The 57127-nt window shown below is 43.6% G+C and carries 57 protein-coding genes, 2 tRNA genes, 5 pseudogenes and 1 riboswitch (1 of these 65 running past the window's edge); of the genes and pseudogenes, 50 read left to right on the top strand and 14 right to left on the bottom strand.

Going from position 1 to position 57127, the window contains the following annotated elements; translation table 11 throughout:
* Positions 1 to 2: 2 nt before the first annotated feature.
* Positions 3 to 84, top strand: a tRNA-Leu gene (locus AC0OMU_RS01405).
* A 46-nt stretch (positions 85 to 130) separates the two neighbouring features.
* Here AC0OMU_RS01405 and spo0M read toward each other — a convergent pair.
* Positions 131 to 907, bottom strand: a complete 777-nt coding sequence (gene spo0M, locus AC0OMU_RS01410) for a sporulation control protein Spo0M (RefSeq protein ID WP_015383158.1) — start codon at positions 905 to 907, stop codon at positions 131 to 133.
* A gap of 141 nt (positions 908 to 1048) precedes the next feature.
* On the opposite strand from spo0M, the gene AC0OMU_RS01415 reads away from it, so the two are divergent.
* A complete protein-coding gene (locus tag AC0OMU_RS01415) occupies positions 1049 to 1252 on the top strand; it encodes a hypothetical protein (protein WP_014479229.1) in 204 nt (67 codons plus the stop codon).
* 84 nt (positions 1253 to 1336) lie between these two features.
* On the opposite strand, the gene AC0OMU_RS01420 is transcribed toward AC0OMU_RS01415, so the two are convergent.
* A complete protein-coding gene (locus AC0OMU_RS01420; RefSeq protein WP_015383160.1) occupies positions 1337 to 1609 on the bottom strand; it encodes a spore coat protein in 273 nt (90 codons plus the stop codon).
* 37 nt (positions 1610 to 1646) lie between these two features.
* Between AC0OMU_RS01420 and AC0OMU_RS01425 the strand changes: the two are divergent.
* Together AC0OMU_RS01425 and thiC are read left to right on the top strand one after the other, a co-directional pair.
* Positions 1647 to 2341, top strand: a pseudogene (locus AC0OMU_RS01425) (Type 1 glutamine amidotransferase-like domain-containing protein).
* A 68-nt stretch (positions 2342 to 2409) separates the two neighbouring features.
* A riboswitch (TPP riboswitch) is annotated at positions 2410 to 2517 on the top strand.
* Positions 2518 to 2649: 132 nt separating this feature from the next.
* A complete protein-coding gene (gene thiC / locus AC0OMU_RS01430) occupies positions 2650 to 4422 on the top strand; it encodes a phosphomethylpyrimidine synthase ThiC (RefSeq protein ID WP_015482983.1) in 1773 nt (590 codons plus the stop codon).
* Positions 4423 to 4461: 39 nt separating this feature from the next.
* On the opposite strand, the pseudogene AC0OMU_RS01435 reads toward thiC, so the two are convergent.
* Positions 4462 to 4650 (bottom strand): annotated as a pseudogene (locus AC0OMU_RS01435) (BBE domain-containing protein); the annotation flags it as partial.
* A 295-nt stretch (positions 4651 to 4945) separates the two neighbouring features.
* On the opposite strand from AC0OMU_RS01435, the gene senS reads away from it, so the two are divergent.
* Positions 4946 to 5143: a transcriptional regulator SenS gene (senS, locus tag AC0OMU_RS01440; protein ID WP_003245192.1), complete on the top strand. Its 198-nt coding sequence runs from the start codon at positions 4946 to 4948 to the stop codon at positions 5141 to 5143.
* Positions 5144 to 5169: 26 nt separating this feature from the next.
* Here senS and katA read toward each other — a convergent pair whose 3' ends face one another.
* Positions 5170 to 6621: a catalase KatA gene (gene katA / locus AC0OMU_RS01445; protein ID WP_327830958.1), complete on the bottom strand. Its 1452-nt coding sequence runs from the start codon at positions 6619 to 6621 to the stop codon at positions 5170 to 5172.
* A gap of 407 nt (positions 6622 to 7028) precedes the next feature.
* Here katA and AC0OMU_RS01450 point away from each other — a divergent pair, with 407 nt between their 5' ends.
* The 6 genes from AC0OMU_RS01450 (at position 7029) to rpsN (ending at position 11813) form a co-directional block, all read left to right on the top strand.
* Entirely contained in the window at positions 7029 to 7796 is a 768-nt protein-coding gene (locus AC0OMU_RS01450; RefSeq protein ID WP_474240854.1) for an ABC transporter ATP-binding protein, read from the top strand.
* Between the two features lie 17 nt (positions 7797 to 7813).
* The gene (locus AC0OMU_RS01455) at positions 7814 to 8812 is read left to right on the top strand and encodes an aliphatic sulfonate ABC transporter substrate-binding protein (RefSeq protein ID WP_063334930.1); all 999 of its coding nucleotides are present in this window, start codon (positions 7814 to 7816) and stop codon (positions 8810 to 8812) included.
* Positions 8809 to 9639, top strand: a complete 831-nt coding sequence (locus AC0OMU_RS01460; RefSeq protein WP_474240855.1) for an ABC transporter permease — start codon at positions 8809 to 8811, stop codon at positions 9637 to 9639. Before AC0OMU_RS01455 ends, AC0OMU_RS01460 begins: the two co-directional genes overlap by 4 nt.
* A 22-nt stretch (positions 9640 to 9661) precedes the next feature.
* The gene (ssuD, locus tag AC0OMU_RS01465) at positions 9662 to 10792 is read left to right on the top strand and encodes an FMNH2-dependent alkanesulfonate monooxygenase (RefSeq protein ID WP_474240856.1); all 1131 of its coding nucleotides are present in this window, start codon (positions 9662 to 9664) and stop codon (positions 10790 to 10792) included.
* Between the two features lie 102 nt (positions 10793 to 10894).
* Positions 10895 to 11431 (top strand): hypothetical protein, encoded by a 537-nt coding sequence (locus tag AC0OMU_RS01470; protein WP_063335120.1) that lies wholly within the window; start codon positions 10895 to 10897, stop codon positions 11429 to 11431.
* A 112-nt stretch (positions 11432 to 11543) separates the two neighbouring features.
* Entirely contained in the window at positions 11544 to 11813 is a 270-nt protein-coding gene (gene rpsN / locus AC0OMU_RS01475; protein WP_015383171.1) for a 30S ribosomal protein S14, read from the top strand.
* 17 nt (positions 11814 to 11830) lie between these two features.
* Here the strand turns inward: rpsN and AC0OMU_RS01480 are convergent, their stop codons facing one another.
* Entirely contained in the window at positions 11831 to 12304 is a 474-nt protein-coding gene (locus tag AC0OMU_RS01480) for a hypothetical protein (protein ID WP_047182327.1), read from the bottom strand.
* A gap of 1 nt (position 12305) precedes the next feature.
* Positions 12306 to 12506, bottom strand: a complete 201-nt coding sequence (locus AC0OMU_RS01485) for a helix-turn-helix transcriptional regulator (RefSeq protein ID WP_047183550.1) — start codon at positions 12504 to 12506, stop codon at positions 12306 to 12308.
* Positions 12507 to 12699: 193 nt separating this feature from the next.
* Here AC0OMU_RS01485 and AC0OMU_RS01490 point away from each other — a divergent pair.
* Positions 12700 to 12773, top strand: a tRNA-Gly gene (locus AC0OMU_RS01490).
* Between the two features lie 90 nt (positions 12774 to 12863).
* Here AC0OMU_RS01490 and AC0OMU_RS01495 read toward each other — a convergent pair.
* Positions 12864 to 13487, bottom strand: coding sequence for a B3/B4 domain-containing protein (locus tag AC0OMU_RS01495; protein WP_047182328.1), 624 nt, complete (start codon positions 13485 to 13487; stop codon positions 12864 to 12866).
* Between the two features lie 82 nt (positions 13488 to 13569).
* Between AC0OMU_RS01495 and queG the strand changes: the two genes are divergently transcribed.
* From queG to AC0OMU_RS01590, 19 genes are all read left to right on the top strand, one after another.
* Positions 13570 to 14730 carry a tRNA epoxyqueuosine(34) reductase QueG gene (queG, locus tag AC0OMU_RS01500; RefSeq protein ID WP_474240857.1) on the top strand — a complete coding sequence of 387 codons (1161 nt, stop codon included), beginning with the start codon at positions 13570 to 13572 and terminating at the stop codon, positions 14728 to 14730.
* 66 nt (positions 14731 to 14796) lie between these two features.
* The gene (locus tag AC0OMU_RS01505; protein ID WP_080030648.1) at positions 14797 to 15732 is read left to right on the top strand and encodes an amidase domain-containing protein; all 936 of its coding nucleotides are present in this window, start codon (positions 14797 to 14799) and stop codon (positions 15730 to 15732) included.
* A 37-nt stretch (positions 15733 to 15769) separates the two neighbouring features.
* Positions 15770 to 16252: a tRNA (uridine(34)/cytosine(34)/5-carboxymethylaminomethyluridine(34)-2'-O)-methyltransferase TrmL gene (gene trmL / locus AC0OMU_RS01510; RefSeq protein ID WP_003233442.1), complete on the top strand. Its 483-nt coding sequence runs from the start codon at positions 15770 to 15772 to the stop codon at positions 16250 to 16252.
* Between the two features lie 124 nt (positions 16253 to 16376).
* Positions 16377 to 17018 (top strand): YhbD family protein, encoded by a 642-nt coding sequence (locus tag AC0OMU_RS01515; RefSeq protein ID WP_015482991.1) that lies wholly within the window; start codon positions 16377 to 16379, stop codon positions 17016 to 17018.
* Entirely contained in the window at positions 17009 to 17722 is a 714-nt protein-coding gene (locus AC0OMU_RS01520; protein WP_015383176.1) for a bactofilin family protein, read from the top strand. The genes AC0OMU_RS01515 and AC0OMU_RS01520 overlap by 10 nt, the downstream gene beginning before the upstream one ends.
* A gap of 11 nt (positions 17723 to 17733) precedes the next feature.
* Positions 17734 to 18441, top strand: coding sequence for a polymer-forming cytoskeletal protein (locus AC0OMU_RS01525; protein ID WP_015383177.1), 708 nt, complete (start codon positions 17734 to 17736; stop codon positions 18439 to 18441).
* Positions 18442 to 18790: 349 nt separating this feature from the next.
* Positions 18791 to 20686 carry a serine/threonine protein kinase PrkA gene (gene prkA, locus AC0OMU_RS01530; protein ID WP_014476240.1) on the top strand — a complete coding sequence of 632 codons (1896 nt, stop codon included), beginning with the start codon at positions 18791 to 18793 and terminating at the stop codon, positions 20684 to 20686.
* A gap of 179 nt (positions 20687 to 20865) precedes the next feature.
* Complete coding sequence (yhbH, locus tag AC0OMU_RS01535) at positions 20866 to 22044, top strand: sporulation protein YhbH (RefSeq protein WP_003233432.1); 1179 nt, start codon at positions 20866 to 20868, stop codon at positions 22042 to 22044.
* A gap of 159 nt (positions 22045 to 22203) precedes the next feature.
* Positions 22204 to 22668 (top strand): MarR family transcriptional regulator, encoded by a 465-nt coding sequence (locus AC0OMU_RS01540; RefSeq protein ID WP_003233431.1) that lies wholly within the window; start codon positions 22204 to 22206, stop codon positions 22666 to 22668.
* A 35-nt stretch (positions 22669 to 22703) separates the two neighbouring features.
* Complete coding sequence (locus AC0OMU_RS01545) at positions 22704 to 23369, top strand: biotin/lipoyl-containing protein (protein WP_014476241.1); 666 nt, start codon at positions 22704 to 22706, stop codon at positions 23367 to 23369.
* 40 nt (positions 23370 to 23409) lie between these two features.
* Positions 23410 to 25008: an MFS transporter gene (locus AC0OMU_RS01550; RefSeq protein WP_003233429.1), complete on the top strand. Its 1599-nt coding sequence runs from the start codon at positions 23410 to 23412 to the stop codon at positions 25006 to 25008.
* 22 nt (positions 25009 to 25030) lie between these two features.
* Positions 25031 to 25561, top strand: a complete 531-nt coding sequence (locus AC0OMU_RS01555; protein WP_003233428.1) for an NAD(P)H-dependent oxidoreductase — start codon at positions 25031 to 25033, stop codon at positions 25559 to 25561.
* Between the two features lie 12 nt (positions 25562 to 25573).
* Positions 25574 to 25948 (top strand): hypothetical protein, encoded by a 375-nt coding sequence (locus AC0OMU_RS01560; RefSeq protein ID WP_015383179.1) that lies wholly within the window; start codon positions 25574 to 25576, stop codon positions 25946 to 25948.
* Complete coding sequence (locus tag AC0OMU_RS01565; RefSeq protein ID WP_015383180.1) at positions 25948 to 26103, top strand: hypothetical protein; 156 nt, start codon at positions 25948 to 25950, stop codon at positions 26101 to 26103. Before AC0OMU_RS01560 ends, AC0OMU_RS01565 begins: the two co-directional genes overlap by 1 nt.
* Before the next feature lie 4 nt (positions 26104 to 26107).
* Complete coding sequence (locus AC0OMU_RS01570) at positions 26108 to 26869, top strand: hypothetical protein (RefSeq protein WP_003245465.1); 762 nt, start codon at positions 26108 to 26110, stop codon at positions 26867 to 26869.
* Between the two features lie 2 nt (positions 26870 to 26871).
* A complete protein-coding gene (locus AC0OMU_RS01575) occupies positions 26872 to 27237 on the top strand; it encodes a GntR family transcriptional regulator (RefSeq protein WP_015252495.1) in 366 nt (121 codons plus the stop codon).
* Position 27238: 1 nt separating this feature from the next.
* Positions 27239 to 27937: an ABC transporter ATP-binding protein gene (locus AC0OMU_RS01580; RefSeq protein WP_174616654.1), complete on the top strand. Its 699-nt coding sequence runs from the start codon at positions 27239 to 27241 to the stop codon at positions 27935 to 27937.
* A 16-nt stretch (positions 27938 to 27953) separates the two neighbouring features.
* Positions 27954 to 28871, top strand: a complete 918-nt coding sequence (locus AC0OMU_RS01585) for an ABC transporter ATP-binding protein (RefSeq protein ID WP_174616678.1) — start codon at positions 27954 to 27956, stop codon at positions 28869 to 28871.
* Positions 28864 to 29805: an ABC transporter permease gene (locus AC0OMU_RS01590; RefSeq protein WP_174616653.1), complete on the top strand. Its 942-nt coding sequence runs from the start codon at positions 28864 to 28866 to the stop codon at positions 29803 to 29805. The genes AC0OMU_RS01585 and AC0OMU_RS01590 overlap by 8 nt, the downstream gene beginning before the upstream one ends.
* 91 nt (positions 29806 to 29896) lie before the next feature.
* On the opposite strand, the gene cspB is transcribed toward AC0OMU_RS01590, so the two are convergent.
* Complete coding sequence (cspB, locus tag AC0OMU_RS01595; RefSeq protein ID WP_003224086.1) at positions 29897 to 30100, bottom strand: cold shock-like protein CspB; 204 nt, start codon at positions 30098 to 30100, stop codon at positions 29897 to 29899.
* A 435-nt stretch (positions 30101 to 30535) separates the two neighbouring features.
* On the opposite strand from cspB, the gene AC0OMU_RS01600 reads away from it, so the two are divergent.
* A complete protein-coding gene (locus AC0OMU_RS01600) occupies positions 30536 to 31366 on the top strand; it encodes a MetQ/NlpA family ABC transporter substrate-binding protein (RefSeq protein ID WP_474240858.1) in 831 nt (276 codons plus the stop codon).
* On the opposite strand, the gene dgcK is transcribed toward AC0OMU_RS01600, so the two are convergent.
* Complete coding sequence (dgcK, locus tag AC0OMU_RS01605; RefSeq protein ID WP_474240859.1) at positions 31337 to 32449, bottom strand: diguanylate cyclase DgcK; 1113 nt, start codon at positions 32447 to 32449, stop codon at positions 31337 to 31339. The two genes, AC0OMU_RS01600 and dgcK, sit on opposite strands and share 30 nt — an antisense overlap.
* A 172-nt stretch (positions 32450 to 32621) precedes the next feature.
* Between dgcK and tcyP the strand changes: the two genes are divergently transcribed.
* Both tcyP and AC0OMU_RS01615 read left to right on the top strand, forming a co-directional pair.
* The gene (gene tcyP, locus AC0OMU_RS01610) at positions 32622 to 34013 is read left to right on the top strand and encodes an L-cystine transporter TcyP (protein WP_003244685.1); all 1392 of its coding nucleotides are present in this window, start codon (positions 32622 to 32624) and stop codon (positions 34011 to 34013) included.
* Positions 34014 to 34106: 93 nt separating this feature from the next.
* Positions 34107 to 34235: pseudogene (locus AC0OMU_RS01615) on the top strand (hypothetical protein); the annotation flags it as partial.
* Positions 34236 to 34312: 77 nt separating this feature from the next.
* On the opposite strand, the gene AC0OMU_RS01620 reads toward AC0OMU_RS01615, so the two are convergent.
* From AC0OMU_RS01620 to AC0OMU_RS01630, 3 genes are all read right to left on the bottom strand, one after another.
* Positions 34313 to 34882, bottom strand: coding sequence for a DUF2812 domain-containing protein (locus tag AC0OMU_RS01620; RefSeq protein WP_047182332.1), 570 nt, complete (start codon positions 34880 to 34882; stop codon positions 34313 to 34315).
* A complete protein-coding gene (locus tag AC0OMU_RS01625; protein ID WP_047182333.1) occupies positions 34869 to 35186 on the bottom strand; it encodes a PadR family transcriptional regulator in 318 nt (105 codons plus the stop codon). The genes AC0OMU_RS01620 and AC0OMU_RS01625 overlap by 14 nt, the downstream gene beginning before the upstream one ends.
* An 899-nt stretch (positions 35187 to 36085) precedes the next feature.
* Positions 36086 to 36532 carry a hypothetical protein gene (locus AC0OMU_RS01630; RefSeq protein ID WP_041520043.1) on the bottom strand — a complete coding sequence of 149 codons (447 nt, stop codon included), beginning with the start codon at positions 36530 to 36532 and terminating at the stop codon, positions 36086 to 36088.
* A 149-nt stretch (positions 36533 to 36681) separates the two neighbouring features.
* Between AC0OMU_RS01630 and AC0OMU_RS01635 the strand changes: the two genes are divergently transcribed.
* Both AC0OMU_RS01635 and AC0OMU_RS01640 read left to right on the top strand, forming a co-directional pair.
* The gene (locus AC0OMU_RS01635) at positions 36682 to 37251 is read left to right on the top strand and encodes a YhcN/YlaJ family sporulation lipoprotein (RefSeq protein WP_015383188.1); all 570 of its coding nucleotides are present in this window, start codon (positions 36682 to 36684) and stop codon (positions 37249 to 37251) included.
* 120 nt (positions 37252 to 37371) lie between these two features.
* Positions 37372 to 38338, top strand: a pseudogene (locus AC0OMU_RS01640) (hypothetical protein).
* Here AC0OMU_RS01640 and AC0OMU_RS01645 read toward each other — a convergent pair.
* Complete coding sequence (locus tag AC0OMU_RS01645; protein ID WP_009966881.1) at positions 38270 to 38923, bottom strand: spore coat protein; 654 nt, start codon at positions 38921 to 38923, stop codon at positions 38270 to 38272. The pseudogene AC0OMU_RS01640 and the gene AC0OMU_RS01645 overlap by 69 nt on opposite strands.
* Before the next feature lie 82 nt (positions 38924 to 39005).
* Between AC0OMU_RS01645 and yhcR the strand changes: the two genes are divergently transcribed.
* The gene (yhcR, locus tag AC0OMU_RS01650) at positions 39006 to 42641 is read left to right on the top strand and encodes an endonuclease YhcR (protein WP_474240860.1); all 3636 of its coding nucleotides are present in this window, start codon (positions 39006 to 39008) and stop codon (positions 42639 to 42641) included.
* Positions 42638 to 43234, top strand: a complete 597-nt coding sequence (gene srtA, locus AC0OMU_RS01655) for a sortase SrtA (RefSeq protein ID WP_015383191.1) — start codon at positions 42638 to 42640, stop codon at positions 43232 to 43234. The genes yhcR and srtA overlap by 4 nt, the downstream gene beginning before the upstream one ends.
* Before the next feature lie 29 nt (positions 43235 to 43263).
* On the opposite strand, the gene AC0OMU_RS01660 is transcribed toward srtA, so the two are convergent.
* Complete coding sequence (locus AC0OMU_RS01660; RefSeq protein ID WP_474240861.1) at positions 43264 to 44172, bottom strand: RluA family pseudouridine synthase; 909 nt, start codon at positions 44170 to 44172, stop codon at positions 43264 to 43266.
* A gap of 110 nt (positions 44173 to 44282) precedes the next feature.
* On the opposite strand from AC0OMU_RS01660, the gene AC0OMU_RS01665 reads away from it, so the two are divergent.
* The 12 genes and pseudogenes from AC0OMU_RS01665 to yhcY all read left to right on the top strand — a co-directional run.
* Positions 44283 to 44678: a YhcU family protein gene (locus AC0OMU_RS01665; protein ID WP_003233401.1), complete on the top strand. Its 396-nt coding sequence runs from the start codon at positions 44283 to 44285 to the stop codon at positions 44676 to 44678.
* A gap of 136 nt (positions 44679 to 44814) precedes the next feature.
* On the top strand, positions 44815 to 45237 hold the full coding sequence (locus AC0OMU_RS01670) for a CBS domain-containing protein (RefSeq protein ID WP_003245462.1): 423 nt from the start codon (positions 44815 to 44817) through the stop codon (positions 45235 to 45237).
* 126 nt (positions 45238 to 45363) lie between these two features.
* Positions 45364 to 46026 (top strand): HAD family hydrolase, encoded by a 663-nt coding sequence (locus tag AC0OMU_RS01675; RefSeq protein WP_047182338.1) that lies wholly within the window; start codon positions 45364 to 45366, stop codon positions 46024 to 46026.
* A 15-nt stretch (positions 46027 to 46041) separates the two neighbouring features.
* A complete protein-coding gene (locus tag AC0OMU_RS01680) occupies positions 46042 to 47583 on the top strand; it encodes a bifunctional GNAT family N-acetyltransferase/carbon-nitrogen hydrolase family protein (protein ID WP_003245514.1) in 1542 nt (513 codons plus the stop codon).
* A gap of 177 nt (positions 47584 to 47760) precedes the next feature.
* Positions 47761 to 47862, top strand: a pseudogene (locus AC0OMU_RS01685) (AEC family transporter); the annotation flags it as partial.
* Between the two features lie 145 nt (positions 47863 to 48007).
* Positions 48008 to 49360, top strand: a complete 1353-nt coding sequence (locus tag AC0OMU_RS01690) for an aspartate aminotransferase family protein (protein WP_003233390.1) — start codon at positions 48008 to 48010, stop codon at positions 49358 to 49360.
* Positions 49361 to 49387: 27 nt separating this feature from the next.
* Complete coding sequence (gene glpP / locus AC0OMU_RS01695; RefSeq protein WP_003233388.1) at positions 49388 to 49966, top strand: glycerol uptake operon antiterminator GlpP; 579 nt, start codon at positions 49388 to 49390, stop codon at positions 49964 to 49966.
* Positions 49967 to 50144: 178 nt separating this feature from the next.
* Entirely contained in the window at positions 50145 to 50969 is an 825-nt protein-coding gene (gene glpF, locus AC0OMU_RS01700) for a glycerol uptake facilitator protein GlpF (RefSeq protein ID WP_003233386.1), read from the top strand.
* A gap of 18 nt (positions 50970 to 50987) precedes the next feature.
* Positions 50988 to 52478, top strand: coding sequence for a glycerol kinase GlpK (glpK, locus tag AC0OMU_RS01705; RefSeq protein WP_003233384.1), 1491 nt, complete (start codon positions 50988 to 50990; stop codon positions 52476 to 52478).
* A gap of 140 nt (positions 52479 to 52618) precedes the next feature.
* Complete coding sequence (glpD, locus tag AC0OMU_RS01710) at positions 52619 to 54286, top strand: glycerol-3-phosphate dehydrogenase (protein ID WP_021479678.1); 1668 nt, start codon at positions 52619 to 52621, stop codon at positions 54284 to 54286.
* 131 nt (positions 54287 to 54417) lie between these two features.
* The gene (locus tag AC0OMU_RS01715) at positions 54418 to 56163 is read left to right on the top strand and encodes a phospho-sugar mutase (RefSeq protein ID WP_474240862.1); all 1746 of its coding nucleotides are present in this window, start codon (positions 54418 to 54420) and stop codon (positions 56161 to 56163) included.
* A 148-nt stretch (positions 56164 to 56311) separates the two neighbouring features.
* Positions 56312 to 57127: the 5' portion of a two-component system sensor histidine kinase YhcY gene (gene yhcY, locus AC0OMU_RS01720; protein WP_474240863.1), read on the top strand. Its footprint extends 324 nt past the window's final position; 816 of the gene's 1140 nt are visible here — the first part of the coding sequence; the start codon lies at positions 56312 to 56314; the stop codon falls past the right edge of the window.

The following is a 57127-nucleotide window of genomic DNA, read 5'->3' on the forward strand; positions in this document are numbered from 1 at the left end:
TTGCCGGTGTGGCGGAATTGGCAGACGCGCACGACTCAAAATCGTGTTCCTTCTGGAGTGTCGGTTCGACCCCGACCACCGGTATACTGAAAAACCCGTTTCTTAACAGAAACGGGTTTTTATTTTTTATTTACTCAGCGTATTGGTCTAGGATCTCTTCTAGCACCTCTTCTAGCTCTTCTGTATCTTCAAGCTCTGATTGGCTGAAACGGACGCGTACAAGCTGTTCTCCGTCATTATACATCTCTTCCAGCCACCCTCGGAGTCCTCTAGCTCTGCGGTCGACTTCGAAAATGATTTCCAAACCGTCTTCGTCTAAAAGGAAAATGAGCTCTAATTCATCAAGCATCTGACGATAATATCCGGAAGTCGGAACGAATTCGAATTCTTGAACGAACGGAAGACGACGCTGGAAGTAGGGCGCTTGTTCGCAGTCTGCTTCGTTAAGACGGAAGCCCAGGTTTTCGATTGCTTCAAGCACATTTTCAATCCAAGGGTGCGCTTCAACGAAAATGCGGTCATGATCGGATTTATCGATACCGCCTTGAATGTCAAGGTCTGTCACCACGGCAACCTCTACTTTCCCTACAGTGATCGGCGTATCTAGAGGCAGAGTGAATGTGAACGGAAATTGATGCTCTTCACCAGGCTGAATGGTAAATGAACCAGTGACCCGGAAAGAATGAATTGTAGCGTATTTCCGGTGCTCTTCATCGTCTTTTACAATGACATACCGTGTGCTAAGCTGTAAATCGATATAACGGATGTCCTGAGCGATTTTTCCGCCTTTGACATGTACCGTTCCCCGTACTTCTTCTCCTGGAAAATATGCGTCTTTTTCTAAAATTGTATCTACTTTTGCAGCTCCAATTCCGGCACTTGCCGCAAGCTTTTTAAAAAATGACATGTTAGATCTTCCCCTTTTTCTTTTTTCTCAACAGATATACGTAAGAAGGAGGAAAAAAGATTCGTTTAATTCATACTTTTTTCCTATTATTCGTCTCGGCCTAGGGACAGACTAAGAATAATATTGAAAATAAAGGAGTGGATGGAAGTGAATAAAGAAAGTTTGGTTGCAGATGAATTACACAGAATGTTTTTGGCTGGTGAGCTGCAAATCACAGTAGAGGAAGATATAAACAATATTTCCGAAAGGCTGAGAAACGGCGATCTCAGTTTAGACCGATTAAGCGGTGAAGACGCGTTTATAAAAGAAACGGTAAACGAGGCTTTAAGAAGAGTGGAGCAATAAAAAAGAGACGGCATCTCATCTTTGAGATCCCGTCTCTTTTGGTGGTCTTTGCTGTAAGATAAAAGCGAATCGATTTGAAATTGCTCACCCGAGCCACCCCTTTTCTAACAGAAAATCTGACAGTTCATCTTGGAGATGAATGGCTGTATCTAATTGATCATGCAACGCTCTTCTGATGTGGGGATTTTCGGCTTCTGTTATTGCGACAGTGTATTTGTTAATGCTGGTTTTTATTGTTGTTAACAAATCAAGAATATCTTTGGGGCAAAGACTTTGTTCAATGGGAAACCACCTCCTTTGTTTTTTTAGCAGCTCCTGATAAGAAAGTATTTGGCTTTGTTTCTTGCTTCTATACAAAATGCTATAATAAGCAACAAATTTGTTGGGGGGTGTGATGATGAAGCAGATTATTGCGATGGGGGGCGGGGGTTTTTCGATGGAGCCGGATAATTTGTCCCTCGATCAATATATCCTCAATCAATCAAAACGAGAGCAGCCTCGTATTTGTTTTTTGCCGACGGCGAGCGGAGATTCCCAAAACTATATTCAGCGGTTTTATCATGCATTTCAAACACTGGATTGTGTGCCGTCTCATTTATCTTTGTTTAAGCCGCCATCAACAGATTTAGCTTCTTTTGTTATGGAAATGGACGTGATTTATGTTGGCGGGGGAAATACGCGGAATTTACTTGTGTTATGGAAAGAGTGGGGCTGGACCATATTCTCAGGGAAGCATGGAAGAACGGTGTGGTCCTAGCTGGATTAAGTGCCGGTGCGATCTGCTGGTTTGAAGAAGGGGTGACAGATTCAGCCGGACCGCTGACAGGTTTGAAAAGTTTAGGTTTTTTGCAAGGGAGCTTTTGTCCCCATTATGACGGGGAAAAGGATCGGAGACCGGCATACCACCAGTTGATATCTAACAAGTTCTTATGCAGTGGCTATGCAGCGGATGATGGGGCTGCTCTCCATTTCATAAATGATCAGCTGTTTCAAACCGTGAGTTCAAGAGCGGGTGCAAAGGCATATCGGGTGATAATGGGGGAACATGAAGTATCTGAAATCCCGTTGCCGGTCAAATATTTGGGATGAATTAGCTGAATATTTTCTATATTCCTCTTTTTTTCAGATTGGTTTTATGTTAAGATGAGGGCGAAATCAATAGTTACTGGGGGTGCCCGCTTTCGGGCTGAGAGGGAAGGTAAGCTTCTTAACCCTTTGGACCTGATCTGGTTCGTACCAGCGTGGGGAAGTAGAGGAATAGTTTTTGTTATTGTCGTGCTGGGCAATAATATGTTTCTTTCTGACTGTAACCGGGTTCATTTATATGAATCCGGTTTTTTGTGCTGGTTATGGGCTTGATTTTGTCCTTTCAAACGTAGAGAGGGGAAGGAAAAGTAATGCAAAACAATTCAGTGCAGCAAGCCAACATTTCCATTATGTCAAGTTTTTCAGGTAGCAAGAAGGTATACGTGGAGGGTTCTTCTTCGGACATCCAAGTGCCGATGAGGGAGATCCTATTGAGTCCGACGACGGGATCGTTCGGCGAAGAGGAAAACGCGCCTGTGCGTGTCTATGATACAAGCGGACCGTATACGGACCCTGGAGTAACCATTAATATTCAAGAAGGATTAAAGCCGCTCCGCCAAAAATGGATCACAGAGCGCGGTGACGTGGAAGAGTATGAAGGTCGGGCTATAAAACCAGAAGATAACGGTTATAAAAAAGCAAATCCAAACGTAAGCTACCCAGGATTAAAGCGGAAACCGCTGAGGGCGAAGGCAGGTCAAAATGTTACTCAAATGCACTATGCAAAAAAGGGGATCATTACACCTGAGATGGAATTTATCGCCATTCGTGAGCATGTGTCTCCTGAATTCGTCAGAGACGAGGTAGCCAGCGGCCGGGCGATTATTCCTTCAAACATTAATCACCCTGAAAGTGAGCCAATGATTATCGGCCGGAATTTTCATGTGAAGATTAATGCAAATATCGGGAATTCAGCGGTTACGTCATCCATTGAAGAAGAAGTGGAAAAAATGACGTGGGCCATCCGCTGGGGAGCAGATACAATGATGGATCTCTCTACCGGAAAAGATATTCATACGACGCGTGAATGGATTATCCGCAATTGCCCCGTGCCTGTGGGAACTGTTCCGATTTATCAGGCGCTTGAAAAAGTAAACGGCGTAGCGGAGGATTTAACGTGGGAGATTTATCGTGATACGCTAATCGAGCAGGCAGAGCAGGGAGTGGATTATTTTACGATTCACGCGGGTGTTTTGCTTAGGTATGTACCGCTGACTGCCAAACGGACAACTGGTATTGTGTCACGCGGGGGAGCGATTATGGCGCAGTGGTGTCTGGCTCATCATCAAGAAAGCTTTTTATACACACATTTTGAAGAAATATGTGAGATTATGAAAACGTATGATATTGCTTTCTCTCTTGGGGATGGTTTGCGTCCCGGATCAATTGCTGATGCCAATGACGAAGCGCAGTTTGCTGAATTAGAGACGCTTGGAGAGCTGACGCAAATTGCCTGGAAGCATGATGTTCAGGTGATGATTGAGGGGCCTGGACATGTTCCGATGCATAAAATCAAAGAGAACGTCGATAAACAAATGGACATTTGTAAAGAAGCGCCTTTTTACACATTGGGGCCGCTGACAACGGATATTGCCCCGGGATATGACCATATTACTTCAGCGATCGGAGCGGCGATGATCGGTTGGTACGGGACAGCAATGCTTTGTTATGTAACGCCGAAGGAGCATTTAGGGCTGCCAAACCGTGATGATGTTCGTGAAGGAGTCATTACATATAAGATTGCTGCGCACGCTGCAGACCTTGCAAAAGGGCATCCTGGGGCGCAAATCCGGGATGATGCGTTATCGAAAGCCCGTTTTGAATTCCGTTGGCGGGATCAGTTTAATCTATCTCTTGATCCAGAGAGAGCGCTTGAATACCATGATGAAACCTTGCCTGCTGAAGGAGCAAAAACCGCTCACTTTTGTTCCATGTGCGGTCCGAAATTTTGCAGCATGAGAATTTCACAGGATATTCGGGATTATGCGAAGAAAAACGATCTCAGTGAAGCAGAAGCCATAAATAAAGGATTAAAAGAAAAAGCAAAAGAGTTTGTCGATACGGGAAGCAATTTATATCAATAAAAAAGATGAAGATGGAGAATGCTCCATCTTCATTTTTTTTTAGAAAAACAGAGAGCGTCGAAGCGGCGGAATACTCTGTTCAAAGCGGAAAACATTTTCTGGATCATATTTCGTTTTGACACGGCGGAGTCGTTCAACGTTTTCGCCGTAATATGTTCTTGGCCAGTTTCTGATTTCGATATCTGGCCAATTTACGTAGTCTCCCATCGTTTCTTTCGATAGTCCGGATCATCCCGTGTTACGATACGTCCGGTCAATTTTGTCTTTTCCACACTCCCACCTCTCTTTCTCTCGTATTCTAGTTTCTCTAGCTTATGCGTTAGGGGAAAAGAGTGTATAAGGAAAAAGCGGGGATGCAATCTGATACAGTGTCAACACTCTCAAAAAAATAGTTGACAGGTCGGTATTGTATGAATTAACATGGTCAGTACAAATTTTTCAAATTTATCGCGCTGATCGGAACACCGAAGGCTCTTATCGTTTAGATAAGGGCCTTTTTTGTATGAAAAAGGAGGGATTATTGATGGGAGTCAAAAAAGAAAAGGGGAGAAAACGATTCAGGAAGCGAAAAACCTACGGGAATCAGATTTTGCCGCTTGAGCTGCTGATTGAAAAAAACAAACGAGAGATTATAAACAGCGCGGAGCTAATGGAAGAAATTTATATGAAGATTGATGAGAAGCATACGCAATGTGTAACTAAATATAAAAAAACCCGCTGATTACAGCGGGTTTTTGCATTTCTACATTAAGCATCTTTTTTAATCGGCAATCCAAGGCCTTCTGCCACGCGTTTTCCGTATTCAGGATCCGCTTTGTAGAAGTGCTCGATTTGGCGCAGCTTGATTTCTTCTTTTTCTACCGGCTTCATAGCATTAACGATATTTTCAACAAGGCGGGTACGTTCATCTTCACTCATTAAACGATACAGATCACCGGCTTGAGTGTAGTGATCGTTGTGATCGTAGCTTACGCTGTCAGCGATACCTTGTACCGGATATGCTGCTTGCTTATCCTCAGGTGACTCTTTTGGACCGCCGAAGCTGTTAGGCTCGTAATACACAGATCCGCCGCCGTTATCGTCAAAGCGCATTTGTCCATCACGCTGATAATTGTTTACTTTGTTGCGTGCGCGGTTGATTGGCAACGCTTGATGGTTTGCACCGACACGGTAGCGGTGTGCATCATGATAAGCAAACAGTCGGCCTTGAAGCATTTTATCCGGTGAAACATCAATACCGGGCACGAGTGTTCCAGGTGAAAATGTCGCTTGTTCTACCTCTGCAAAGTAGTTTTCCGGATTTCTGTCTAGAACCATGCGTCCGACCTCGATTAACGGATAGTCTTTCTGAGACCAAACTTTTGTGACATCAAACGGATCGAAACGGTACGTGTTTGCATCTTCTAAAGGCATGATTTGCACATATAGTTTCCATGCAGGATAATCACCGTTTTCGATTGCATTGAAAAGGTCTTCTGTATGGTAATCAGGGTTTTCACCGGCAATTTTTGCTGCCGTATTGACATCAAGGTTTTTCACGCCTTGTTCCGTTTTAAAGTGATATTTAATCCATACGCCTTCGCCATCGGCATTTGTCCATTTGAATGTATGGCTTCCGAAGCCGTGCATGTGGCGAAGTGTTGCAGGAATTCCGCGGTCAGACATCAGGATTGTCACTTGGTGAAGTGACTCTGGTGAAAGTGACCAGAAATCCCATACAGCCGTAGGGTTTTTCAGGTGTGTTTTTGGATCTCTTTTTTGTGTATGGATGAAATCAGGGAACTTAATCGCATCGCGGATAAAGAATACAGGCGTATTGTTGCCGACGATGTCGTAGTTTCCTTCTTCAGTATAAAATTTAACAGCAAATCCGCGCGGATCGCGAACTGTGTCAGCAGAGCCAAGTTCACCGGCAACTGTTGAGAAACGGATGAACAACGGTGTGCGTTTGCCGACTTCAGAAAGGAAAGCGGCTTTCGTGTATTTTGTTACGTCGTTTGTCACTTCAAAATATCCGTGTGCGCCTGCTCCTTTGGCGTGAACAACACGTTCAGGAACACGTTCTCGGTTGAAATGGGCCAATTTTTCGAGTAAATGTACATCTTGAATTAAAGTTGGTCCGCGAGAACCGGCAGTCATTGAGTTTTGATTATCTCCAACCGGAGCGCCCCAGCTAGTTGTCAGTTTATTTGAACTCATGTTATCACCTCTTGGAATTTATAAGAACATAATATCATCTCTAAGTAAAAAGTCAATATTATTTTATAATTATTATAAAATAGTTATCTCTATTAATCGATATCTAGTATCGAAAGTGTTGAAAAACCTTGTTGTAACAGCTTTTTATGACACTTAATAATTTTTGGAGAAATAATTTTTCCTTCTCTATTTGCGAAACAAGCAGAGTAAGTGATAAACAAGGATATCAAAAATCGTATTTAAAAAAGAGTTGACATATCGGAATAATTTGAATTAACATGTTATTCAAACAAAAAAACAATTGGGCAGCTGATCGGACCGCCGAAGGCTCTCATCTCTACAAGAACAGAGATGGGGGCCTTTTTGTTTTTTTTGAAGGCGGGGTTGGCAGAAAGAGAGGGATAAAAGTGGCTGTGACCATCAGCATCAAAGAAAAGGCATTTGTTCAAGAGGGCCGCAAAAACACGGTCTTAGAGAACATAGAATTATCAATCGCACCAGGCGAATTTCTAACGCTTATCGGACCGAGCGGGTGCGGAAAAAGCACCCTGTTAAAGATTATTGCAGGGCTTGATTCTGAATATGACGGGAGTGTTGAAATTAACGGCCGCAGCGTAACAGCTCCGGGTATTCAGCAAGGATTTATTTTTCAGGAACACCGCCTCTTTCCTTGGCTGACTGTTGAGCAGAATATTGCAGCCGACTTGAATTTGAAGGACCTAAAAGTCAAACAAAAGGTGGATGAACTGATCGAGATTGTCAGATTGAAAGGATCGGAAAAAGCATATCCGCGCGAGCTGTCAGGCGGCATGTCACAAAGAGTAGCCATCGCCCGGGCCCTTCTGCGGGAGCCTGAGGTGCTGCTTTTAGATGAACCGTTTGGTGCACTCGACGCTTTTACAAGAAAACACCTGCAGGACGTGCTGCTGGATATATGGAGGAGGAAAAAAACAACGATGATTCTCGTGACTCATGATATAGAAGAATCTGTTTATTTAGGAAATGAGCTTGCGATCCTTAAGGCCAAACCGGGGAAAATCCATAAGCTGATGCCCATTCACCTGGCGTATCCGCGGAACCGGACGACTCCGGATTTCCAAGCGATCAGACAGAAAGTGCTTTCGGAATTCGAGAAAACAGAAGATTTGGAGTACGCAGAAGGATCAGGGATATAGAAAGGGCGGAAGCGGAAATGAAAAAAGGACTCATTGTATTGGTTGCCGTTATTTTTCTGCTCGCAGGCTGTGGAGCAAATGGAGCCAGCGGTGACCACAAACAATTGAAGGAAATTCGTATTGGTATTCAGCAAAGCTTAAGCCCGCTTTTGATCGCAAAGGAAAAAGGCTGGTTCGAAGATGCATTTGAAAAAGAAGGCATCAAAGTGAAATGGGTGGAGTTTCAAAGCGGTCCGCCCCAATTTGAAGGCCTTGCGGCAGACAAACTTGATTTTTCTCAAGTCGGTAATTCGCCTGTGATCGCTGGACAGGCGGCAGGCATTGACTTTAAAGAAATCGGTTTGTCTCAGGACGGTTTGAAAGCAAACGGCATCCTTGTCAATCAAAACAGCGGCATTCAAGACGTTAAGGACTTAAAGGGGAAGAAAATTGCAGTCGCCAAAGGCAGCAGCGGGTTTGATTTTTTGTATAAAGCGCTTGATCAAGTGGGGTTGTCAGCTAACGATGTGACAATTATTCAGCTTCAGCCTGATGAAGCAGCTTCCGCATTTGAAAACGGATCTGTTGATGCCTGGTCCATTTGGGAGCCGTACTTGTCCTTAGAAACAATAAAACACGGAGCAAAAATCCTTGTGAACGGAGAAAGCACAGATTTATATTCACCGGGTTTTACTTTAGTAAGAACAAAGTTTTCAGAAGAGCATCCAGACGAAGTGGTCCGTTTTCTGAAGGTGTTTAATAAAGCCGTTGTATGGCAAAAGGAACATCTGGATGAAGCAGCGGACTTATATTCTGACATTAAAGATCTCGATAAAAAGGTCGTCGAAAATGTGCTGAAAAATACTGAACCTCTGAATGAGGTCATCAGTGACGACATTGTGAAAGCGCAGCAGGAAACAGCAGATTTTCAATTTCGAACAAAGGCGATAGATAAGAAGATTGATGTGAAAGATGTTGTCGATAACACTTTTATCAAAAAAGCATTAAAGGAACATTCCTCAGGAGGTGATCAATGATGAAAGCAGAGGCTGCGGGCTCGCTGCCCAAAACGAATGCGGAAGCGGTGCGAAAAAAGCCCGGAAGGAAGAGATACGGCTGGATGAAGGGGCTTTTACTGCCCGCTGTCATCATTGCCATCTGGCAGGTCATCGGCGGGCTGGGGGTTGTGTCCGCTACAGTGCTGCCTACACCTGTTACGATTGTTCTGACCTTTAAGGAGCTTATTTTGTCCGGCGAACTGTTCGGCCATCTGCAAATCAGCATTTATCGGGCGGCGCTTGGTTTTTTGCTTGGCGCGGGGCTTGGATTGATGATCGGGATTTTGGCCGGATTCTCCAAACGGACGGAGCTGTATCTTGATCCGTCGTTGCAAATGCTTAGAACCGTACCTCATCTGGCCGTCACGCCGCTGTTTATTTTATGGTTCGGATTTGACGAAGTATCTAAAATTTTGCTGATTGCGCTCGGTGCCTTCTTTCCTGTCTATATCAATACGTTTAACGGCATCCGCGGGGTTGACGCGAAGCTGTTTGAAGTCGCCCGGGTGCTTGAATTTAAATGGCATCAGCAGATATCCAAAGTGATATTGCCGGCAGCCCTGCCCAATATATTGCTAGGCATTCGCTTATCGCTCGGCATTGCATGGCTCGGGCTCGTTGTGGCAGAGCTGATGGGCTCAAGCTCGGGAGTCGGCTATATGATCATGGATGCGAGACAGTTTTCACAAACGAATAAAGTCTTTGCAGGGATTATCATTTTTGCAGTGGTTGGAAAGCTGACGGATTCCTTTGTCAGGATGCTTGAACGAAAGCTGTTAAAGTGGAGAAACAGCTACGAAGGATAAAAGATATAAAGGGGAGATGAATATGGAAATTCTTTGGTTTATACCGACTCATGGAGACGCGAGATATTTAGGATCTGAAAGTGATGGACGGACTGCGGATCATCTTTACTTTAAACAAGTCGCGCAGGCGGCAGACAGGCTGGGATATACAGGAGTTCTTCTGCCAACGGGAAGATCGTGCGAGGACCCGTGGCTTACAGCGTCGGCACTGGCAGGAGAAACAAAGGACTTAAAGTTTTTAGTCGCGGTAAGACCTGGTTTAATGCAGCCTTCTTTAGCAGCCAGAATGACATCCACCCTAGACCGCATTTCAGACGGCCGGCTGCTGATCAACGTTGTGGCTGGGGGCGATCCGTATGAGCTGGCAGGCGATGGCCTGTTTATCAGCCATGATGAGCGCTACGAGGCAACAGACGAATTTTTAACCGTTTGGCGGAGACTTTTGCAGGGAGAAACGGTTTCCTATGAAGGAAAGCATATAAAAGTGGAAAACAGCAATCTGCTTTTCCCGCCGCAGCAAGAGCCGCATCCGCCCATCTATTTCGGTGGTTCGTCACAGGCTGGAATTGAAGCTGCCGCAAAGCATACAGACGTGTACTTGACATGGGGTGAGCCGCCTGAACAAGTAAAAGAAAAGATAGAGAGAGTCAAAAAGCAAGCGGAAAAAGAAGGGAGGTCCGTTCGATTTGGCATTAGGCTTCATGTCATTGCTCGTGAAACTGAACAAGAGGCATGGGAAGCGGCAGAGCGCTTGATCAGCCACTTGGATGATGACACCATTGCCAAAGCGCAGGCAGCTTTGAGCCGTTACGACTCTTCAGGCCAGCAGCGGATGGCCGTCCTTCATCAAGGCGATCGGACGAAGCTTGAAATCCGCCCGAATCTGTGGGCGGGGATCGGCCTGGTCAGAGGAGGGGCAGGAACAGCTCTTGTTGGTGATCCGCAGACGATTGCCGACCGGATAGCGGAGTACCAGGCACTCGGCATAGAATCGTTTATATTCTCAGGCTATCCGCATTTAGAAGAAGCGTATTATTTTGCAGAGCTTGTATTTCCGCTTTTGCCGTTTGAAAATGATCGGACGAGAAAGCTTCAGAACAAAAGGGGAGAAGCGGTAGGAAACACTTATTTTGTCAAAGAGAAAAATGTATGAGTTTAACTAAAATACAGCCCCCGAACATGGTATGATATTCAAAAAAAGAGGGCTTTTTTTCTGAAAACATTGAGAAGCGCGGCAGTCATTTGTCTCATAGCTATGCTGTCAGCATGCGGACATTCAAAACAGATGGAAATCAAAGCGGCGGACATATCAGATCTTGAAAAAAACAGAATGGATGTCGCAGCTTCACAGGCATTCACTGCCGAAGCCGTCAATATCGGTGAAGGTATTTCTTCAGCTGACATGTACATCGAACATTATCAAAAGGGAAAGCTTGTTGAGAGGTTTGGACCGGTTCGTGCAGATTATTCAGAGGAAAAAACCGATACCATACAATTTGTTTATTTTGAGAATGAAGAGGGGGAAGGAAAGAATAAACATACCACCATTCATTTTGGCATTGTAGATAAACAGGGAAATATAGCGGCTGATTCATCGGTGAAACGCGACGATAGCACAACACAGGAAATGACTCAGAATATTTCATCGCCGGAACCAATTACTTTCGAGAAGCCTGCTTTGATCGGCAGCAGTATTAGAGGGACTGACGAGACAATGCACACCTCTGAACATAAAAAAGAGCTCATTAAGCATCAAGATGCGTTACTGTATTATGTGGAATTGCATCATTAGAATGGGCGGCTTCAGGCCGTCTGTTTTACAAAGCGGTATGCTTGCTTTTTTGAATGGTGCATGATACATTTTAAATCGTAACAATTTCGATTTAAAAGGGAGGCTATGTGACTTGGCTAAAAAATCAAAAGTGGCAAAAGAGTTAAAACGCCAACAGCTTGTTGAGCAATACGCTGGTATTAGAAGCGAGTTGAAGGAAAAAGGAGATTACGAGGCACTCAGCAAGCTGCCAAGAGATTCAGCACCGGGAAGGCTTCACAACCGCTGCATGGTAACGGGGCGCCCGAGAGCATATATGAGGAAGTTTAAAATGTCCAGAATCGCTTTCAGGGAGCTGGCCCATAAAGGCCAGATTCCCGGTGTGAAAAAAGCAAGCTGGTAAGAAAAAACTCCGGCCGATTACAGCGCGCCGGAGTTTTTTTCGTTTTTCTTGAAAGAGATGACGTAGGAAAGGTGCTGGATGATCATGATGATAAACACAATAATAATAGGGAAAAACGGAATACGTGATTGAAATAGCGGATAAAAAATGAGAAGAACCGCTGCGGCAGGCAGCGAGAAGTATACAGCGATATATGACGCGCGACATGCTTTTGCCGTCATCATCTGCTCTCTTTCATCCTGCTCTTCAAACTCATCAGGCAGAAGAAGCTGCTTTCTGGCAGGGCGGCTTTTTTTCTGTAAGTACAAATAAACCGCAGACGCCGCAACAAACAGAATAAAGGGGGTGAGGTTTAATTCAAATACCATCCCGCCGCTCTTTGTGCGAAAAAAAGATGCAATGCCTTCTGACGCTTCAAAGTATGCAATCAGCGTCCAGCATGCAAGGCCAAATAACACAAGTTGAAAAGCTGCTTTTGTTTTCATGCTCATCTTAGTTTTCCTCCTCTAACCAAAAGACATCCTCCATTTTCATGGAGAAGGTTTTGCAGATTTTCAGTGCTAACAGCAGTGAGGGAACATAATCGCCTTTTTCGATAGCAGCCACAGTCTGTCTTGTGACGCCGACTGTTTCTCCTAGTTTTTCCTGAGAATAGCCGAAGCGTGCCCTCAGCTCTTTTACTTTATTTTTCATCATGACGTCTGTCCCCTTCACAATCTCGATTGATTATATTGTATAGTATACTTAACATTATGTAAATGGAACTTAACAACTTTACAAAAAGATAACTTTTTTTCGACAAAATTTTTATATTCCCTTGACGAAAAATAAATAAACATGTAATATAAAAAAAGTCAGAGCGGTACTGTTACTGACAACCACAAATGCGGGTGTAGTTTAGTGGTAAAACCTCAGCCTTCCAAGCTGATGTCGTGAGTTCGATTCTCATCACCCGCTCCATACATACGTTATTAACGCAGTGTTTCGTTTCTCAGATAAACGAAGTATTGCGTTTTTTTATGTAAAAAAGAACACGGTATTCGTGTTCTTTTACGTAAGCCAATGTACTGTATGGGTGCCGCCGTGAATTTGTTCAAACATTTTCGTTAATGATGATAAGAGGTTAACAGCGCTGCTTTTCTCAATGGATGGCGGGAAAAAAATGATTTGCAGCATATTCTTAGTCTCGTTTGAAACGGGATAGTGGTTGACGTTGTTTTTGAAATCGCCAAATACGCCGTTTTCATCAGAGAAAATCAATATGTTTTCTTTTTCTCCCAATGAGATCCGGACTTGCTCGTGAAGCTTGCCGGCATCATAAATCATAATGGGCAGAGAATATTTTAATGCGAAAAAATTGATTGTGTCATGGGCCGAGTCTTTACTTTCCATGAATTGTTCCTTGGATATTGGGACCAGCATGTCCTCCATTGGGGTTGTTTCTCCCTCAAATGAAGGGTTAAGCTGTTTAAAGAGTTCCTGCCATTCCTTGACGAAGGATTCATCGGATATACCGCAGTCCGCATAGTCGAAAAACAAGGATTCTTGAAACAGGCGGAGTCTGCCTTTCAGCATTTGCGGTGAGGAGCCGACTTCGATATTCTCATAAATGACAGCAGCTGCATGTAAGCCGGCCGCACGTTCAGTAATAACAGAATCAAGTTTGATATTCACTAGCATTCACTCCAGTTACGTGATATCAACCTATTATAAACGCTGTATCGTTTTATCACAAAGAAAGGAGGCTGTGCAAAACATGAACGTTTATCAGCTCAAAGAAGAATTAATTGAATACGCGAAAAGCATTGGCGTGGACAAGATTGGTTTTACGACTGCTGATACTTTTGACAGTTTAAAAGACCGTTTGATTCTTCAAGAATCGCTCGGCTATCTCTCCGGCTTTGAAGAGCCGGATATCGAAAAAAGGGTGACGCCAAAGCTTCTTTTGCCGAAAGCGAAATCAATAGTGGCAATTGCTCTCGCATATCCTTCCAGAATGAAGGATGCGCCGAGAAGCACGATAACTGAGCGCAGGGGCATTTTTTGCAGAGCCTCCTGGGGGAAAGACTATCATGATGTGCTGAGGGAAAAGCTTGATCTGCTGGAGGATTTTCTAAAAAGCAAGCATGAGGATATCAGAACGAAGTCAATGGTTGATACAGGTGAATTGTCTGATCGCGCCGTTGCGGAACGTGCCGGAATCGGATTCAGTGCGAAAAACTGTATGATCACAACGCCCGAGTATGGCTCTTATGTGTATTTGGCGGAAATGATCACAAATATCCCTTTTGAGCCTGATGTGCCGATTGAAGATATGTGCGGGTCCTGCACGAAATGCTTGGACGCCTGTCCGACGGGAGCACTGGTTAATCCCGGACAGCTTAATGCGCAGCGCTGCATCTCTTTTCTGACCCAGACAAAAGGATTTTTGCCTGATGAATTCCGGACAAAAATCGGAAACCGCCTGTACGGGTGCGATACGTGCCAAACGGTATGCCCTCTCAATAAAGGGAAGGATTTTCATCTTCATCCGGAAATGGAGCCTGATCCTGAGATTGCCAAACCGTTATTGAAGCCGCTTTTGACCATCAGCAATCGGGAATTTAAGGAGAAATTCGGGCATGTCTCAGGTTCTTGGCGCGGGAAAAAACCGATTCAGCGAAACGCCATTCTCGCGCTTGCGCATTTTAAGGATGCTTCCGCACTGCCTGAATTGGCGGAATTGATGCACAAGGATCCGCGTCCTGTCATCAGGGGGACAGCCGCATGGGCAATCGGGAAAATCGGAGACCCCGCATACGCGGAAGAGCTTGAAAAAGCGCTGGAAAAAGAGAAGGATGAAGAGGCAAAGCTGGAAATTGAAAAAGGAATTGAGTTGCTAAAAGCTTCAGGCATGACTAAACAAGGCCTGTCCTGACATACGTATAGAGCAGAAGGAAAAAACACTTGAGATCATCCAAGTGTTTTTTCTCTATAAAAAAGTATGGCGGGTGGGGTGAGCTTGAAGCACATTTTAGAACAATTAGCGGAGGAGCGGCTGGGCTTTCTGGTTAACGGGCATGCTATGAGACAGGAGTCTCAAGTCGGAGACCTTAAAGTCATGGAGCGTAAGAAAAAGCTTCTGGAAAAACGTAAAGTTGACATCATAAAAGCGAAAGCAAAGGCCGTGATTAATCATGTGCGGGTTGAGGATGACGGAACGACCTGCCTTTCGTATACCATCCATTACGAATACGTGTGTAAGGAACAAGATGACAGCTTGTATATAGAAGAGCACATAGAGGAGCGAATGGCTTTCCTGTATGATCACATTTTGATTAGTGATCAGGAAATTGCGAAAAAGCAGGCTGGATTTCATGAAGGGACCAGTATTATTGACTATTCTGAAGCTGAAGAGGAAAGAGAAGCGTTTGGCAGGGCTTTTCAATACGATCGTCTCGGCGCTGTCCAATATGCCGAGAAATTTTGGAACAAGCGCAATCCTGCTTATAAAAATTTCAGCGATAACTGTACCAATTTTATTTCTCAGTGTCTTCATGCAGGAGGCGCGCCGATGCGCGGTCATCCGAACAGGGGATCAGGCTGGTGGATGAAACAAAGCTCATGGAGCTACAGCTGGACGGTGGCTCACTCTATGAAAATGTATTTGTCGAATTCAAAGGCCGGACTGCGTGCGGTGCGGGTGAAATCAGCGGAAGAACTGATGCCGGGCGATGTGATTTGCTATGACTTCGAAGGAGACGGCCGGTTTAATCATACAACGATTGTCGTGGCAAAGGACAAAGGCAATATGCCGCTTGTCAACGCCCAGACCTATGACAGCCGGATGAGGTATTGGTCATATGAGGATTCTACGGCATACACACCCTCAATACGATATGCCTTTTTTCATATCGTTGATGATACGACAAAAGAGTAATTAATGTTATAATGATGGGCGGATAAGAAAAACAGAGGTGAACATTGTGGCATTACATGTCGTTTTATATCAACCAGAAATTCCCGCTAACACAGGGAATATTGCACGTACTTGTGCAGCAACCAATACAACGCTACACCTGATTCGTCCGCTCGGCTTTTCAACGGATGATAAAATGCTGAAGCGTGCCGGACTCGATTATTGGGAGTTTGTTAACGTTGTGTATCATGATTCGTTAGAAGAATTGTTTGAGGCATATGAAAAAGGCCAGTTTTTCTTTATTACAAAATTTGGCCAGCAGCCTCATACATCATTTGATTACACTGATCTTGACGAGGATTATTTCTTCGTGTTCGGAAGAGAAACAAGCGGTTTGCCAAAGGATTTAATTCAAAATAATATGGACCGCTGCCTGCGTCTTCCGATGACAGAGCACGTCAGATCGTTAAATCTGTCCAATACAGCCGCGATTCTTGTTTATGAAGCGCTGCGCCAGCAAAATTACCGTGATTTAAAATAGTGAAAAAACCCGCTCATCGATGATGGGCGGGTTTTTTGCAGATGTTGAAATGCTTTGTTTCGTTTTTGGGCTTAACAACGTAACAGTGTTATGTTACAATGTACCCATCAAAGGAGCTGGACTTATGGAAGAACAATTAATCTCTAAAAAAGAATTACTTGAAAGAACATCGATTTCATACGGTCAGCTGTATCGATGGAAGCGGAAAAACTTAATACCTGAGGAATGGTTTATTCGTAAATCCACATTTACAGGGCAAGAGACGTTTTTTCCGAGAGAGGAGATTTTAAAACGTATATCAATGATTCAAAAGATGAAAGAAAATTTGTCTTTGGATGAAATGAGGGAAATGCTGTCGCCGAAAATGAAGGATGTCAGCATGACCGCTGATGAATTGCTTCATAAGGGTTTGGTTTCAAGGCCTGCTCTTGAAGCCTATTCAGAAGACGGAGAAAGTCGGGTTTTTTCATCCAGCGATTTGCTTTCGCTGTATGTGCTTGAGGGACTGCTGCAGTCTGGAAATGTCAGCCTTGCAGAAGCAAAAATGGCTGCAGAGGTATTAAAGAAGCATGATACTGAAGAGATTGAAAAACAGACGGAGCTGATTGTGCTCCGCAAGCTCGGTGTCACAACTTGTTTTATAGCGGCTGCGGCGGACAGCATTTTGTTTGAATCATCCGTAAAGGTTGTGGAACGGATAGATTTATTAAAAGCTTCAGAGGAATTAAAAACAACATTTATGCAGGAGGGCCATCAATGGATGTAGTGGAAAAGCTGGTGATAAACGGATCAGGAAGTTCAAAGGGAGGAACATTTCAATCTGTTGAGATTAATGGCAGCGGGACAGTGGCCGGGGACGTGGAGTGTGACACTTTTTCTTTTAATGGAAACGGAAAAGCGGACGGCAGCGTCAAAGCGAAAGCGGTAACCATCAGCGGTTCAGGAAAGATACATGGAGACGTTGAAGCAGAATCTATCCGGATGAATGGCACTGGTTTTATTCAAGGAGAGGTATCTGCAAAACAATTGAAAATCGCTGGATCATCAACATTTGGCGGCACTGTCAAGGCTGATGCCATTGACATTAGCGGAAAAGCTGTCATGGAAGCAGATTGTGAAACAGAAACCTTTCAATCAGAAGGGAAATGCAAAATCAGCGGGCTTTTAAATGCAGACCAGGTGATCATTAAGCTTTCTGCAGGGGAAAGCTATGCGCGGGAGATCGGCTGCCGCCATCTTCAAGTGACCTGCAGAAAAGGAATGCTGACATTGCTCAGATTGATGCCGCAGCCTGTTCTAACAGCAGAGCTGATCGAAGGTGACGTGATTGAATTGACAAATACAAAGGCGAAAACCGTGCGCGGAAATAAAGTGGTCATCGGCCCGGATTGCCAGATTGAAACTGTCGAATACAGCGGGGACTATACCTGTGACCCAAGCGCATCGGTTGAAACATCTACAAAGTTGTAAGGAGGATCGTAATGGAGACAACAAAACTGGGAAATTTAAAATTATATGGCGCTGGGCATGCCGCAGGAGGCGCGTATCACAATGTCAGCATCAAAGGAGAAGGTGTAGTTGGAGAAGGGCTGTCTGCTGTAGGCTGCCGCATATACGGAACGGGCCTTTTTCTCGGAAAAGCAGAGACTGAGCGGCTGCGTGTGCTCGGAGAAAGTGAATGTAAAGGCGATCTGACAGCCGGCAAAATCAATATATATGGGACAATGAAAGTCAGCGGCTCACTTCAATTTGATCGATTCAATCTGAAAGGCCAGACTGAAATTGGCGGGAATATGACTGGAGAATCCTGCGATGTGAAAGGGAAGCTTAGCGTAAAAGGTGATTGTGAAACAGAAATGTTCCATGTCACAGGCTGTGTTGATGTATCGGGGTTATTAAATTCGGGTGAGATCAAGCTGGGATTGAGCCATGATATAAGCCATGTGCAGGAAATCGGCGGAACAACAATTACAGTGAAAAGACGCGCGAGTTTTTTTAACCGGAAGAAAGGGAAGCTGATCGCCGATGTCATAGAAGGCGATCGGGTTTATTTGGAGAATACCGAAGCGGCAGTCGTCAGGGGAAAAGAAGTGATCATCGGGCCAGGATGCAGCATCGGAACAATTGAGTACGAAAACAAATATGAATGCAATCCGCATTCACAGATTAAAGAAAAAACAAAACTATAAAACATTGTTCTGTTATATAAAAAGGGTGCTCTTTCAGGAGCACCCTTTTTTATTCTTTTCCAGGCTTGCTTTCGTATCCTGCGGTAAAAATTGATACTAAAAAAGTGACAATGACACCCATCATGATGATTGTTTTCACCGTCTCTCCCCCTCTTCAATTTTTCCGTGCTGTCCGAGTCTGGATGATTCTGTATTTTTCTTTATTATGAACGGTCGAAGTCTGCCTTGTCAACGATGTATAAGTATCTTTATTTTTAAGAAACCAAAGCATGTATCACGAGATGGCGGCATAGATTGTAACAAAGTACCTTATTTGCATAGTGTATCAAACATGATAGAGGAGGTCCTTATGGATATATTAAAGAAAATTGAACAGTACAGAGAGGAAGAGCAGCGGCTGAAATGGGAAGGAACTTTCGCCGATTATTTGGAGATTATTAAAGAAAATCCGATGGTCGCGCAATCTGCTCATTCTCGAGTTTTTAATATGATAAAAGACAGCGGGATAGAGGAGATTGACGGACGCAAGAAGTACAGTTTTTTTGACCGCGAGCTGTTCGGGCTTGAAGAATCTCTGGAGCGTCTTGTGGAAGAGTATTTTCATCCGGCTGCCAAACGTCTAGATGTCAGAAAGCGGATTCTATTGCTGATGGGGCCTGTGAGCGGCGGTAAATCCACGCTGGTCACGATGCTCAAAAAAGGTCTCGAAGCGTACACGCTGACAGATAATGGCGCTGTATATGCGATTAAAGGCTGCCCGATGCACGAGGACCCTCTACATTTAATCCCCCATCATTTACGCGATGACTTTTACAGGGAATACGGCATTAGAATAGAAGGAAGTCTTTCTCCTTTAAATGTCATGAGGCTGGAGGAAGAGTACGGAGGAAGAATTGAGGATGTGAAGGTGGAGCGCATCTTCTTTTCAGAAGATAAGCGTACGGGAATTGGAACATTCAGTCCCTCTGATCCGAAGTCTCAGGATATTGCCGATTTGACGGGGAGTATTGATTTCTCAACAATCGCCGAGTACGGTTCAGAATCGGATCCGCGCGCTTACCGGTTTGACGGAGAGCTGAATAAAGCGAACCGCGGGATGATGGAGTTTCAGGAGATGCTGAAATGTGATGAGAAATTTCTCTGGCATTTGCTTTCCTTGACACAGGAAGGGAATTTTAAAGCTGGGCGGTTTGCGTTAATTTCTGCTGATGAGCTGATCGTGGCTCACACGAATGAAACGGAGTATCGCTCATTTATTGCTAATAAGAAGAATGAAGCCCTGCACTCAAGAATCATCGTGATGCCGGTTCCTTATAATTTAAAAGTGTCTGAGGAAGAGAGAATTTATGAAAAAATGATCGCTGAGAGCGATGTGGCGGATGTTCATATTGCCCCGCATACGTTGAAGGTCGCCGCGATGTTCTCAATCCTTACCCGGTTAAAAGAGCCGAAGCGGTCGGATATTGATCTGGTCAAGAAAATGAGACTGTATGATGGAGAAAGTGTGGAAGGATATAATTCTGTCGACGTTGAGGATATGAAAAAAGAATATAATGATGAAGGCATGAGCGGCATTGATCCGCGGTACGTGATCAACCGGATTTCTTCAACGATTATCAGAAAAAATATGGAATCGATTAATTCTCTCGATGTCCTTCGCTCCTTAAAAGAAGGTCTTGATCAGCACCCATCAATTTCAAGCGAGGACAGGGAGCGGTATTTGAATTTTATTTCTGCCGCCCGCAAGGAATATGACGACATTGCGAAAAAGGAAGTTCAAAAAGCGTTTGTGTATTCGTATGAAGAATCAGCAAAAACACTTATGGACAATTACCTCGATAACGTAGAGGCCTATTGCAATAAAAACAAGCTTCGTGATCCTTTGACTGGAGAGGAAATGAACCCTGACGAAAAGCTGATGAGATCCATCGAAGAGCAGATCGGCATTTCGGAAAACGCCAAAAAAGCGTTCCGCGAAGAAATTTTAATCCGCATCTCGGCCTATGCGAGAAAAGGCAAGCGGTTTGATTACAATTCCCATGAAAGACTGCGTGAAGCTATCCAGAAAAAGCTGTTTGCTGATCTGAAGGATGTCGTTAAAATTACGACTTCAACAAAAACGCCGGATGAGCAGCAGCTGAAAAAGGTAAACGAAGTCGTGGCCCGTTTAATTGATGAGCACGGCTACAACTCGACGAGCGCCAATGAGCTGCTGAAATATGTCGGCAGCCTGCTGAACCGATAAGCAACGTGACCCGTCCGAATAGGGCGGGTTATTTTGTCCCATTTTCTAAATAGTTTGTCAATTAAATGTGCTTTTATGCATATGATGAATATAAATCTTTTCGAAAGACTTGTTTCATAATCTGGCACAAGCCGGAATACGTATGTATCACGACCACAAATGGTTAAGGAGGGGAATTCATGTCCCAAAATGACAGCGGCCATTTTTTGATTTCTGAGGAAAACTGGTCCCTCCATCGCAAAGGCTTCGATGACCAGCAGCGCCACCAGAAAAAAGTGCAGGAAGCGATCAAAAACAATCTTCCGGACCTCGTAACTGAGGAAAGCATTATTATGTCTAATGGAAAAGATGTAGTGAAGATCCCAATCCGTTCACTTGATGAGTATAAAATCCGTTATAACTATGATAAAAATAAACATGTAGGGCAAGGAGACGGCGAGAGCCAGGTTGGAGATGTTGTGGCCCGGGATGGTTCAGACAAAAAACAAGGGCCTGGAAAAGGGCAGGGTGCCGGTGATCAGGCAGGCGAGGATTATTATGAAGCGGAAGTTTCATTAATGGATTTAGAAGAAGCGCTTTTTAAAGAATTAGAGCTTCCGAATCTCCAGCAAAAAGAGCGGGACAATATCATTCATACAGATATCGAGTTTAATGATATCCGTAAAACAGGGTTAACCGGTAATATTGATAAGAAAAGAACGATGATGTCAGCCTTTAAACGAAACGCAATGTCAGGAAAACCGTCGTTCTACCCAATTTATCCGGAGGACCTGAAATATAAGACGTGGAATGACATCACAAAGCCCGAATCAAAAGCGGTCGTTTTAGCCATGATGGATACAAGCGGCAGTATGGGGGTTTGGGAAAAATACATGGCCAGAAGCTTCTTTTTCTGGATGACCCGTTTTTTGCGGACAAAATACGAGACTGTGGAAATTGAATTTATTGCCCATCATACAGAAGCAAGAGTGGTCTCGGAGGAGGATTTTTTCTCAAAGGGAGAAAGCGGCGGAACCATTTGTTCTTCCGTATATCGGAAGTCGCTTGAGCTTATTGATGAAAAGTACAATCCCGCCCGCTATAACATTTACCCGTTTCATTTTTCTGACGGTGACAACCTGACATCTGATAACGCGCGCTGTGTGAAGCTGGTCAATGATATTATGAAGAAGGCCAATCTGTTTTGCTACGGCGAGGTCAATCAGTACAACAGGCATTCAACGTTAATGTCTGCATATAAAAATGTAAAAGATGAGAAATTTAAGTACTATATTTTAAAACAGAAATCTGATGTTTTTCAGGCTCTTAAGAATTTTTTCAGAAATGAAGAGTCTGGTGTAAGCCATCAATTTTCGTAATGAAAAGCCCATTTCAGGGCTTTTTTTTATTTAATAAAAGCAAGAAAACGTTTGCGAAAAAAATACGGGAGAAAAAGAAATTTTTCCTTTGACAAATCTTCTTTCATTTATTAATATTTTATCTTGTGAACTATTATTGAGGAATGAGGTGAAAAGGAGTTGACTGAATCAGAACGTGCTTTGCTCACTTTTGAACAGCTCTTCGATACGTCTCGGGCGATATATAAAAAACAGAAGAAGATATTGGAGATTGTGCTTGAGCCTTTTGATATTACAGTCCTTCAATATTTGCTGATGTTTAAAATTCATCAAAGCGGAAGCACCCCGCTAAGCAAGCTGGCAATGTCGCTTGATCTTAAGCCTGCTTCTGTGACGCGGATGACAGATATTCTGTATAAGCGCCAATTGATGAATCGATATGACAGTCCGGATGACCGCCGTATCGTCATGATTCAGTTAACCGAAGAGGGGGAAGAACTGATAGAAAAAGCCGCTGTGCAATATGCAAAAATGGGTGCTGGCTTGTACCAAAAGCTTGATACCTCCCAGCTGCAGTATTTGCGCAAACTAGCCGGAAGCTTAACGAAGCTTGCTGAAGGCTGTTCAGAAAAAAGCGGTAATTAAAAACTTCTCACATATTTTCACCAGCTTTCCGCAAAATGATAGAGGATGAAACGAAAGGAGAAAACAAAATGAACAGAGGACGTTTAATTCTGACCAACATTATCGGTTTGATTGTTGTTCTTGCAATTATAGCTGGAGGTGCTTACTACTATTATCAAAGCACAAACTATGTAAAAACAGATGAAGCAAAAGTAGCGGGCGATATGGCTGCTATTACTGCTCCAGCAGCAGGTAAAGTATCTGACTGGGATCTGGACGAAGGAAAAACAGTGAAAAAAGGCGACACAGTTGCAAAAATCAAAGGTGAACAAACTGTTGACGTAAAATCCATTATGGATGGAACAATTGTGAAAAACGAAGTGAAAAACGGACAAACCGTACAAGCTGGTACAACAATTGCACAAACGATTGACATGGACAACCTATACATCACAGCAAATATTAAAGAAACAGATATTGCGGATATTGAAGTAGGAAATAGTGTAGACGTAGTAGTTGACGGAGACCCTGATACTACATTTGACGGTACTGTAGAAGAAATTGGTTATGCGACTAACTCAACTTTTGATATGCTTCCTTCTACAAATTCAAGCGGAAACTACACAAAAGTAACACAAAAAATTCCTGTGAAAATTTCAATCAAAAACCCATCTGATAAGGTGCTTCCTGGAATGAATGCATCTGTTAAAATTTCTGAGTAAAACAGATCAGTCATCAAACCATGAAAGGAGGTTGTCTTAGATGGCTACAGGCAAAGAAAAAAATGCAAAAAACCCTATGTCATTGCTGATTGTGCTAATGGCGGGTTTATTTTTGGCAATTCTAAACCAAACACTGCTTAATGTTGCAATGCCGCACTTAATGACTGAATTTGGCGTAAGTGCAACGACGATTCAGTGGCTGACAACAGGTTACATGCTTGTTAACGGTGTATTGATTCCGTTATCTGCTTTCCTGATTACACGATTTGGCCAGCGGAGTCTCTTTCTCGTCGCGATGTTTTGTTTTACGCTCGGTACGTTAGTCTGCGGTATCGCACCTAACTTCTCTACAATGCTGATCGGCCGTTTGATTCAGGCCGTGGGCGGAGGTATCTTGCAGCCGCTCGTTATGACAACCATTCTGTTAATTTTCCCGCCTGAAAGCAGGGGGAAAGGAATGGGGATTTTCGGGCTAGCGATGATGTTTGCTCCAGCGGTCGGCCCGACTCTTTCCGGGTGGATTATTGAGCATTATACATGGCGCATTATGTTTTACGGACTTGTGCCGATCGGCGCAATTGTTATCATTGTGGCTTTCTTCATCTTTAAAAATATGGTGGAGCCGCAAAAAATCAAACTCGATACTCTTGGCGCAATCCTCTCGATTGTCGGATTCGCCTCCTTATTATACGGAGTCAGTGAAGCCGGATCTGACGGCTGGACCGACCCGATTGTATTGTCTACAGTTATTATCGGAGCCATTGCAATTGTTGCTTTTGTTGTTCAGCAATTGCGCCATGATGATCCGATGCTTGATTTCAGAGTGTTTAAATATGACATTTTCTCACTCTCGAGTGTCATTAATATCATTATTACAGTGGCACTTTACACTGGTATGTTCCTTTTACCGATCTATCTGCAAAACCTGGTCGGCTTTACGGCGCTTCAATCCGGTCTGCTTCTGCTTCCAGGTGCGATCGTCATGCTGATCATGTCACCGATCTCAGGTATTTTGTTTGATAAATTCGGTCCGAGACCGCTTGCGATTATCGGGCTTCTCGTTACAGTGGTGACAACATATCAATATACGCAATTAACGATTGATACACCATATACACACATCATGCTGATCTACTCAATCCGTGCATTCGGTATGTCACTCTTAATGATGCCGGTTATGACAGCGGGTATGAACCAGCTTCCTGCCCGTCTGAACAGCCACGGTACGGCGATGAGCAACACGCTTCGCCAAATCAGCGGATCAATTGGTACAAGCTTAATTACGACGATTTATACAAACCGTACGACGTTCCATTATTCACAAATTGCAGATAAAACAAGCACGGCGGACCCGAACTTCCTCCATGCGTTCCAAAATGCAGTTTCGAATTTAATGGTGAATATGAATGTGTCTTATGATACGGCGAAAACATATGTGTACTCACATATTTATAAACACGCGTCACTCGATTCCAATGTCATGGGGATAAATGATGCCTTTATGTGGGCAACCTTATTCTGTGTAGCAGGTCTGATTTTAAGTATCTTCCTGCGTGACGTCAGAAAAGATAAATTGCGTAAGAAGAAAAAAGAGGAGCTTTCATTACTTCCTGCTCCAAAAGAAGCTAAGGAATCTTAATCTGTACAGGGAGGTTTCCTGAATGAAAATTTATGTAGTGTATGATAGTGAAGGCGAACATACTAAAGTGCTTGCAGAAGCAATTGCTGAAGGCGCGAGAGAAAACGACGCGGCTGAAGTGTTCATCGACCATGTAGATCAGGCTGATATCCGCAAGCTTAAAGATATGGATGCGATTATTTGGGGATGCCCAGGGCATTTCGGAACAATCAGCTCCGGTCTTAAAACTTGGATCGACAGACTTGGCTACTTGTGGGCTGAAGGCGAGCTGATCAACAAAGTCGGTGCTGTCTTCTGCACAACGGCAACAACACACGGCGGCTTGGAAATGACAATGCACAATTTAATCACGCCGATGTTCCACCAAGGCATGATTGTTGTCGGACTGCCTGGCAACGTGCCTGAAAACGCACTTTATGGCTCTTATTACGGAGCAGGTGTCACTTGTCCGGTAGACAGTGATGAGTTAATGTCTGAGGAAGGTATTCAGCTTGGACGCGCGTTGGGAAGACGTGTCAGCCAAGTCACAGGAAACCTAACAGCAGGACAGTAAGGAGAGGTTGAAATGGCCATTATTATAGCAATAATTGCTGCTGTCATTGTCATTGCGGCCCTTATTACATTTAACGTCCGCAACGCCTCACCTGGACCTGAGAAGCAAGAAGCAACCGATAGAATCGCACCTCCAGAAGAGGAAAAAAACGAAGCGCATTACCCTGCTGAAGCAAGGGCTGCCGAGCATACGCCATCCGTTGTCAAAAACGATTCTCCAAAAGAGAAGCGTGACACAATGGGTGATGATATTTACAGGCAGGCGCTGCAAAAGTTTAAGCATTCTGATGAAGCTCATGCAGAAGAAGAGGTCACTGAGGAAAGTGACAAAATGCAGGACCGCAGCTATCGTGATGCGCTGCTCTCTATGAAAAATAAGAAAAAGTAATGAAAAAGGCAAATCCGTTTACTCATGCGGGTTTGCCTTTTTTGCTGTTTCCATCAATTATGTTTTTATCAAATAAATCCATGGAATATGTTGTATTCCATCTTGATCTAGTGTACTATGTTACTCATACACCGAGGGTTTTTTCCGGGAGGTAAAGACATGAATTCTTTTTTAGGTTTATTAAAGAAAGATATCAAGCTTTCAAGAATGTGGCTGCTAGTATGGATATGCGGAATCATTTTCTTATTGGGAACAGGCCATATTATAGCTTCACGCACGAAAGAACCTCTAGTCATTTTTGGTTTTTTTGTTGCAGTTGCTTTTTTTCTGCTTTTCTTATCTCCTGTTTTTGTGTTTTATCACCTTCGCAAGGAAGGGAAATCACAGCTTTGGCTGTACAATCCAAATGGCGGCTTATGGCTGTTTTCTTCTAAATTGGCAGCATCTTTGCTCTATCAATTTGTGATTCAGTTGGCATTAACAGCCTATGGCATATGGATGTATCATATGCTCTCTGTAAAAAATCTGCTGGAGCATCAAGTTGATATAACGAGTACAGTGGCTTTGCTGAATATGTATGGGCTTATTTCTTCGTTAGATATGTCAGTAACAGTCATTGTGTTTTGGACTGTTTTTCACTCTCTCAGAAATTGGCGCGGAATGCGGTGGGCTGCGATGGTTCTGTTGGTCGCAATGTGGTTATTCTTCGATGAATACATCATAAGCCCTTTGGTTGAATCTCAAAAGCATTTCTGGCCTGTAACAGTCTATTGCAATTTTGATTTCCACTTCCACAATGTTTGGAGATTGGAATTAAAACCTATCCATCTGTCTGTGCTAGGGTTTCCTATTGCTATAGTCATCACGTTCTTGCTGCTCATTATGGCTTCAAAACTGCTTGATCGTAAAGTAGAGGTGTAAATATGGACAATCAATTCCAATCCTCGAAACCGATTTATCTGCAGATCGCTGATCAGATCTTTTATAGGCTGGTCAGGAAGGAGCTGCTCCCAGGAGACAAGCTTCCTTCAGTAAGAGAAATGGCGATTCAAACGAAGGTAAATCCCAATACAATTCAAAGAACTTACAGTGAGATGGAAAGGCTGGGTATTGTGGAGACAAGAAGAGGTCAAGGGACGTTTATTGCGGAAAAAGCAGAAATCGTAGACGAGCTGAAAGACAAGCTGACACGAGAGGTGCTGGAAGGCTTTGTCAAGCAAATGAAAGAGCTGGGGCTAACGAAAGAGGAAATGGTAGAAGGGATTAAAACATTCACAGAGGGAGGCTAAAATGGAAATCAAGCTAGAACATGTATCAAAAAAATACGGCCGCCATACGGCCGTCAATGATGTGTCAATCACCCTATCATCCGGACGGATTTATGGCCTGATCGGACCGAACGGCAGCGGCAAGTCAACGACCCTGAAAATGATGGCTGGCCTTCTGTTTCCGACTTCAGGATTTGTGAAAGTTGATGAAGAGCAGGTTACGAGAGAAATGGTGCGTCAAACGGCTTATCTTACTGAGCTTGATATGTTTTATCCGCATTTCACTGTTAAAGATATGGTGAATTTTTATCAGTCGCAGTTTACTGATTTTCAAACAGAACAGGCTTATAAGCTATTGAATGAGATGCAGCTGAATCCGGAAAAAAAGATCAAAAAGCTATCAAAAGGAAATCGGGGCCGGCTGAAAATCGTTCTTGCTTTAGCGAGACGGGCAGACGTCATCTTGCTTGATGAACCTTTTTCCGGGCTTGATCCGATGGTCAGGGATTCCATCGTAAACAGCCTTGTGTCGTACATTGATTTTGAGCAGCAGATTGTCGTGATTGCGACACATGAAATTGATGAAATTGAGACTTTGTTAGACGAAGTAATCATCCTCGCCAATGGAGAAAAAGTTGCGCAGCGTGAAGTAGAAGATATTCGTGAACAGGAAGGCATGTCTGTTTTGCAATGGTTTAAATCAAAAATAGAAGTTTGCTAGAAAGAGGAGGAATATGATGAAAACAGTGTTGGAATTGAAAAACGTGACTAAAAACATCAGAGGCCGAACGATCATTGATGATCTCAGTTTTACGATTCGTGAAGGCGAGGTATTCGGTTTTTTGGGACCAAACGGAGCGGGGAAAACGACAACCATCCGGATGATGGTGGGGTTAATGAAGCTGTCGAAAGGTGATGTCCTCATTTGCGGCCAATCAATTACGAAAGAATATGCCAAGGCGATTAAGCATATTGGAGCGATCGTTGAGAATCCCGAGCTGTATAAATTTTTGAGCGGATATAAAAACCTCCAGCAATACGCAAGGATGGTCAAGGGTGTCACGAAGGAAAAAATTGATGAAGTTGTTGAACTGGTCGGTTTAACAGACAGAATCCACGACAAGGTGAAAACATATTCTCTGGGGATGAGACAGCGTCTTGGCTTGGCACAATGCCTTCTGCACGATCCGAAAGTGCTAATTTTGGATGAACCGACAAACGGCCTTGATCCGGCGGGGATCAGAGAAATCAGGGATCATTTAAAGAAGCTGACCCGAGAAAGAGGAATGGCTGTCATCGTTTCAAGCCACCTGCTGTCAGAGATGGAACTGATGTGTGATCGAATTGCGATTCTGCAAAAAGGAAAGCTGATCGATATTCAAAATGTAAAAGATGAAAACATTGATGAGAACGATACATATTTCTTCCAGGTTGAGCAGCCGAATGAAGCCGCTATTGTTTTAAATCAGTACGATTTGGTGAGTAAGACAAATGGTGTAGAAATCAAACTGGTTAAAGAGGAAGTCCCTGCGGTTATTGAATTGCTGGTGATGCAGCAAATCCGTATTTATGAGGTCAAGGTCATAACAAAATCATTAGAGGACCGTTTCTTAGAAATGACAGGTGAAACAAAAGAGGAGGTTCAGCATGCTTAATTTGATTTATAATGAGTGGCTCAAAATTTTCAGCCGTGCCGGAACATGGGTGATGATCGGAATTCTGGGGCTGACAATGGTTGGATTTGCATTTTTGGCGAATCATTTTTCTGCTGGTGAATCAAATTCTCATTGGAAACAAGAACTTCAAGCACAAAACGCCGAATTAAAGAAAGAAATCAAAGAAGATCCTTCACTGAAAGATGGATATAAAGAAACAATCACACTCAACAACTATCGCATAGAGCATAATATCCCTAGTGACACAGGCTATACGGCATGGTCTTTTGTAACGGATTCAGCAGGTTTTACCATCCTTACCGGACTGTTTACCATTATCATCGCAGCCGGAATTGTCGCGAACGAATTTAATTGGGGAACGATTAAGCTATTAATGATTCGGCCGCTCAGCCGTTTTCAGATTTTGCTGTCCAAATATATTACGGTTCTCCTGTTTGGGCTCCTATTGCTGTTGATTTTATTTATCGGTTCTACTTTATTAGGGTTGATCTTCTTCGGGACGGGTGGTGAAACCGCCGCGAATATTCATTTAATCTATAAGGATGGCCATGTCATTGAGCAAAACATGATGGGGCATTTGGCCACAACGTATCTTTCTGAATCCGTCTCGGCTTTAATGGTGGCGACGATGGCATTTATGCTGTCTGCGGTATTCAGAAACAGCTCTCTTGCGGTTGGTTTTTCCATCTTCTTGTTGGTTGCCGGTACGACTGCAACTGCATTTATTGCAGCGAAATTTGACTGGGCAAAGTATATATTGTTTGCTAATGTCGACTTGACTCAGTATGTGGATGGCACACCGTTAATAAAAGGGATGACTATGACGTTTTCTATCGTCATGCTGGCGATCTACTTTATCATCTTCCTGTTGCTTGCTTTCGGAATCTTCATGAAGCGGGATATTGCAAACTAATAAAGAAAGCTGTTTTGCTTATGCAAAACAGCTTTTTTGTCAAAATAAAAACTGCAGGTTTGCACCTGCAGTTTTTCATATCAATTTATGCTTACGCTTCTTTAGTAACGTTAGCAGCTTGTGGTCCGCGGTTTCCTTCAACGATTTCAAAAGAAACAGCTTGGCCTTCTTCTAAAGTTTTGAAGCCTTCGCCTTGAATAGCAGAGAAATGAACGAATACATCGTCTTGACCTTCTACTTCGATGAATCCGAAACCTTTTTCAGAGTTGAACCATTTTACTTTACCTTCTAACATGAAATTTCCTCCTAAAGCGATCATAACGCTTAAATTCACTATTCTTGCTCTTAACAAACTTTCAAGACGAAAACTCTTACAAAACTTTCTTCTTAAAGATAGTTCGAACAAAAATAATTACCTTTACTCTACCAGTAATCTTCAGAAAAAACAACTGCTTATTGAAACTTTTTTCGGAAGATACCATATTTATTTTTCAATTTGATATTTATTTGCGGAAATTCATCTGCTTTCTCGATATGTGATCATACGTTTGCCTTAGTATTCCTTCATTTTGGGAAGATAAGTAATAGGAATTGACAACCTTATTGGATATGAGTAAGGTAAAAGTTAATCAATATGACAAATGACAACGTTTAGCAACTAAGAGAGCGTATGATTTTTATGTCTGATATTGCTTGCATGCTCTAATACATAGATAGGAGTATGGTCACAATGAAAAAGTGGCTTATATGCAGTTTCGTCCTTGTTCTTCTCGTTTCATTTACTGCATGTTCACCGTCTGCAGAACATGAATCGATAAAAATCGGGATTGCTGAGTCTGACGGGGCAATATGGAACTATATTGCTCAAAAGGCTGAAGAGGCAGGGCTGGATATTCAGCTGATCCCTTTTTCTGATTATGCGGAGTCTGATATCGCACTCGCTAACAAAGAAATTGATGCCAATGCCTTTCAAACCATTTCATATTTTCAGGCGTTCACTCAAAAATACAAACTTAATTTGGCGCCGCTCGGGACGACATACATAACGCCCATGGGCATTTATTCAAAACGATATGACCGAATCCGAGATATACCGCGGGGAGCTGTCGTTTCTGTTCCGGATAAAGCGTTCGATTTTGGCAGGGCACTTACGGTGCTCCAGAAAGCGGGTTTGCTAACGCTGAAAAACGGATTTAACGGAACAGGTTCAGTTGATATGATTAAAGATAATCCGAGACACCTGAAATTAAAAGCTGTCCGGCAACAGGATGCAGTGAGCGGTGCCGACGTGTTTGTCATGAAACCATCAGAAGCAAAAAAAGCGGGCCTGAACCCGAAAAAGCATACGCTAAAGAGCGGCGGACTCATGTCTGAGGAAGAGATGAATTTGATTGTTGTCAGAGCGGAGGATCAAGATCGGGAAGCGCTGCAAACCATTCTTGAGCTTTATCAAGCTGATGATACAGCGGCATTTATAGAAAAAGAATATCAGGGAGATCTTGTTCCCGCTTTTCTGCCTTTGAAACGTCTTTCAGATTGGAAGAATGAATTCGTACATTGAATTCATTCTTTTTTTTTCTGAAAAACACACTCTGTTCCGTCCCGTTTCTTTCGCTTTGTAAAGCATTTGATCGGCAAGAATGGGCAAGGATCCTGGCTGTTCCGTATTATTGGGGTAATGAGCGGCCCCTAGTGATATCGTAACTGAAAGCTCTTCGCCGTTTGTTAATACAATCGGTGCATCACTTACAGTGCTCCTGATCCGTTCAGCGATCCGGGCTGCTTTATCAAGAGAACAGTTCGGCAGGAGCACGGCAAATTCTTCACCGCCGATCCGAGCGGCAGGATCAGTATTTCGGATGCTCTGCTTCAGACGTAACCCCAGCTCTTTGAGCACCTGATCTCCTTCATGATGGCCATATTGGTCATTGATGGTCTTAAAATGATCGATATCCATATAAATCAGTGCAAATTGAAAATGCGGGGTATCGGCCGCCTGCTGATACAGAGCTTTTGTGGTTTCTTCAAACTTTCTTCGGTTATACACGCCTGTTAAAAAGTCAAAGTGCGCCTGAAACTTATATTGTTTAAAAAGAAGATGTGCATTTGTTTCATGATCAATAATATATAAACTGAGCATGCCGCCCGCTATTGATATGATCCAAAAATACAAATGAAGTTCGTATGAATGTAAATCTATAAGAAAATAAAAGGAAAAGGAGATCAAGCTATTTGTGATGATTAAAAGATAGAAAGCATGTTTTAGTTGAACTTTTTTTCTTCTAGAAACAATGAGTGACGGAATGGCAGCGATACAAATGATAATAACCGAGTATAGTGCAGATGTGTTCATCGTAATCAGCAAGCGGCCTGCAGTGATCATGGCCAGGGCCGTTGCCGTTGAAACCCAGCCTCCATAAAGAGCGGCAATCATAATAGGGATATTTCGAAGATCAATAATTGAATGCTGATAGGTAAATCCAAAAACCATCAGAATAACCCCGAGCAAACCGCAGGCCAGTCCTTTAACAGCTTGAAAGGATATGCTGTCTTTTTTATGTACTAGCCTTTCTTTAAACAGGTGGGTGAAGAGATAATTAAATGTGATTAAAATGGTCAAATTTACAAACAGTTCTTTCAGCAAATATTATCACCCTTATATAAGGTACTAAAGATGGGAGGGAAAGAAAAGAACAAAAAAGGCATTATATAAGGTTTTTTCACTTGAATTGATAAGTTAAAATAATTCGCACTTGACCCATCGGAATTAGTGTAATATAGTAAATGAGAAAATTTGAAGGGAGAGTTTACCTGCTTTGGAGACTTTACTGGTTGTATTACATGTATTTATTTTATTTTTACTTATCTTAGGGCTCTTTGTTATGCAGAAAAAACATGTTTCCTTCTCTAAACGTGTATTTACTGCGCTGGGGCTGGGGATTGTATTCGGATTTGCGCTTCAGCTGATTTACGGCCCGACTTCAAATATAGTCATTCAAACAGCCGACTGGTTTAATATTGCCGGGGGCGGATATGTCAAATTGCTTCAGATGGTTGTCATGCCGCTCGTCTTTATTTCGATTCTCGGTGCATTTACAAAGCTGAAGCTGACAAAAAATCTTGGGAAAATCAGCGGTTTGATTATCGGGATTTTAGTAGCAACAACAGCAGTTGCTGCAGCTGTCGGTATCGCGTCCGCGCTTTCATTTGATCTGCAGGCGATTCAGGTTGACCAAGGAAGTACAGAGCTTTCACGGGGGCAGGAGCTTCAGCAGAAATCAGAGGATATGACAGCGAAAACGCTGCCGCAACAGATTGTTGAACTGCTGCCTGGAAACCCGTTTTTAGATTTCACGGGAGCTAGACCGACTTCAACGATCGCTGTCGTTATTTTTGCCGCTTTCCTTGGAGTGGCATTTCTCGGCGTAAAACACAAACAGCCGGAACAGGCAGAAACATTTAAAAAACTGGTTGATGCCGTTTATGCCATTGTTATGCGTGTTGTCACACTCATTTTGAGACTGACGCCTTATGGGGTGCTGGCCATCATGACAAAAACGATTGCCACGAGTGATCTTGACAGCATTCTAAAACTGGGCATGTTCGTGATTGCTTCATATGCCGCGTTAATCACTATGTTTATCATTCATTTGCTGCTGCTGACGTTCAGCGGCTTGAATCCGGTGATTTACTTGAAAAAAGCGGTGCCTGTACTTGTATTTGCATTTACGTCAAGGTCTAGCGCGGGTGCTTTACCGCTGAATATTAAAACACAGAGAAGTATGGGTGTGCCGGAAGGAATCGCAAACTTTGCCGGTTCGTTCGGCCTTTCGATCGGCCAAAATGGATGTGCCGGCATTTATCCTGCGATGCTGGCGATGATGATTGCTCCGACTGTCGGCCAAAATCCATTTGACCCGGTGTTTATTATCACTGTTATCGCAGTCGTTGCCATCAGCTCCTTCGGTGTTGCCGGAGTCGGCGGCGGAGCGACATTCGCGGCGCTTCTTGTTTTATCATCATTAAACATGCCTGTCGCGCTCGCCGGTTTATTAATCTCAATTGAACCGTTAATCGACATGGGGCGTACTGCTTTGAATGTCAGCGGAAGCATGACATCCGGTCTTATTACAAGTAAGGTCACAAAGGAAATTGATCAAGGGGCATTTCATGATCAATCCAGAGTGATTGAAGCTGAAGAAGCGTAACATATGAAAACGTGTAATCCGACAGGGGATTACACGTTAATAAGACCCATGGACCTTGTAATATAAAGGTTTCATGGGTTTCTTTTTCTTATTTTTTTGGGAAGATCAGCCGGCATTGCTGATCAATGGATTGATTTAATTGAAATGAAAATTGCTTTTTTAACGAGTATTCATGGTATCTTGGAAGACGCTAACTTATCTGAGGCACACATAAAAGATTCCTGCTAGAAGATGAGTATCCAAATCTAATTCAATCGTGCTTCATTGAATTAAAAAAGTTCATAATGAACCTCTTCGCATTATTTTCCTATTAACATTGAATACTTTCGATACACTTTATAGAAACTGGTGGCAAAGAAAACAACCATAAGGGCGGGAAGCGACCTCAAAAGAGCAAATGGAGTTTCAAATAAAAATGCTTTCCAAAACCATTCACCTTTCATACTCCAAAGACCTTCAGTTAAATATAAACCTGAATCCTTATAGATCATATAAGAAAAAAACAAACACATGAAACCTAAACCAGAAGAATAATTCATCAATCTTTTATAATAATTACTCTTTGATTGGCGATCCGAGAAGATTTCATTTTGACCATCATCTTCTTTTTGCCAATATCGAATTCCACTAAGCCAGGGGCCATTTATATAAATCCAACCGAAGTCTTCATATATCCCTTTGTAATCTTTGAACTTTTTCTTTGGTAAAATATCTTGGTAATCCAGTCGGATCACATATCTCTTGTCGGTTTTTTCGAAAGTGTATATTCCTAATCCACTAATATTTGTACAACGATAGCCTTTCTGTAATTGCTCGTTCAGCCATTGTTCCTCTTTTTCAATATCAAAAAACATCTTAAATTTCTTCATTCGATTCACTTCCTTCGTACAAGGATAAAATATGCAATAACCTGTTTTGTTCCATTTTTAAAATGGCGCTTCCTTCTTCAGTTATCATGTAAACTTTTCTCCGGCCTGACTCTCCAACAGGTTCAATCCAACCATGCTTATTCAAGTTTTCAATTGCACCGTATAATGTACCCGCTGCTAAAATAACAGTACCCTTACTTATCTTTTCTATCTTCTGCATTACGGCATAGCCATGGAGCGGCTCACGGAGAGCTAATAAAATATAATGCATGGTTTCAGACAACGGTAATAATTTGTGTTTCATATCTGCACCCTCTATTCAGTTTGACTATATAGTTGAACTTAATAATAATGTAATGCAGTTCAACTGAATAGTCAACAGCATTTTGAAAATTAGTCAATGAAGCTGAAAGTAAAAAGCTTAATAACAAGGGGAAAGCGACTTTTAGTGTAGTTTTATTCAATTTTTGAACACAAGTTAAACATCTATCTTGAACAAACCTGCTTTGTTACTTGGAGATGAATTACAGGTATGACCGATGGAGGAATCAAATACTTTATGTTATAGATGTGAAAAAACAAACAAGTATACCCGACGCCGTAATCAGGAGATACATACGAATTCATGGATTCCATTTGCAAATTATGAAAAGGGGAAAAAGCTACTTGATTGCTAGTGAATCCCTTCAATATGAAGATGAGCAGGGAAATGCACACAGCTGCTATAACCGCAAAAGAACGCGAACGTGTAGATGAAATGTAGTTTTTTGTGATTCGTCTTTGTGAAATAAAAATAGATGAAGGGTGAGGCTTTTGCAAATTTTGATTAAATGAATGTATGCAGATTAAGATAACTATGCTATTGAAGTGGTGCAGTTTTTTTATATGAAACAGGATTTCCAACGCTCGAGTAAATTCTAAATGTTGAAGCAAGAAACAAAATGAATAGTGTTCTGTCCTTTTCAACTTTTGATGAGGGAGCTAATAATGAATCGATAAAGATTGCTTCGGATAGAGTGGCAGCATAAACAAAAAAATCCTTCAAACGTTCTCATTGAACGAAAGAAGGATTTTAGCTCACCAATTGTACTCCAAAATAGGCGGAAAAATATATAAAACAAGAAGTTTAAAGAAAAACCACCTTAAAGGCCAATATAATTAATTATTTGAGCCCTTATGCAATCCGACAGGTTACACGTTTTTTTAACGGCCGGGTTCTAAGTCCTCCAGCATTTCCATCATCGTGTTGTCGTCCATGACATTCATTGCGCTTTGTTCAAAATGAATGGGTTCAGCATAATGCGGCTGTCTTTTTTTCGCGGCTGTCTCAGTTTGCCTAGTTTGAGACTGTGTATGCTGATTCTGTGGTTGCTGCTGTCCTGCGTGCTGGTGCTGACGGCCATTTTGCCGCTGGCTTTGATGTTGCGAACGGTCTTGGTTATCACCGCTGCTTCCGCTAAATGCTTGTTTGACCATGTTTCCTACATTAGAAGCATCAAACGTGCTATTTTCTGAATTTCGTCTGTTCATTTGTCCTGTGATAAACCCGCTGATTCTGTGGCGGATCTGAGGTGATAATGCAGCAATAAGCATAGTTGATCCTATGATCAATGCTGCGGGGCTGATTCCTCTTCGCTGGTTGAACAACATGATCCCTCCTTTGCAGTGTATTCATATTTTCCCCCTCGTTAGACAAATTAACCGTTATATTTCCCGGGAAAGCATTTCCTCCAGATTTGCATGCATAATTAAAGCCAGTTAGAAAAACCTATAAGTAAAGTGATAAAGGAGGAATTCACATGTTTGGAAAAAAACAAGTCCTTGCGTCTATGCTTCTTATCCCTTTGCTTATGACTGGCTGCGGTGTGGCCGACCAAGGTGAGGGCAGACGTGATAATAATGATGTAAGAAACGTAAATTATCGAAATCCGGCCAATGACGATATGCGCAATGTAAACAATCGGGATAACGTTGACAACAATGTTAATGATAATGTCAATAACAATCGTGTAAATGACGATAATAACAACGACCGAAAACTTGAGGTTGCTGATGAAGCAGCTGATAAAGTAACAGACCTAAAAGAAGTAAAGCATGCCGATATCATTGTGGCTGGAAATCAAGCCTACGTTGCAGTCGTTTTAACCAATGGAAATAAAGGTGCAGTAGAAGACAATTTGAAGAAAAAAATAGCCAAAAAGGTAAGATCTACTGACAAAAACATTGATAATGTTTACGTTTCAGCTAACCCTGATTTTGTAGAGCGTATGCAAGGATATGGAAAGCGTATTCAAAATGGTGACCCAATCGCCGGATTATTTGATGAATTTACACAAACTGTACAGCGCGTATTCCCTAACGCTGAATAAATGAAAAAAGCCGCACAAATTGTGCGGCTTTTTCTTTGCGTTAATGACACACTGCGAACTCAGGCTGCATAGAGTAAAAATAAAAAGGTACAAGACGGACCGGCTCAGGGAGGGAGACGTTTGCGGGATGGCATAGGAAAGCGTGCGGCATCCGCTCTATTCCTGTGCGGAGTCCTTGTGATGCTGGCTGTAAGCTCAGCCATCGTATCAAGCGCGATGTATATCCTGTCTTTTCCAGGTCAGGCATCTGGAATAACAAAAGAACAAGTGACGAAGCACATGAAGAAAGAGTCATTCAAACAGGCCGATATTTATTACACTTCTAAGGAAAAGTCCTTACTGCCATTGACGAAAGAAACGCTTGAATATGCGGTCAGTATTAATCAGATTATGATTGGATATTCGAATCAAAAGCCTATTGACATTATTTTTTTTCCTAATGAAAAACAGATGGAGGCTTACTCCGGTTTATTGGATGTAGTTGGTTTTTATTCTGAACGGGAGCAGCTGATCGGATTGTTGCCTGAAGAGAAAAAGAAACTGTTAGAAGGGGACGAGGTAGCGGTTTATTTGTACCAGAGATTGTTGATTCATGAATACTCGCACCATGCGTTTCATCAGAAATTGAAGGAGCTTGAGACGGATCCCGATGAGTTTCCGTTATGGTTTCATGAAGGGTTAAGCGAGTGGATTGCGAACTATGAATTGCTCATAGATCCGATCACGTTTTCTGTCGTGCCCTTTGACCGTTTGCAGACTGATCGAGACTGGCAGGAAGCCAGAGCCGAATATGACACTGATGTCTATTTGCAAAGCTTTTATATGATCGATGAGCTGACGGACAAATATGGGAAAGACATTATTTCAGAAATGATTAAGGAAACAGCAAAAAAAGGGGACTTTGAAAAAGGGTTTAAATCAGCAACAAAGGAAAGTCTTGATCAATTTGAAAAAGATTTTAAGAAAAAATTCGAAAAAAACAGTGCGGCATTGGATAGTATATCCAATGCCTTTGTTATTAGTGAAGTCCTTGCTGACCCATTCCGCCTTGTGTCGGAGGCATTTGTCCTTGGGCAGGGGCGAATGAATTTCTCAGCTGTTCCATATCCTGCGCATCAAGCTGAGGAACCTGGTAATAGCCGTGTTTGTTTTGGTATAGGAAAATTTCAAATGCCATTTCAACATACTCCTGAATTTGCGCAGACAGTACGCGTCTTACGGCCGGATTTGTCATTTCCAGAGAAGCCATCGTCAGCATAGAAGCTTGTGCTTTAATCGCGCAAAGCATTTGTCGGCTGATGATGCTGTCATCAATATCATTCATGGATTGAACAGGTTTTTTAGGCTGTGACGGCTGCATGCCGTAAACAGTCTGGTTGTCTTCCTTCATCATATAAGTTGCTGTTTTTTGTGAAGGTTCGCTTCCTGTTTTGAAGCATTCTGCAGTTATATTGTATTGAGATGTGATGAATTGATGTTGACGATCAAGGATGTTTAATAATTCTTGATCCTTACAGAATTGTCTTAGCATCATAAACTGATCTAGCACAGTAAGTGTTCCGGAAAGCACCTCATGCATATCAAACATTTCATGTCCGCCGTGGTTTTTATGCGGTTTGCCAGGAATACCTTTGTTCATTTGGGATTGCTGCTGCTGATTGAACTGATCCAAACCGAATTCCTCCTTTTTTTTCAGATCAGCTGTATTTTGTGTCAGTCTGCCGTGTATTATGCAGAAGCCTGAAAGGAATTATATGCTGCCTGTCGAAATGATAAGCATGTATATTAAGGGAGGAAATATGATGAGGCGTATTCTGCATATTGTGTTGATCACGGCATTGATGTTCTTAAATGTAATGTACACGTTCGAAGCTGTAAAGGCAGCTGAACCGCAACAGCCTATATCGATTGAGAAGGCAATACAGCAAAAAGAAGGACAGGCGCTTGTCGAAGGATATGCAGTCGGCCAGGCTGTTTCCCCGCAGCATTATAAGCTGACAAGCCCTTTTTCAAATGATTATAATGTCGCGCTGGCAGACCGTAAAAACGAGACATCGCCCGAACACATCCTTCCTGTGCAAATCCCCTCCGCTTTCAGAAGCCAATTTGGGCTGCAAACCAATCCGCTTCTTCTTGGGAAAAAGATAACGGTTCAAGGAAAGCTTGAAAATTACTTTAATGCGACAGGACTTAAAAACGTTCAGTCGATGAACGTAACCGATGACACGAAAACTCCGCCGGCTGAACAGCCAGTGACCATAAATGAAGCACGGGGAAGGCTGAATGAAGAAGTAACGATAAAAGGGATCATTACAGCTGATCAAAACGCAATCGGAGGCGGGAAGCTGTCGACCTTTTTGCAAGATGAAACCGGAGGCATTAACATTTATTCGCCATCCCCTGAACAATTTCCCGAATTAAAAGAGGGTATGGATGTCACGGTGACAGGGAAAATCACGTCTTACCAGGGGCTGAAAGAAATCGTTCCAAGCTCATCAGGCATCAAAATCAACCAGTCAAACCAATCCCTCCCCGCCCCCAAACACTTAACAATCAATGAACTCATTAACGGCAGCCTAGGTGATCAGTATGAAGGACGCCTTGTGAAACTAACCGCTTTTGTTTCCTCAATTCCAAGTTCTCCTGCCGGCGGCGGTTACAATGTAACAATGATTGATGACGACCATCATGCAATGACGCTCCGGGTTATGAATGAAACAGGGGTGATAGACGAGCTTGGTGAGGGCAAATGGTATGACTTTACCGGTGTGTTAAGCAGGTACCAAACCTTTCAGCTGCTTCCGCGAAAATCGGCTGACCTGAAGCTGCTTGAAGAGCAGCCTTCACCTCCGTCTGCGGAGGGAGAATATGAAGGGATTGTTGACCGGGTAGTTGACGGCGATACCATTCATCTTAAATCTCCGGTGCTTGGAACAACAAAAATCCGGTTTGTAAATGTAGATACACCCGAAACATATCACACGCCAAAAAATGACGCAGATGAAAATCAATTAAGATTTGGCAATAAAGCATCTGACTATCTGAAAACGGTTCTGTCCCCGGGTGATAAAATTACTGTCAAGGTCGGAAGTGAAGTCAAGGACAGCTATGGCAGATTGCTCGGACAAGTCATAACCGAATCAGGTTCAAACGTGAACTTAGAGCTTGTGAAAAATGGCTATGCTCCGACGTATTTTATTTGGCCGGTTGACAATGAAGAGGATTATCAGCAGTTTCAGGCCGCAGTAGCCGCTGCAAAAAAAGGCCAAAAAGGAATCTGGAATGAAAACGATCCGCTCATGGAAATGCCGTTTGAATTCAGAGCCAGAGAGCAAGGGAAAGGCTTGACAAGATATGTAGGGGATTCGTCGAATCAAACATATGTCCAGCCAGCTGACTGGAAGAAGGTAGCTGTGGAAAACAGAATTTTCTTCGCTTCAGCAAGTGAAGCGGAGAGCGCGGGATATAAAAAAAGGCAAACGGCACCTCAAGAACATGTGCCGCTTAGAATTCTCAGCATGAATGATTTGCATGGCAAAATCGATCAGCAATATGAGCTTGATCTTGATGGAAATGGAACTGCAGACGGCACGTTTGGACGCATGGATTATGCCGCCGCATATTTAAAAGAAAAAAAGGCTGAAAAGAAAAACTCGCTGATTGTGCACGCTGGAGATATGATCGGCGGAAGCTCTCCAGTTTCCTCTCTTCTTCAGGATGAACCGACTGTAGAACTGATGGAGGACATCGGATTTGATGTCGGAACCGTGGGAAACCACGAATTTGATGAAGGCACGGATGAACTGCTGAGGATCTTAAATGGCGGTGATCATCCGAAAGGCACAAGCGGATATGATGGACAGAACTTTCCCCTTGTATGTGCCAATTGTAAAATGAAATCAACTGGAGAGCCCTTTTTGCCGGCTTATGACATCATAAATGTGGAGGGCGTACCCGTTGCTTTTATCGGGGTTGTCACACAGTCGGCAGCTGGCATGGTTATGCCTGAAGGAATAAAAAATATCGAGTTTACAGATGAAGCAACAGCGGTGAATAAGTCGGCCAAAGAGCTGAAGAAAAAAGGCGTGAAGGCCATCGCGGTTCTCGCACATATGTCAGCTGAACAAAACGGCAACGCCATTTCCGGTGAGTCTGCTGATCTTGCAAACAAAACAGATTCTGAAATTGACGTGATTTTTGCCGCGCATAATCATAAGGTTGTTAACGGTGAAGTGAATGGAAAACTGATTGTTCAAGCGTTTGAATATGGAAAAGCGATAGGTGTCGTTGATGTAGAGATCGATAAAACGACAAAAGACATTGTCAAAAAGTCCGCGGAAATCGTATATGTTGATCAAAGTAAAATCGAACCGGATGTCAGCGCGTCAGCCATTTTAAAGAAATACGAAACAATTGCGGAACCGATTATCAGCGAGGTAGTCGGCGAAGCCGCTGTTGATATGGAAGGGGGGTATTCAAATGACGGCGATACACCTCTTGGAAACCTGATTGCGGATGGTATGAAAGCTGCCATGAAAACGGATTTTGCCCTTATGAATGGCGGCGGCATACGTGAAGCGCTGAAGAAGGGCCCGATTACGTGGGGAGATCTTTACAATATTCAGCCGTTTGGAAATGTGTTAACGAAGCTTGAGATTAAAGGAAAAGATTTAAGAGAGATTATCAATGCTCAAATCTCACCGGTTTTTGGGCCTGACTACAGCATCAGCGGGTTTACGTATACGTGGGATAAAGAAACCGGAAAAGCAGTTGATTTGAAAATGGCAGATGGCACCGAGATCCAGCCCGATGCCACATATACATTGACCGTCAACAACTTTATGGCGACGGCGACAGGAACCAAATATCAGCCAATCGGACTGCTGGGAAAAAATCCGGTGACAGGGCCTGAGGATTTGGAAGCGACAGTTGAGTACGTGAAGAGTTTTGATGAGCCAATTGCGTATACAAAAGAGGGAAGAATTAAGCTTGCTGAAGCCAGTGATATTGAAGACCCTGTAACAGAAGACCCGATTACGGAAGAGCCTGGAGATGATCCGGGGACGGAGGATCCGATTAAAGAGGATCCAAGGCCAGGTGAAGATTTGCCTGATATAAAAGAAACTCCGGGAACAGCACCGGTTCATCAGCTGCCGCCTTCAGCCATTTCGAGATTCAATGAAATACCAATCAACAACACAAAAACCGCTGATACTGCTAATAGCATCAGCACATTGCCGTTACAAACCGAGACTGCGGAAAGCGGGTCTGATCATCCGCTTCCGGATACGTCAGCGGGCTACTATAACTTTATGGTAATCGGTGCGGTGGTGACATTGTCAGGAACTTATCTATATGTCAGAAGAAAAAGGAGCGCCTCCAGAACGTGAAAAAAGTTATTCCACTATTCATCATTGCTGCCGGCCTAGTGATCGCAGGCTATGGAGGCTTTAAATTGATCGATACGAATATGAAAACGGAACAGACATTAAAAGAAGCAAAACTGGCGGCTGAAAAGCCGCAGGAACCTTTGGGGACGAAAAATAGCACAGATCAAGTAAAGAACAAAGCATCATTTAAGCCTGAGACCGGCCAAGCGAGCGGCATTTTGGAAATACCGAAAATCAATGCAGAGCTTCCGATCGTGGAGGGCACCGATGCTGATGATTTAGAAAAAGGTGTCGGGCATTACAAGGACAGCTATTATCCTAATGAAAACGGACAAATTGTGCTGTCAGGGCATCGAGATACCGTGTTTCGCCGGACGGGAGAGCTGGAAAAGGGGGATCAGCTCCGTCTTCTCCTGTCATATGGAGAATTCACATATGAAATTGTAAAAACAAAAATTGTCGATAAGGATGACACATCTATTATCACGCTCCAGCATGAAAAGGAAGAGCTGATTCTGACGACTTGCTATCCGTTTTCATACGTCGGAAATGCCCCGAAACGCTATATTATATATGGAAAACGAGTGACTTAAAAAGCCGAGGCTGTGCCTGCGGCTTTTCTTCATGAAAAATATGTGCGGCAAAGGTTTTTCATATCAGCAGGGAAAGGGGCTTCAGCAACTATGAGCTCGTCTGTTATGGGGTGAACCGCTTGTACTTTATTGGCGTGCAGTGCCTGCCTGTTTAGCAGCTTGCTCCCGCCTCCGTAAAGCGAGTCTCCTGTCAACGGATGTCCGAGGCTCGCCAGATGGACACGGATTTGGTGTGTTCTTCCTGTTTCCAGCTCTAATTCAACGAGCGACAGCCGTTCTTTCGCATTGCTGGCCATTACCTTGAAATGAGTGACGGCTGTTTGCCCGCCTGGTGAAACCCGGCGTCTTGTCGGGTGTGATCGGTCTCTGCCGATCGGTGAATTAATTGTCCCTTTTTTCGTCCTTAGCTTACCTTCAGCGATGGCGGTATACGTACGCTTCAGCGTCTTTTTCTCTAACTGCTGGTCTAAGATGGCGTGTGCCAAACGATGCTTGGCAAAAACGATAGCGCCAGATGTATCCTGATCAAGACGATGGACGTGGCGCACCTTACATGTTTCGCCATTTATCTGATAATGATACGAGATCAAATTAGCCAGTGTGCCGGTTTGCCCATCCTCATTCGGATGCGTCGCTATGCCAGCGGGTTTATTGACGATGAGCATGTGATTGTCCTCAAATAAAATATCAAGCTCGCCATACTCCGGAATGACCGAAGATGCTTCACTTTCCTGAAGATCAATGAACACGCAGTCTCCCTTTTTTACAATCATATTGTTTAAGACGGATTCGTGATTGACCTTTATCTGTTGATGGGACATCCAGTCTTGTATCACTGGTTTAGAAGCTTTGAGCGCTGTTTTGAGTACGGAAAACAGCCATTGGCCGTCTTGTTTTTCATTGATGAGGATCTCAAGCCCTCTGCCTTTTTGGTTCATGTTAAATGGCTCCTTTTCGAAGCGGAAGGCTGCTGTTTCTCATAGGAAACACTTACCTTAGCTTTCGCGTTTTTTTCTGTGCTATTCTTGAGTAAGACTTAGGATATTCGATGGCAAGAAAGGTGATTGACGTGAGAATTGTGAACGCAGCAACTGCAGAACAGGAGAGCTTTATCAAGGAGCTGTCTATGGAGCTGATCCATGATGTATTTCCTCTTTATTTCTCCGAACTGGACATTCAGCGCTTTAAAAAGAAAGGCGTTCTGTCTTTAAATAACCATTATTACCAAGGAACATTAAAAGAAGCATTTCAAATTATGGCTTGTCTGCAAATGATACATATTATCCTGACCAAGCCTTCGCCGCACTCTGATTTGAGTGATCAGGCGATTTTTGAAAAAAACAGCAAGATGCTGAATGATTTTGGGATTTATTTTCCGTTTGCTTTTTCTGACTTTCAAAAGAAGACTAACAAAGCCTTTTTCGGTCAAAGAAGGCTGATATAATCATGCGGCAAGGGCTTTTCTATTTTTAGAAAAGCTCTTTTTGTATCAGAGAAATCATATCATAAAACCTTTCCTCTAACTCCCTTTTTAAACGGCTCGTGTCTGAACATACTAATGATTGAAAGGGGTGCTGACAATGAGTTCAGTTAAAGATACAATGACAACGCAGGTGGCAACCGTTTCTCCGAATCAAACGATTCAGGAAGCGGCTTCTCTAATGAAACAGCATAACGTCGGGGCGATCCCCGTTGTAGAGCAAGGTGTTTTAAAAGGAATGCTGACTGACCGTGACATTGCATTAAGAACTACAGCTCAGGGCCGTGATGGCCAGACACCCGTTTCAGAAGTGATGTCAACAGAACTCGTATCAGGAAACCCCAATATGAGTCTGGAAGACGCGTCGCAGCTGATGGCCCAGCACCAAATCCGCCGCCTTCCTATTGTAGATCAAAACAATCTAGTCGGGATCGTTGCGCTTGGAGACCTGGCAGTCAATCAGATGTCGAACGAGTCTGCGGGATCAGCGCTGACAAACATTTCTCACCAAAACATTCATTAATAAGAAAGAGCTTGCAGTGTGCAGGCTCTTTCTTCACATAAAACCTTACTTTTTGAAAGCAGACTTGTTTCGGGGTATAGTGAGTGTATACATATGTCTCAATTCGGACTAAAGGAGTTGTACCCAGTGATTAAAGCGTTAATTTTTGATTTTGACGGGCTTATTCTAGATACAGAAACACACGAATATGAGGTTCTTCAGGAAATATTTGAAGAGCACGGCTCAGTGCTGCCGCTATCTGTCTGGGGAAAGGTCATCGGAACTGCTGCGGGTTTCCGGCCTTTTGACTATTTAGAAGAGCAGATCGGGGAAAAGCTGAACCATGAAGAGCTCACAAAATTGAGAAGAGAGCGGTTCGCCAAACGCATGGAAACAGAAAAAGCGAGACCTGGTGTCGAAGCGTATTTGAATGCGGCAAAGGATTTAGGCTTAAAAATAGGCCTTGCCTCCAGCTCTGATTATAAATGGGTGTCCGGCCATTTGAAGCAAATCGGCCTGTTTGATGATTTTGAAGTTATTCAAACGGCTGATGATGTGGAAGAGGTGAAGCCGAATCCTGAACTCTATTTATTGGCGGCAAAAAACCTCGGGGTATCGCCAGCGGAATGTCTCGCGTTTGAGGATTCTGTCAATGGTTCGATTGCTGCGAAACGTGCAGGCATGAAGTGTGTCATTGTCCCGAATAAAGTAACGGGTACCTTGATGTTTGAAGACTATGATCACAGGCTTGAATCAATGGCGGAGATGGAGCTCGCCCTATTGCTTGATCATCTGAACTCACAAAACTAGAAAGGAGCGAGTAGGTTGTCTGAGAAATTAGATTTGACCCGGTTTGAAAAGAAAATGGTTATCCGCAATATCGAAGAAAAAGACATCGACAAGATTATCGATCTTCAAAAGGACTGCTTTCCAGGAATGGAGCCTTGGAAGCGGGAGCATTTAATCAGCCATTTGGAGCATTTTCCGGAAGGGCAGTTTTGTGCAGAATTCGAAGGTGAAATTATCGGTTCGTGCTCAAGTCTCCTGATTAACTTTGATGAATATGATGACCGTCATACGTGGCAGGACATTACAGATGACGGTTATATCACCAACCATAATCCTGACGGCTTGAATATGTACGGAATTGAAGTCATGGTGCACCCGAAATACAGACGAATGAAGATCGGCCACCGTTTGTACGAGGCGAGAAAGGACTTAGCCAGACGCTTAAACCTGAAAAGCATCATCATAGGCGGACGGATTCCAAACTATCACAAATATGCAGAGGAAATGACAGCGAGAGAGTATGTTGAACAGGTGACACGCCACCAAATTTACGATCCGGTTCTTTCTTTTCAGCTGATGAACGGCTTTACCCTTATGCGAATTAACCCGAACTATCTCCCGGATGATACAGCTTCGATCAAGTATGCGACGCTGATGGAATGGAATAATGTGGATTATCTACCGCAGCAGACAAAACGCTATTATAAATCGGCGTTCCCTGTTAGAATTTGTGTGATCCAATACGAAATGAAGAAAATTTATTCCTTTGAGGAATTTGCGAATCAAGTAGAATACTATGTCGATGTTGCTTCCGACGCAAGATCTGATTTTGCGGTGTTCCCGGAAATTTTCACAACCCAGCTGATGTCTTTCCTTGAGGAACGGTCACCGAGCTTGGCGGTGCAGAGAATTACCGAGTATACAGAAGATTACATCAGCCTGTTTACTGACTTGGCTGTGAAGTATAACGTCAACATTATCGGCGGATCTCATTTCGTCGAAGAGGAAGGCAAGATCTATAATATCGCTTACCTGTTCAGACGGGACGGAACAATCGAAAAGCAATACAAACTCCATATTACGCCGAATGAACGCAAATGGTGGGGGATCAGCGCAGGAGACCAGGTTCGCGTGTTTGATACGGACTGCGGAAAAATCGCGATCCAGATCTGTTATGACATTGAATTTCCTGAGCTTGCCCGGATTGCGGCTGATAAAGGAGCCAAAATCATCTTTACGCCATTTTGTACAGAAGACCGTCAAGGCTATCTGCGTGTCAGATACTGTTCGCAGGCTAGAGCGGTTGAAAATCAAATTTATACGGTTATCTCGGGAACGGTCGGAAACCTTCCGCAAACGGAAAACATGGATATCCAATACGCCCAGTCAGGCATCTTTGCCCCGTCTGATTTTGAATTCGCCCGAGACGGCATTGTCGGCGAAACAAACCCGAATATTGAAATGGTCGTCATCGGCGATGTTGACCTGGAAATTCTCAGAAGACAGCGCCAAAACGGTACAGTGCGCCAGCTAAAAGACAGACGGCGTGATATTTATCATATTCAATATAAAAAATAATCCCGAAAAAACCCGCCTGCATTGGCGGGTTTTTTTAAACAAAAGCGGAATTGTTTAGGTTTTCTTTAAATTAAAAGTAAATTGTATAGTGGAAAAGAAGGTGCCTTATGGAGTTTCTGTATTTTCGCCATTTCCTATATCATACAGAAAACGGCTAGGCTTCACATTGCTATTGCAATGGCTGTCCAAGTCGTTTCGAGTGCGACCTTTATCAGTACGATGCTGAGCATTGTCACTTTGCCTGTTTTGCTTTGGATGCTGCATCCTCTTTCTTCTTGAGAAAGAGGATGTTTTATTATTTACACGGTTTATTGACTCTGACCCGGTCTGGCTTTATATTGAAGGCAGGGAAATCATCACCAAGACATCACATAAAGAGAAGGTCTGTTTCAATTGAATTGGCATTATAGGGAACGCTAATGAAATGGAGATGATGGGGATGGAAAACATTCAGCAAAATCAGGGATTAAAGCAAAAAGATGAGCAATTTGTGTGGCATGCCATGAAGGGAGCGCATCAAGCGGACAGCCTGATAGCCCAGAAGGCCGAAGGAGCCTGGGTAACCGACATAGACGGACGCCGCTATTTGGATGCGATGTCCGGTTTGTGGTGCGTCAACATTGGTTACGGCAGAAAGGAGCTTGCGGAGGCTGCCTATGAGCAACTAAAGGAGCTGCCTTACTACCCGTTAACGCAAAGTCACGCACCCGCAATTCAACTGGCGGAAAAGCTGAATGAATGGCTTGGCGGCGATTATGTTATCTTTTTTTCCAACAGCGGATCGGAAGCAAACGAAACTGCTTTTAAAATTGCCCGCCAGTACCATCTGCAAAACGGCGACCACAGCCGTTATAAATTCATCTCAAGATATCGGGCATACCACGGCAATACATTGGGAGCGCTCTCAGCTACCGGACAGGCGCAGCGCAAATATAAATACGAGCCTTTGAGCCAAGGATTTCTGCATGCAGCTCCGCCAGATATATACCGGAATCCTGATGATGCAGACACGCTTGAAAGCGCAAATGAAATCGACCGCATCATGACATGGGAATTAAGCGAAACGATTGCCGGGGTCATTATGGAGCCCATCATTACAGGCGGGGGCATCCTAATGCCGCCGGACGGATATATGAAAAAGGTGGAGGACATTTGCCGGCGCCACGGAGCCCTTTTGATTTGCGATGAAGTGATCTGCGGGTTTGGACGGACAGGCGAGCCGTTCGGGTTTATGCACTACGGTGTGAAGCCTGATATCATTACGATGGCAAAGGGAATCACAAGCGCGTATCTGCCATTGTCAGCGACTGCTGTTAAACGGGACATTTTCGAAGCGTATCAGGGGGAAGCTCCTTATGACCGTTTCCGCCACGTGAACACGTTCGGCGGAAGCCCGGCAGCCTGTGCCTTGGCGTTGAAAAACCTGCAAATTATGGAGGACGAACAGCTGATTCAGCGATCCCGCGATCTTGGAGCAAAGCTTTTAGGTGAGCTTCAAGCTCTGAGAGAACACCCGGCAGTCGGGGATGTTAGAGGAAAAGGGCTGCTGATCGGAATCGAACTCGTCAAAGATAAATTGACTAAAGAGCCGGCTGATGCCGCCAAAGTAAACCAAGTGGTTGCGGCATGCAAAGAAAAAGGGCTGATCATCGGCAAAAACGGCGATACAGTCGCCGGTTACAACAACGTCATCCAGCTCGCGCCGCCATTTTGCCTGACAGAAGAGGACCTTTCCTTTATCGTGAAAACGGTGAAAGAAAGCTTTCAAACGATATAATATAAAAGTGATTTATTAAAGGAGAACATGATGAGTTTTCACAACCAGCCGATCTTACCGGCTATTCGCAATATGAAGCAATTTGATGAGTTTTTGAACAGTTCGTTCTCTTACGGTGTTATTCTTGATATTCATCTCGGCCAGCTGAAGGGCGTGATCAAAGAAGCGCAAAAGCACGGAAAGAACATGATGGTGCACGTCGATCTCATTCAAGGGATTAAGCATGACGAATACGGTGCGGAATTTATATGTCAGGATATCAAGCCCGCTGGGATTATTTCCACAAGATCGAACGTGATTGCCAAAGCGAAGCAGAAGAAAATTTATGCCATTCAGCGCCTGTTTTTGCTTGATACAAGCGCGATGGAGAAAAGCATGGAGTTTATCGGCAAGCATAAGCCTGACTTCATCGAAGTGCTTCCCGGCATCGTTCCGTCACTCATTCAGGAAATAAAAGAGAAAACAGGGATTCCCATCTTTGCCGGGGGTTTCATCCGTACGGAAGAGGATGTAGAGCAGGCATTGAAAGCGGGGGCTGTAGCTGTCACAACATCTAATACCAAATTGTGGAAAAAATATGAAAACTTTTTGACGGAAAGTGATTGACACCGCTTTCATGCACTGATACAATTGCACTAGGTTAATACATTGTGATGGAGAACTCGGAGACCACAGCAGCTCTTTACGGCAAATGTTTATGCACCCGTAAAGCGGTTTGTTGTGGTTTTTTTATTCTCTTCTTCTCTATCATGCTTTTTAATCGTGACTTTAGGAGGAATGTGCTATGACAGCATTTTGGGGAGAAGTCATCGGTACGATGCTGCTTATCATTTTTGGTGCAGGTGTTTGTGCAGGTGTCAATTTAAAGAAATCGCTTTCATTCCAGTCTGGCTGGATTGTTGTTGTATTTGGATGGGGATTGGGTGTTGCCATGGCGGCATACGCGGTTGGCGGCATCAGCGGCGCCCATTTGAATCCGGCGCTAACGATAGCGCTTGCATTTGTAGGAGATTTTCCATGGAAAGAGGTTCCGGTTTATATTGCGGCGCAAATGATCGGAGCGATCATCGGTGCGGTGATTATTTATCTGCATTACCTCCCGCACTGGAAGTCAACGGATGATCCCGCTGCCAAGCTGGGTGTTTTCTCAACAGGGCCCAGCATTCCGCATACATTTGCAAACGTTTTAAGCGAAGTGATTGGGACATTTGTCCTTGTGCTTGGAATCTTGGCCATTGGGGCAAATCAATTTACAGAAGGACTTAATCCTTTAATCGTCGGTTTCCTCATTGTAGCAATCGGTATTTCTCTGGGAGGCACCACCGGCTATGCTATCAATCCTGCACGTGACTTAGGTCCGCGGATAGCCCACGCTTTTCTTCCGATTCCGGGGAAGGGCTCATCAAACTGGAAATACGCATGGGTTCCGGTAGTCGGCCCGATTTTAGGCGGATCATTCGGCGGCGTATTTTACAACGCTGCATTTAAAGGGCACATCACAAGCAGCTTCTGGATTGTAAGCGTTATATTGGTTGTGGTATTGTTAGGACTCTATGTGTATACGAAATCACATTCAGCTAAAACATTATCAAATTCAAAATATATTTAATCAAAGGGGAGACATCTTATGGAAACGTACATTTTATCCTTAGATCAGGGGACGACAAGTTCAAGAGCGATTCTGTTTAATAAAGAAGGCAAGATCGTTCACTCTGCTCAAAAGGAATTTACACAATACTTCCCGCATCCTGGCTGGGTTGAGCATAATGCCAATGAAATTTGGGGCTCTGTCCTCGCGGTTATTGCCTCAGTCATCTCTGAATCAGGAATCAGCGCTTCTCAAATTGCCGGCATCGGCATCACGAACCAGCGCGAGACGACGGTTGTGTGGGATAAAGATACAGGAAGTCCTGTCTATAATGCAATCGTTTGGCAGTCCAGACAGACGTCCGGCATTTGTGAGGAACTTCGTGAAAAAGGATATAATGATAAATTCAGAGAAAAAACGGGGCTTTTAATCGATCCATACTTCTCCGGCACAAAGGTGAAGTGGATTTTAGACAATGTGGAAGGCGCAAGAGAAAAAGCGGAAAAAGGCGAGCTGCTGTTTGGAACGATTGATACGTGGCTCATTTGGAAAATGTCAGGCGGAAAAGCGCATGTGACCGATTACTCTAATGCCTCAAGAACACTGATGTTCAATATTTACGATTTAAAATGGGACGATGAACTGCTCGACATTCTAGGCGTACCGAAATCCATGCTCCCTGAAGTGAAGCCGTCTTCCCATGTGTATGCGGAGACTGTTGATTATCACTTCTTCGGAAAAAATATTCCGATTGCGGGAGCGGCAGGCGACCAGCAGTCCGCATTGTTCGGCCAGGCATGCTTTGAAGAAGGCATGGGGAAAAACACATACGGCACTGGATGTTTCATGCTGATGAATACAGGGGAAAAAGCAATTAAGTCCGAACATGGGCTTTTGACAACAATTGCTTGGGGCATTGACGGAAAAGTTAACTATGCGTTAGAAGGAAGCATTTTTGTCGCTGGCTCTGCCATCCAGTGGCTTAGAGACGGATTGAGAATGTTCCAGGACTCTTCGCTTAGCGAATCTTATGCAGAGAAAGTGGATTCAACTGACGGCGTATATGTCGTTCCGGCCTTTGTCGGACTGGGAACGCCTTACTGGGACAGCGATGTGCGCGGTTCGGTTTTCGGCCTGACAAGAGGGACAACAAAAGAGCACTTTATCCGTGCGACACTGGAGTCATTGGCTTATCAGACAAAAGATGTGCTTGACGCAATGGAAGCAGATTCAAACATTTCATTAAAGACGCTTCGTGTAGACGGAGGAGCTGTAAAAAACAATTTCCTAATGCAGTTCCAAGGAGACCTGTTGAATGTTCCTGTGGAGCGTCCGGAAATTAATGAAACGACTGCACTTGGCGCGGCTTATTTGGCAGGTATCGCTGTGGGATTCTGGAAGGACCGTTCTGAAATCGCGAACCAGTGGAATCTGGATAAACGGTTTGAACCTGAATTAGAAGAAGAAAAACGAAATGAGCTGTATAAAGGCTGGCAAAAAGCCGTGAAAGCAGCTATGGCTTTTAAATAAAGTAATACTATGGTATAATGGTTACAAGTTAATAAGAACGGTCCTGAGATGAGGAGAGACCACAGCACCAAAGTGTAAGCATGCACTTTGGCTGTTGTGGTCTCTTTTTCTATTTACCGTGACAACAAGGAGGAAACGTAATGATGAAACATCAATTTTCAAGTCTTGAAAGAGATCGCATGCTGACAGACATGACGAAAAAAACATATGACCTATTTATTATCGGAGGAGGAATTACAGGAGCCGGAACAGCTCTTGACGCGGCATCAAGGGGAATGAAGGTCGCACTAAGCGAAATGCAGGACTTTGCGGCGGGAACATCAAGCCGATCAACGAAGCTGGTACATGGCGGCTTGCGCTATTTAAAACAATTTGAAGTGAAAATGGTCGCTGAGGTAGGAAAAGAGCGGGCGATTGTGTATGAAAACGGCCCGCATGTCACTACACCGGAATGGATGCTGCTTCCGTTTCATAAAGGCGGCACATTCGGTTCATTTACAACATCTATCGGGTTAAGAGTTTATGACTTCCTTGCAGGTGTGAAAAAGTCAGAACGAAGAAGCATGCTTTCAGCAAAAGAAACGCTGCAAAAAGAGCCCTTGGTGAAAAAAGACGGCTTAAAAGGCGGCGGGTATTATGTGGAATACCGCACTGACGATGCGAGACTGACCATCGAAGTCATGAAGGAAGCGGTGAAATTCGGGGCAGAGCCTGTGAATTACTCCAAAGTGAAGGAGCTTCTTTACGAAAAAGGCAAAGCCGTCGGCGTATTAATTGAAGATGTGCTGACAAAGAAAGAATATAAAGTGTATGCGAAAAAAATTGTCAATGCTACAGGCCCTTGGGTCGATCAGCTCAGAGAAAAAGACCATTCGAAAAACGGAAAGCATTTGCAGCATACAAAAGGCATTCACCTTGTATTTGACCAGTCTGTCTTTCCGCTGAAACAGGCTGTATATTTCGATACACCTGATGGCCGGATGGTATTTGCGATTCCTCGTGAAGGCAAAACATACGTGGGAACAACAGACACTGTTTACAAAGAGGCGCTGGAGCATCCGCGGATGACAACGGAGGATCGTGATTATGTCATCAAATCAATCAATTACATGTTCCCGGAACTGAATATTACTGCGAATGACATCGAATCCAGCTGGGCGGGGCTGCGTCCGCTGATTCATGAAGAAGGTAAAGATCCTTCTGAAATTTCACGGAAAGACGAGATTTGGACATCTGACTCAGGCCTGATCACCATTGCCGGCGGAAAACTGACTGGATACAGAAAAATGGCGGAGCACATCGTTGATCTTGTCCGTGATCGCTTAAAAGAAGAGGGCGAAAAGGATTTTGGACCATGTAAAACGAAAAACATGCCAATCTCTGGCGGGCACGTCGGCGGTTCGAAAAATCTTATGTCCTTCGTTACCGCGAAAACAAAAGAAGGAATTGCAGCCGGTTTATCAGAAAAAGACGCAAAACAGCTTGCGATCAGATACGGCTCTAACGTAGATCGCGTCTTTGACCGGGTAGAAGCGCTGAAAGATGAGGCCGCGAAACGCAACATTCCGGTTCATATTCTTGCTGAGGCAGAATACAGTATAGAAGAAGAGATGACTGCAACCCCTGCTGACTTCTTTGTCCGCAGAACGGGACGTTTATTTTTTGATATCAATTGGGTAAGAACATATAAAGATGCCGTTATTGATTTTATGAGCGAGCGATTCCAATGGGATGAGCAGGCGAAAAACAAACATACAGAAAACCTCAACAAGCTTTTACACGATGCGGTCGTACCGCTTGAGCAATAAATCATAACGGGCTGTCTGCAGCCCGTTATTTCTTTTTACGTGCCGAAAGGGCCAGATCTCAGGTTATCAAGTGACAGAGGCACCCGCTTCATATAAAATAATGGCATAAGCTGATACATAGGAGGACGATTATGACTTGGAGAAAGAGCTATGAACGCTGGAAACAGACAGAACATTTAGACCCGGAATTAAAAGAGCGCCTTATTGAATTAGAGGGGAATGAACAGGCCCTTGAGGACTGTTTCTATAAAGACCTTGAATTCGGTACCGGCGGAATGCGCGGAGAAATCGGCGCCGGGACAAATCGGATGAATATTTACACTGTGCGCAAAGCATCGGCCGGGTTTGCGGCATACATCTCGAAGCAAGGTGAGGAAGCGAAAAAACGGGGCGTTGTCATTGCTTATGATTCCCGCCATAAATCTCCGGAGTTCGCGATGGAAGCGGCAAAAACACTTGCGACACAAGGCATCCAAACATACGTGTTTGATGAGCTTCGGCCGACGCCAGAGCTGTCATTCGCTGTCAGACAGCTGAACGCTTATGGGGGAATTGTGGTAACGGCAAGCCATAACCCGCCTGAATATAACGGCTACAAAGTATACGGGGATGACGGCGGCCAGCTGCCTCCAAAGGAAGCGGACAACGTCATTGAGCAGGTAAACGCGATTGAAAATGAGCTGACGATCACAGTAGACGAAGAAAATAAGTTAAAAGAAAAAGGCTTAATTAAAATCATCGGTGAAGATATTGATAAAGTTTATACAGAAAAACTGGCGTCGATTTCTGTACATCCTGAATTATCGGAAGAAGTAGATGTAAAGGTTGTTTTCACACCGCTGCATGGAACTGCAAATAAACCGGTCAGACGCGGTCTTGAAGCACTCGGCTACAAAAATGTAACGGTTGTCAAAGAACAGGAACTGCCGGATTCAAACTTCTCCACTGTTACATCGCCGAACCCGGAAGAGCATGCGGCATTCGAATATGCCATTAAGCTTGGGGAGGAGCAGAATGCAGATATTCTCATCGCCACAGACCCTGATGCTGACCGCCTCGGCATCGCGGTGAAAAACGATCAAGGCAAATATACAGTGCTGACAGGAAACCAAACCGGAGCGCTACTGCTTCATTACCTGCTTTCTGAAAAGAAAAAACAAGGCATCCTGCCTGATAACGGTGTTGTTCTCAAAACGATCGTCACAAGCGAAATCGGTCGTGCTGTAGCTTCTTCATTCGGCCTTGATACGATTGATACGCTGACAGGCTTTAAGTTTATCGGTGAAAAGATCAAGGAATACGAGGCATCAGGCCAGTATACCTTCCAATTTGGTTATGAAGAGAGCTACGGTTATTTAATCGGGGATTTTGCCCGCGATAAGGACGCCATTCAGGCTGCGCTTTTGTCAGTTGAAGTTTGCGCGTTCTATAAAAAACAGGGAATGTCATTGTATGAGGCGCTCATCAATCTCTTTAACGAATATGGTTTTTATCGTGAAGGGCTGAAATCCCTGACGCTGAAAGGCAAACAAGGAGCAGAGCAAATTGAAGCGATTCTTGCTTCCTTCAGACAAAATCCTCCGCAGAAAATGGCGGGCAAACAGGTTGTCACAGCAGAAGATTACGCTGTAAGCAAACGGACGCTTCTGACTGAAAACAAAGAAGAAACTATCGACTTGCCAAAATCAAATGTACTGAAATACTTCCTGGAAGACGGGTCTTGGTTCTGTCTTCGTCCTTCTGGAACTGAGCCGAAGGTGAAATTTTATTTCGCCGTAAAAGGGTCATCTTTGGAAGACAGTGAAAAGCGTCTTGCCTCCCTTTCTGAAGATGTAATGAAGACGGTGGATGAAATTGTTGAGTCGACAGCAAAATAATTCAAGTATGAGCTGGGTCATTGTAAATGATCCGGCTTTTTCTTTTTCTCATCCAAAAGTCTGAAAGAAAATCATCCTACAAGTGAAGTAATGAAATACAAAAAACTGGTATAATCTTAAATACAAGATCAATGCCGGAGTGAGAAACGTGAGCAAAACGGGGATGGAAAAATTAAAAACGCTGAAAACGATTGCGGAAACCTTAAATCAAGGGCACGATATCAAAGCAACACTGGATGAGGTTTTAAAAGAGTTGCTGAGTCTGACAAACCTTCAATCCGGATGGATTTTTCTGATCGAAGAAGATGGAACTTATACGTTAGCGGCCGACGCGTATCTGCCTCCGGCTTTAAGCCGCAAGGAAAAAGTGCTGATGTGCGAAGGGGAGTGTTACTGTCTGACGAAATTCAATAACGGAGGGCTTAGAAAGGCTGCAAATATCATGAACTGCAAACGCATCGAATCAGCAGAAAACCTGCATTGTTTTGACACAGAAGGGATTACGCATCATGCAACTGTGCCTTTAGAAGATGGGGACAGAAGATTCGGATTGTTAAATGTAGCGGCGGCCGGAAAAACCATGTTTGATGAGGAAGAGCTGCATTTACTCGAGTCTGTCGCTTTTCAGATCGGAACGGCAATTCAGCGTATGAGGCTTTCTGAATATCAACAAAAAAATGCTCTTTTAATGGAGCGTAACCGCCTCGCTCAGGAGCTTCACGATTCAGTCAATCAAATGCTGTTTTCCGTCAGTTTAACTGCCAAAGCTGCGAAGACACTAACAACAGATGAGAATTTACAGCAGATGATTGATTTCATCCAAAACCTATCACAGGACGCGCTCGCAGAAATGAAAGCGTTAATTTGGCAGCTTCGCCCCGGAGGATTGGAAAAAGGGCTGGCTGAAGCCATTAAAAGCTATGGTGCGCTCATTGGATTGAAGATCATTTTTACACAAAAAGGC

The organism is Bacillus sp. FAU18 (assembly GCF_056033885.1).

What these genes read in the sequence shown, in the direction of transcription:
- AC0OMU_RS01665 (WP_003233401.1), top strand. Translation starts at nt 44,283, where the DNA reads ATGGCAAGAAAGGTGATTGACGTGAGAATTGTGAACGCAGCAACTGCA.
- AC0OMU_RS01635 (WP_015383188.1), top strand. Translation starts at nt 36,682, where the DNA reads ATGTTTGGAAAAAAACAAGTCCTTGCGTCTATGCTTCTTATCCCTTTG.
- AC0OMU_RS01505 (WP_080030648.1), top strand. Translation starts at nt 14,797, where the DNA reads ATGGCGGGTGGGGTGAGCTTGAAGCACATTTTAGAACAATTAGCGGAG.
- AC0OMU_RS01600 (WP_474240858.1), top strand. Translation starts at nt 30,536, where the DNA reads ATGAAAAAGTGGCTTATATGCAGTTTCGTCCTTGTTCTTCTCGTTTCA.
- yhcR (WP_474240860.1), top strand. Translation starts at nt 39,006, where the DNA reads ATGCTGCCTGTCGAAATGATAAGCATGTATATTAAGGGAGGAAATATG.
- AC0OMU_RS01625 (WP_047182333.1), bottom strand. Translation starts at nt 35,186, where the DNA reads ATGAAACACAAATTATTACCGTTGTCTGAAACCATGCATTATATTTTA.
- glpK (WP_003233384.1), top strand. Translation starts at nt 50,988, where the DNA reads ATGGAAACGTACATTTTATCCTTAGATCAGGGGACGACAAGTTCAAGA.
- AC0OMU_RS01565 (WP_015383180.1), top strand. Translation starts at nt 25,948, where the DNA reads ATGAAAAAGGCAAATCCGTTTACTCATGCGGGTTTGCCTTTTTTGCTG.
- AC0OMU_RS01590 (WP_174616653.1), top strand. Translation starts at nt 28,864, where the DNA reads ATGCTTAATTTGATTTATAATGAGTGGCTCAAAATTTTCAGCCGTGCC.
- yhbH (WP_003233432.1), top strand. Translation starts at nt 20,866, where the DNA reads ATGTCCCAAAATGACAGCGGCCATTTTTTGATTTCTGAGGAAAACTGG.
- AC0OMU_RS01555 (WP_003233428.1), top strand. Translation starts at nt 25,031, where the DNA reads ATGAAAATTTATGTAGTGTATGATAGTGAAGGCGAACATACTAAAGTG.
- spo0M (WP_015383158.1), bottom strand. Translation starts at nt 907, where the DNA reads ATGTCATTTTTTAAAAAGCTTGCGGCAAGTGCCGGAATTGGAGCTGCA.
- AC0OMU_RS01575 (WP_015252495.1), top strand. Translation starts at nt 26,872, where the DNA reads ATGGACAATCAATTCCAATCCTCGAAACCGATTTATCTGCAGATCGCT.
- senS (WP_003245192.1), top strand. Translation starts at nt 4,946, where the DNA reads ATGGGAGTCAAAAAAGAAAAGGGGAGAAAACGATTCAGGAAGCGAAAA.
- glpD (WP_021479678.1), top strand. Translation starts at nt 52,619, where the DNA reads ATGATGAAACATCAATTTTCAAGTCTTGAAAGAGATCGCATGCTGACA.
- AC0OMU_RS01515 (WP_015482991.1), top strand. Translation starts at nt 16,377, where the DNA reads ATGGAAGAACAATTAATCTCTAAAAAAGAATTACTTGAAAGAACATCG.
- AC0OMU_RS01415 (WP_014479229.1), top strand. Translation starts at nt 1,049, where the DNA reads ATGGAAGTGAATAAAGAAAGTTTGGTTGCAGATGAATTACACAGAATG.
- AC0OMU_RS01520 (WP_015383176.1), top strand. Translation starts at nt 17,009, where the DNA reads ATGGATGTAGTGGAAAAGCTGGTGATAAACGGATCAGGAAGTTCAAAG.
- AC0OMU_RS01550 (WP_003233429.1), top strand. Translation starts at nt 23,410, where the DNA reads ATGGCTACAGGCAAAGAAAAAAATGCAAAAAACCCTATGTCATTGCTG.
- glpP (WP_003233388.1), top strand. Translation starts at nt 49,388, where the DNA reads ATGATGAGTTTTCACAACCAGCCGATCTTACCGGCTATTCGCAATATG.
- AC0OMU_RS01660 (WP_474240861.1), bottom strand. Translation starts at nt 44,172, where the DNA reads ATGAACCAAAAAGGCAGAGGGCTTGAGATCCTCATCAATGAAAAACAA.
- AC0OMU_RS01715 (WP_474240862.1), top strand. Translation starts at nt 54,418, where the DNA reads ATGACTTGGAGAAAGAGCTATGAACGCTGGAAACAGACAGAACATTTA.
- AC0OMU_RS01690 (WP_003233390.1), top strand. Translation starts at nt 48,008, where the DNA reads ATGGAGATGATGGGGATGGAAAACATTCAGCAAAATCAGGGATTAAAG.
- AC0OMU_RS01455 (WP_063334930.1), top strand. Translation starts at nt 7,814, where the DNA reads ATGAAAAAAGGACTCATTGTATTGGTTGCCGTTATTTTTCTGCTCGCA.
- queG (WP_474240857.1), top strand. Translation starts at nt 13,570, where the DNA reads ATGAACGTTTATCAGCTCAAAGAAGAATTAATTGAATACGCGAAAAGC.
- thiC (WP_015482983.1), top strand. Translation starts at nt 2,650, where the DNA reads ATGCAAAACAATTCAGTGCAGCAAGCCAACATTTCCATTATGTCAAGT.
- AC0OMU_RS01470 (WP_063335120.1), top strand. Translation starts at nt 10,895, where the DNA reads ATGCTGTCAGCATGCGGACATTCAAAACAGATGGAAATCAAAGCGGCG.
- AC0OMU_RS01480 (WP_047182327.1), bottom strand. Translation starts at nt 12,304, where the DNA reads ATGAGCATGAAAACAAAAGCAGCTTTTCAACTTGTGTTATTTGGCCTT.
- AC0OMU_RS01585 (WP_174616678.1), top strand. Translation starts at nt 27,954, where the DNA reads ATGAAAACAGTGTTGGAATTGAAAAACGTGACTAAAAACATCAGAGGC.
- glpF (WP_003233386.1), top strand. Translation starts at nt 50,145, where the DNA reads ATGACAGCATTTTGGGGAGAAGTCATCGGTACGATGCTGCTTATCATT.
- ssuD (WP_474240856.1), top strand. Translation starts at nt 9,662, where the DNA reads ATGGAAATTCTTTGGTTTATACCGACTCATGGAGACGCGAGATATTTA.
- AC0OMU_RS01570 (WP_003245465.1), top strand. Translation starts at nt 26,108, where the DNA reads ATGAATTCTTTTTTAGGTTTATTAAAGAAAGATATCAAGCTTTCAAGA.
- prkA (WP_014476240.1), top strand. Translation starts at nt 18,791, where the DNA reads ATGGATATATTAAAGAAAATTGAACAGTACAGAGAGGAAGAGCAGCGG.
- AC0OMU_RS01580 (WP_174616654.1), top strand. Translation starts at nt 27,239, where the DNA reads ATGGAAATCAAGCTAGAACATGTATCAAAAAAATACGGCCGCCATACG.
- AC0OMU_RS01485 (WP_047183550.1), bottom strand. Translation starts at nt 12,506, where the DNA reads ATGAAAAATAAAGTAAAAGAGCTGAGGGCACGCTTCGGCTATTCTCAG.
- AC0OMU_RS01545 (WP_014476241.1), top strand. Translation starts at nt 22,704, where the DNA reads ATGATAGAGGATGAAACGAAAGGAGAAAACAAAATGAACAGAGGACGT.
- AC0OMU_RS01525 (WP_015383177.1), top strand. Translation starts at nt 17,734, where the DNA reads ATGGAGACAACAAAACTGGGAAATTTAAAATTATATGGCGCTGGGCAT.
- AC0OMU_RS01620 (WP_047182332.1), bottom strand. Translation starts at nt 34,882, where the DNA reads ATGAAGAAATTTAAGATGTTTTTTGATATTGAAAAAGAGGAACAATGG.
- katA (WP_327830958.1), bottom strand. Translation starts at nt 6,621, where the DNA reads ATGAGTTCAAATAAACTGACAACTAGCTGGGGCGCTCCGGTTGGAGAT.
- AC0OMU_RS01670 (WP_003245462.1), top strand. Translation starts at nt 44,815, where the DNA reads ATGAGTTCAGTTAAAGATACAATGACAACGCAGGTGGCAACCGTTTCT.
- AC0OMU_RS01460 (WP_474240855.1), top strand. Translation starts at nt 8,809, where the DNA reads ATGATGAAAGCAGAGGCTGCGGGCTCGCTGCCCAAAACGAATGCGGAA.
- AC0OMU_RS01560 (WP_015383179.1), top strand. Translation starts at nt 25,574, where the DNA reads ATGGCCATTATTATAGCAATAATTGCTGCTGTCATTGTCATTGCGGCC.
- AC0OMU_RS01630 (WP_041520043.1), bottom strand. Translation starts at nt 36,532, where the DNA reads ATGTTGTTCAACCAGCGAAGAGGAATCAGCCCCGCAGCATTGATCATA.
- cspB (WP_003224086.1), bottom strand. Translation starts at nt 30,100, where the DNA reads ATGTTAGAAGGTAAAGTAAAATGGTTCAACTCTGAAAAAGGTTTCGGA.